Source organism: Clostridium simiarum, from assembly GCF_018919175.1.
Lineage (GTDB): Bacteria > Bacillota > Clostridia > Clostridiales > Clostridiaceae > Clostridium_L > Clostridium_L simiarum.
Map to the genome: position 1 here is coordinate 230,685 of NZ_JAHLQL010000003.1, position 57,671 is coordinate 288,355.

Below are 57,671 nucleotides of genomic sequence, written 5' to 3' on the forward strand. Positions count from 1 at the left end.
AATCTAACACCAAAGAAAATTGATTTCTTTTCAATTTTATAAATAAACAGTGATAAGCAATAAAGAAAAAACAGACTTAAATAGATTGTTATTGTATTCATGTTATACATATGCCACACTCCCTATCTTTTATAAATTCTTAGTTTTTATTAAGTATAAGTAAATCTCCATTTGTAATATCGTTTATTATATTATAAGTTATTATAAACCATGTTTCAAGATGTATTTCCCATTTTTTACTTTCTCTTTTATTTTTATAACATGTTTACAGTTACAATTAAATAAAAGCTACATACTTTTTCAGTATATAGCTTTGTTAAAATCCTTTAATATCAAACTACTCTATTTACCTAAATGCTTTAGACTATACAATCTTTTTTAAATCATCTAAAAATTTTAGTATAGTAGTTATTTCTTCTTGTTTGTAGTTATCTAAAACTTTCATTAATTTTTCTCGTTTTTTTTCATGAAGATATTGATGTAGTTTAAACAAGGCTACACCTTTTTCTGTTAAGTTATAATAAATTTCTTTTTTATTGTTTTCTATCTTATTTGCTTTAATAATTTCTTTTGAAAGAAGTTTTGAATTTATTTTTGATATACCACCTTTAGTCATATTAAGATCTTTTGATATAAATATACTATTAGGCATGTTATTTTTACCTATACATTCTATAACGTGGAACTCTGATAAGGTTATGCCCTTTATATCCTTATCCGTTATTTTACTAAGCTCCTTCTTTATTTCTTCATTATCTTCTTTTATATTTAAAATTTTTTCAATTAAATTTTTTTCTTGATTTTTCTCTGCTTCATTTAAATGATTTATAAAAGAAATAACTTTTTCAAATAATTCTTCTAATTTCTCCTCTTTCTCTTCTATTATCATAAATACTCTCCCTTTTAGTTTCTTAGCTAACAATATATATTATAATTTAAAAAAATTTTTATTCAATAAAACTTAAATAGTTTACAAGGAAACCATTTTATGATATTATTAAATAGTTTCCCAGGAAACTATTTAATATTTAATGGAGGTTTTAAAAATGAAAATTGATTTAACATTAGAAATTGGGAAAGAATTTTTTTCCTCAACTCTTAAAAAAGCAATAAGTGAAGACAAAGCATTTGGTGCTATAGGTCATATAGGAACTCATTTTGATGTTATGGATAAAGAGTTTCCTCTTGATTATATAAAGAGACGCGGAAAAATATTTAATGTATCTCACATAAGAAATAATGAGATTTCATTAAAGGATATCAATTTAGATGAAATTAAAGAAAATGACTTTATTATTTTTTATACTGGATACTTAAAAGAAACAGGCTTTGGAACCGTTGAATATTTAAGAAATTACCCTGAACTTTCTACAGAATTAATTGACCATTTAATAAATAAAAAAATTAGCATAATAGGTATAGACACAACTGGAGTTAGAAAAGGCTCTGAACATAGACATATAGATCAATATTGTGCAGATAACAATGTATTTATTGTTGAAAATATGAATAATCTTGATTTATTATGGTCAGAAGCTAAGGGTACCTCTTTTACTATGTACACTTTTCCTCTTAATATAAAAGGTGTAACAGGCCTTACCTCTAGAGTTATAGCTGAACTCTAGAACATATAATGGCATAATTTTGTGTGACTAAATATTAGATACTTTCTTTTGATAATAATTTGTATAAAAATACATCATTTTGTTATTATCTAAATAATAATTAAGGAGAATCTCAAGATAGTGGGACTCTCCTTAATTATTTTTATTTACTTTAAAACTTAGATTAAATTAAAAATGATTATATGAAACAGTTTGTGAAAGGTCTTTTCTTTTCAAATGATTAGGATTAGGTTTTGCATCTTTACCTGGGTAGCCTATTGGGAAAATACATACTGGTTCAAAATTTGATGGTATATTAAAAGCATTAACAATAGCAATTGGATCAAAATGTCCAACCCATGTTGTACCCAATCCAAGTTCAGTGGCTTGTAGCATCATATGTGTAGCAACAATGCTTGCATCAATATCAGCATGGACTTTTCCATCATAAGTACGCTTCCAAGCTTCATCTTTGTCAGCACATACAAGTAAAGCCATAGGCGCATTAAAGTGACAACTTGTACATTCTTTTAGTTTAACAAGTGCCTCATCACTTTCAATTACTAAAATTCTTTGAGGTTGGTAGTTTACAGCAGTAGGAGCTAACTGTCCAGCTTTTAAAATTAAATCTAGTTTTTCTTGTTCAACCTTTCTACCATCAAAACTTCTTAAAGAATATCTTTCCTTTGCTAATTCTATAAAGTTCATAAAAACCTCCTTAAATAGAATATTTATCATTTATTTTCTTTCTAGTTTATATTATAATAGGCTTAAAACAAAAAGAAAGTATGCACTTTTTTGTAGTATACTTACCGTTAGGAGAGTGTAAATTAAATGGATACATTATGTCGCAATAAACAAGCCCCTTTTGAATATACTCTTGCTATTATTAGTGGTAAATGGAAAATGAAAATAATCTATGAGTTAGCTTGTGAACATACTTTACGATACAGTGAACTTAAACGCAATATTTCCTTTATCACTCATAAAATGTTAAGTAGCCAACTTAAGGAATTAGAAAATGATGGACTTATTATTCGCAAAGAGTATCCCCAAATTCCACCTAAAGTAGAATATTCTTTATCCGAAAAAGGTTTATCACTAGTTCCGTTAATTAGTGAAATGTGTAAATGGGGTAAAAAACATCAATGCATAAACAATGTATGATTTATATATGGAATTAATCCATTGTTAAAATAGTATTAGTATTATAATTAATATGCAATATTATAAAATTTAGCATTCTAACTTAGAGATTATATAATAATCATGAATAGTAGATATAAGAGGGTAAATATCTAATCCTTAATAAGTTGGATAAACTCCTGTGCTGCTGTAGACATAGGAATATCCTTCTTTGTTGCTATTCCAAGAATTCTTTCAGGAATTTTTTCCTTAATAGAAACTTCATATAACTGTTTTTGCTCCAGTTCCCTTTGAACATAATCTCTTATAATACAGGAAATTCCTAATCCTTTTTTAGCAAATTCAATCATTAATTCCATATTACTTAACTCTATTTGTGGCAATACTGTTAATCCATGTGAAATAACATAATTATCTATATAATCTCTGGTGTTTCCACCTTTTTCCAGGAGAATGATAGGATAATTATCAACCAAATTCTTTAATGACATCTGTTTTTCGCAAATATACTTGTATTTTTCGCCTACCACAAAACAGTCTTGTATTTTAAATGTTTTGATAATATTAAGGGAAGCAAGATTCTCTATATTCATATTTAAAATCCCTATATCTATCTCACCGGACTCTAATGCTTTTACTATATCATAGCTTGACTTATCCTTAACATAAATCTTTATTTTTGGATGATTTAAATTATATGTTTCTATATATTTCATCAGATAGTATTTACATACTGCACTGCATACAGCTATTCTTACCTGACCTAGATTAAGATTTTTTAGTTCTAAAAATTTTCTTTCTGCTGTCTGCATCAGACCATAACCCTGCTCTATATATTTGAATAATACCTCACCCTCTAAGGTAAGAGAAACTCCTCTTGGAGTCCTATAAAACAATTGTCCTCCTAATTTTCCCTCTAATAATTTTATAGATTGACTAACTGCTGGCTGTGATGTAAAAAGTTCTTTTGCCGCTTTAGATATACTTCCTAATTTGGCAGTAGTATAAAAAATTCTGTAAAGTTCAAGATTAATATGCATATAAAAATTTAGTATACCTCCTATATTAAATATCGATTTTACTTATACCATCATATTAATTATAATTTCTTTATGAAAGTTAATCAACAGCTGAGCTTACTCTTGTTATATGTGGACAAATAATCCTTTCTGTTATATTTGACCATTTTGGATTATTAGGCAGTAAAATTCATTTACTAACTCCACTAAGAGCTCTAGGGATTATTTTATTAATCTTAGGCGTTTATATTATTCAAACTTATTAATTAGAGATTTATATTTAAATCTTAATCCATAAAACATCATTATAGGAGGTAATATTTATGAAAAGAATTTGTGTTTATTCTGGCTCTAATCTAGGTTCCCGTCCAGAATATAAAGAAAGTGCTAAACTGCTTGGTAAAATATTAGCTGAAAACAAGATTGAATTAGTATATGGCGGTTCAAGAATAGGTCTTATGGGTGAACTATCAAATGAAGTTTTAAGAAATAACGGAAAAGTTATTGGTGTTATGCCCAAAGGACTTTTCTCAGGTGAAATGGTTCATGAGAATTTAACTAAACTTATTGAAGTTGAAAACATGCATGAAAGAAAACAAACTATGGCTGAACTTTCTGATGGATTTATAGCCCTTCCTGGGGGACTGGGTACTTTTGAAGAACTATTTGAAGTACTTAGTTGGGCTCAGCTTGGTATTCATAAAAAACCTATTGGCATATTAAATATATCAAATTTCTTTGACCCACTTTTACATATGATTCAAAATACTTGTACTGAAGGTTTTATGAATGAATCAAATATTAAGCTTATTTCAATTTCTGATAAGCCTTCACTATTAATAGAAAAGATGAAAACCTACACCCCACCTGTAATGGAAAATAAATGGCGTGAATTACCTTGTAAATAACCTTATTTTCTATTAAATATACTTACAAGAAAAATATAGACAGTTGACTATTATATGTAGTTTAAGTCAACTGTCTATTTCTTATAATTCCACTTATATACTTATTGTAAATAAAAGAGGATAAGGCGAGGTCCTATCACCTAGAAATTCTCCCTCATTCTTGTTTGTAGAAAATTCTTCATCTTTAGCTTCCTCTATTTTTATTAATTTATAATTCCTTTATGTACCATGCATCGCAAGCATAATGTTCAGTTTCAATTAAAGGTTTTTCTAATTGAATAAACCCATATTTTTTATAGAACTTATTGGCTGCAACCATATTACTAAAGGTTTCTAGGTAACATTTTTTATAATGCTTTTTTGCAAACTCTAAAGAAATTTTCATTAATTCATTTGCGATTCCAGTACCTCTTACCTCTTTTAAAGAATACATTTTCTGTAACTCACAGATATCTTCTTTATTATCAAGTGGTCCAATACCACAACCAGCTACTATTTTGTTATTTTCTTCAACTACCCAGTATTTAGATTTTTCATTTTGGTAGACTTGATAAAAGCATCCTAAATTAGGATCAGACCAGGCGCAACCAGGTTTATCTGCTCCAAATTCTATTAAACAAGTTCTAATAAGTAACTCTACTTGTTCATTATCTTTTTCTTCTATTTCTCTTATTATCATGAAGCACCTCCATATATCACTATAAAATTATAATGAGGCTATTATAGCATGTTTTGTTCAAATTCCAAAAAATATTTAGTTTGTATCATCTTTATCAATTTATTTTAGCTCTTATCTCAGTTAGTGAAGGTATTATTTTTTTTAAGGAATAGCTTGAGATAAATTCTAATTAAGAGGTAAACCATGCACGGTTAAGTGCTTTTACACCTTCAATAATATCATTTTCATCCATGGCACCGAAGCCAAGTAAAACCATATTATTAGGGTATTTTTCTAATCTCGTCCAGTAGGTTGATACTGGATACACTTTAACATCATAATTTTTAGCTTTTTTTATCATTTCTTCCTCACATAATCCATTATTCACCTGCAATAGAATGTGTAAACCTGCATTTTTACCATGAATAACAACCTTATCCCCCATTAACTCATGAATTGTATGAACTAATATGTCATGTTTTTTTTTGTTTGAAAGGCATATTTTTCGTAAATGTCTTTCCCAATAGCCTAAATTCATAAATTGTTGAATTATTTTTTGTTCAATTAATGGAACAGATGCTTGGTACCTATTGAAAAATTTATCATATATCACTAACCATGATTGTGGTAATACCATATAATTTAAGCGTAAACTGGGTGACAAGGACTTTGAAAATGTACCCATATATATAACATAATCTTTGGAATCAATTCCTTGTATTGATGGAATAGGTTTTGAATTGTATCGTAACTCACTATCATAATCATCTTCAATTATAACTCCATTTTTTCTTACAGCCCAATCTAAGAGCTTCAATCTTTTTTGAATTGGCATCACTGAACCAGTTGGAAATTGGTGTGAAGGTGTTACATACACTATTTTTGCAGAACTATCTTCCAATTCTTCAAGGCTAATACCATCATTTTCTAAACTAATAGGAACAATCTTGTATCCGTTATTAATAAATATGTCTCTTGCAGCAATGTATCCTGGATCCTCTATGGCTATTTTGTTAAAATGTTGTCTAAATAGTTGACATATTAAGCTTAAACTATATTCACTACCTGAAGAAATAATAATTTGTTCAGGATTACAATATACACCTCTTGATTTATTTAAATATTTCATAATTTCTATTTGTAATTCTAGTTCACCCTTACTGCTATTATATGACACCATATTCTCAGAACTCAAAGATGCTAAGCATTTATTTGAGACTTTCCTCCATAAACGCAACGGAAAATCAGAAGCACTTAGGGTTCCATATTGAAAATTATATTTATAATTTTCATCATGAGTCACTTTAAGTAATGTTTTTTTATCTTTTTCAATATTCTTAAAATCTTCTCTCTTTAATTTTGAGATTATACTACTATCTAATTTTTCAACAATAAACCCGCTACCTGCTTTGCTTTTAACATATCCTTCAGAATACAGCTGTAAATAAGCACTTTCAACTGTATTTCTGCTAACATTTAATGTTGCTGAAAGAGCTCTAGTAGAGGGCAGTTTACTGCCTTCAGAAATTTGTTCGGAAATTATTTCTTCTTTTATCTGTTCGTAAATTTGTAAATATAGTGGAACTTTTGAATCATTATGTACAACAATCATGATAAAAACCCCTTTCCTTATAAACTGTATCCTATAAAGCAAAGAAAATTGGCACTTTTAATAACTCCACATTGATTGTATTATTGTCTTATTGAAAAGTCAATAAATCATACTTAGGATGGGAATTGCTATAAAATTAGAGCATCTTTCTAAAAAATTAAGAGTTAAAAATAATATAGATAAAGATAAAGTTATCATACACTTATCTTCTTGTATGAAAAAAGACAATAATCATTATGATAGATGCTCCCATCTGGATTATATTAAAAATATTTTATTTAAAAAAGGTTATGAAAATATTATAGAGAGATCTTTTCTAGCTAAAAGTGTAGAAAGAAAAAAAGATAAGGATATCTATAAGTTTTATGCCTAATGTAAATAATATGAAATTTAATTATAGAATTTTAAGGAGGAATATAAATGTTAAATGAAAAATTACTTGAGGTTATTTCTCATGAAGGAGCGGTGGCTATTGCGTCTTGTAGTAATAACGAAGTTCACCTAGTTAATACTTGGAATTCATTTATTAATGTCACTGAAGATGGTAGATTATTAATACCAGCTGCTGGAATGCGTAGAACACAAAAAAATGTGGAATTAAACAATAAAGTTAAGGTTACTATATGTAGCAAAGATGTTATGGGATATAAACTCCTTGGAACTGGATTCTTAATTCAAGGAACAGCAAAATTTCTTGAATCAGGTTTAGAATTTGATATGATGAAGGAAAAATTTACTTTTCTCAGTAGAGTATTAGAGATAACAGTTACATCTGCACAGCAAACACTTTAAATATTCCCATATGAAACTCTCTCTAATAACCACTTTTTATTTCATTAAATCATACTTTTGATAATATAGAAGTAATTTTAAGCCACCTTTATAGTTAATTTATTTTATACTATAAAGGGTGGCTTTTATGGTTTTCAAAATATTTTTGTAAAAATTTAATTTATTAATATAGATGTTATATGTCCTTAGATCAGCTTAATAAATGCACCAAGAATATTATAAGACCCTATCCAAGTCCCCAAATTGGGCATGGTAAAGCTGTTCGTAATATCCCTTCTTCTCCAGTAACTCATCATGTGTTCCCTGTTCCACTATATTTCCATCGCTCATTACCAGGATTAGGTCCGCATTTTTAATTGTAGACAATCTGTGAGCAATTACAAAGGAAGTTCTGCCCTTCATAATGTTTCTCATGGCATCCTGAAGCTTTTGCTCCAGCCTTGTGTCCACAGAACTGGTAGCTTCATCCAAAATCATGATGGGTGGATCGCAAAGGATTGAACGTGCTATGGTCAAAAGCTGTTTTTCTCCTTGAGAGATATTGCTGGCCTCTTCATTCAGTATCATGTTGTAACCTTCAGGCAGTGTTGTAATGAAATGGTGGACATTTGCAACCTTTGCAGCACTGATGATCTCTTCTTCCGTGGCGCCTTCTTTTCCATAGGCAATATTTTCTTTAATACTACCCTTAAAGAGCCAGGTATCCTGAAGAACCATTCCAAATTTTGCCCTTAGGTCGTCACGTTTCATATGACGAATATCCACTCCATCTATCTTTATAGCTCCACCGGTGACATCATAAAATCTCATCAGTAGATTGATTAATGTGGTTTTCCCTACCCCGGTAGGTCCTACTATAGCAACCATCTGACCGCTTTTTACTTCCACATTCAGGTGGTGAAGTAAAGGTTTCTCCTTTGTATAAGAGAATTCTACATCTTCAAAGGACACATTGCCATGTACTTCCTTATATGGTTCTATTATCTCTACTTCTTTCGATTTTTTCTCCTCTATATAAGAGAATTCCTCATCTTTAAAGGATAGATTGCCATCCACTACTTTATATGGTTCTATTATCTCTACTTCTTCCTCTTCATCTAAGAATTCAAAAACTCTGTGAATTGCCGCTACCGAGGACTGAATTGCTCCAGATAGTTGGGTGATCTGTGACATAGGCTGGTTTACCTGCCAAATGTAACGAATAAAGGCCTGAAGCTGTCCTACAGTGATGACACCAGCCATAGCATAAAATGTACCTGCAATAGCTACACAACCGATTCCAATATAAGTTACAAAAGTTACAAGGGGAGACATTAAACCGCTGATAAACTGAGCTTTAAACCCATTTTTACACAATTCTTCATTGGCATTCATAAGTTCACTCAATGTATCCTCCTGTTTACCGAATAATTTAATTTCATTGAAACCAGTAAATTTTTCTTGAACGATACCATTTAAATATCCTAAAGCATTTTGCTGCTTTTGGAATATGGGTTGAGATTTTTTTACAATTATCTTGGATATAATAACAGAAATTCCGATAATTGCTATAGCCGATAGTGCCATTACCCATTGAATCTTAAACATCATATATACCGCAAGGCTCAATCCTAATAAAGCATTTAAAATCTGAGCAAAACTTTGCTGAAGGGCATTAGAAATAGTCTCCATATCATTTGATACACGGCTCAAAGTATCTCCCAGTGCATTTCTATCAAAATATGCAATAGGAAGTCTTCTGATTTTACCTTGTACATCATTTCTCAAATCCACCATAGCGCTTTGAATTGCATCGGTTAATAAGAACTGATAAGCACAGTTACTTAAAACTTCTGCCACATAGACACATATTAGAGTCAATATAATTTTATTGATCTTTATAAAATCAACCCGTCGACCTCCCATAATATCAGAAAATAACTGTGTGGTAATCATCCCTTCTAAAGTTGGGCTTAACGCTATCAAGCAGGAAGCCACAATAATTAATAATATTGCTAATATAATTTTTATCTTATATTTCTTCAAATACGGAATCAAACGTTTAATACCAGTGTTTTTCTTATTCATCGTCTCAATTCCTCCTTTGACATCTGGCTAGACGCTATCTCATAATAAATTTCGCAGTCTTTTAGTAGCTGCTCATGAGTTCCTATACCAACCACTTTTCCTTCGTTTAATACAATAATTTTAGTAGCATCCATAATGGAAGATACCCTCTGAGCTACAATCAGGGTAATAGCACCTGTAGTCTCACTTTTTAATCTTTTTCTTAATTTAGCATCCGTTTTAAAATCCAATGCCGAAAAGGAATCGTCAAATATATAAATGTCCGGCTTTCTTACAACGGCTCTTGCAATACTCAACCTCTGTCTTTGTCCACCGGATACATTGCTTCCTCCCTCTTCTATCATTTCTTCAAACTGCTTTGGCTTATCTGCGATAAAATCATAAGCCTGGGCAACTTTAGCACTGTACTCTATTTCAGATTGTACGGCATTATGTTTACCATAGCGAATATTTTCACTGATACTACCAGAAAAAAGAAGGGCTTTTTGAGGAATAAAACCGATCTTTTCACGCAATGACATTAAATCATATTCTCTAACATCTACTCCGTCTACTTTAATGCTACCTTCGCTTATATCATAGAATCTAGGAATCAAATTTATTAATGTACTTTTACCGCTACCGGTACTTCCAATAAATGCAACTCTGTCGCCTTTTTTTGCCTGAAAACTTATGTCATTTAACACAGGCACCTCACCATCTGGGTACTTAAAAGTTACATGGTCAAATTCTAAGGTTCCGCTTTCGTCTCCATGGATTACTACATTTTCCGCATTTTGAATAACTGGTTCTTCTTCTAGCAACTCCTGGATACGTTTGGCACTGATTTCTGCACGGGGATACATAATAAATGCCATGGAAAATAGCATCATAGAAAACATTGCATGGAACATATATTCCTGGAATGCCACTAATTTTCCTACCTGTAACGTACCTACATCAATCATACGACTAGATAATATAAATACAACGACAACTCCCATATTTAATAGCAGAAAAAAAGCTGGCTGCGTAACAGACATCAGCTTAAACAACTTTTTCGCATTGGATGAATAATCTTCATTTGCTTTAGAAAATCGCTGAGTTTCATAACTGTCTTTCCTGAATGCACGAATAACTCTAACTCCAGTTAAGTTCTCTCTTGTAATACGATTTAACCTGTCCATTCCCTCCTGTTGCCTAGTGCTAATTGGATTACTAATCTTAGCAACTAGATATACCCCAAAGCATAGAATGGGAACACATCCTCCTATTACCATAGACAATGTGGTACTTGTCTTTATTACCATAAACATACTGATTATAATCATCACCGGTGTTAAAAACGCTATTTTAAGTAGCATATTGATAAACTGCATCAAAATAAAAGCGTCATTAGTAGTTCTTGTAATCATACTAGATACACCAAATTTATTATATTCCGTATGAGAAAATTCCTGTGCCTTTTTGAAAATATCATTTCTGATATCTCTTGTAATTGATGTACTAACCTTGGAACTGCAATAGGCCAATACAATATTTCCAATACCACCTATAATGGCTACCGTCAGAATTAAAACACCTAACTTATATATATAAGCTTTATCGTTCAAAACAATACCTCGGTCTATCATATTAGAAACAATTGTAGGGATTCCAAGTTCTGCTGCAGCGAATCCCAACACTCCTAGAATGTTGCAAAATACATATAGCTTGTAATTTTTTAAATACTTTAAAATTAACTTCATATCCAACCCTCTCTTGTCAGTGATCTTTTCTAAAATCAATACTTGTTTTCCCCGTGAATATATAATATGATAAACTATAATGTTACCTTATAGTCAAGAGGAGATTTTAAAAATGCAAGAAACATATTTTACTACTGGAGAATTCGCTAAGATGTGCAATGTTGAAAAGCATGTTCTGTTTCATTATGATGACATCGATCTATTCAAACCAGAAATCATCAAGAAAAACGGTTACCGTTATTATTCTTATCATCAGTACTTTACCTTCTCTGTTATCACTAATCTAAAAAAACTGGGTATGTCTTTAAAGGATATAAAAATCTATCTTGAACAGCGTAATCCTTCCGTATTCTTAGATTTATTAGAAGAGAAAAGCAAACAGGTAACTGAAAAAATAAGATATTTTCAGGGTATACAGGAAATGATTGAAAACATGAAAACCATGACCACGGAAGGGATAAACAGCCATAATAATATCTACCTAGAATCTTTACCGTCAGAGATCATTCTCCCATCTAATAATATGGAAAATTCATCAAATGAGACTTTTGCGAATTTTATGCAGGAATACATTAAATTCTGTAACGACCTAGGAATTACAGTGCAAGAATCCGTAGGCAGTATTATATCGGTGAACAATCTACGCAAGAATAATTTCGCAAATCTTTCTCACCTATATATTAAGATCAAATCCTTTATTCCTGGAAAAACAATAATTCGTAAGCCAGGAATCTATCTATGTGGATACTTTGAAGGTGAATACGATAACTTATGTCATGCTTATGAAAATATGTTAAATTATGCTGATGATAATGGCATTGCTCTTGGAGATTACTCTTATGAGGAGTATCTAATTTCTGATATTGCCCAGAAAGATCAGAATCACTATATTACAAAGCTGATGATAGAAACTTTAGAAAATGAAAATTACTTAACATAGTACAGGACACCTGCCATATGTTAAGTAATTTATTTGATCACCTATCCTCTCTAATTAAATCTAATTTTTTATTTATTCTTTTCCGTAAAATATTAAAAAGGATCCTTTTTACTCTATTGTTAGTATTGTTATATTTGATAAAAAAGTCGTCAGGGCTATTAAATAAGCCCAAGTCTTCTATAATTGAAAAGCTTTGAATATAAGTGCTTTTTCCTTTCCAACAAAGGCTTATCTTTTCTTTATCCTCTACAGAAATGCCATATCCTATATACCCATTATTAAACCTATTCAGTTTATTTCGTACTTGTTTTAGGTATTGATCATCAATAATCACTCCCTCTAGAGCTACCCATTGATTATTATAGTATACTTCAGTCCAAGCATGAACGATCTTTTCCGGAGCAAATAGATAAGTGACTCCTGTTAATGCACCCTTCTGCATTTTTTTATCAATAAAAAAACCATGAATTCTACAGGGAATACCTACCCCTCTTAGCAAAGCCATCAAAAGAATACTTTTTGTATTACATTGTCCATATCCATCTCTTAAAACTTCAGAAGCAGGTATATCATCCCCACTATTATAGCCAAACTTAATTTCATTTCTTACAAAATTATACACAGCAGCTATCTTTTCTTCCTCTGCTAGTTGGCACCAGTTTCTCTTATTAATTAATTCTTGAATAGTTAAGTTATTAAAATCCAATAATTCTGTTGATTTTAGATATGTCTTCATGTAATCACCCTTTCTAATTTAATTATAAAGGGATTTTCATTTTCATACTTTCAAATATCTGCTGTCTTTTATAATTGTCCTTGGAGCCATACCTAGTTTATCCCTAGCACTACGAGTAAAATGAGAGGAACTACTGAATCCAACTTCCATAGCAGCGTCAGTAATACTTAACCCTTTCAATATTAAATAAAAAGCTTTTTTTAACTTTTCATGTAATATATAGCTAGTTAAAGATATTCCAATTTCTTCTTTAAATAAATGGGATAATCTACTCTCTGATAAAAAAACCTTATTGCTTAATTCTTTAACTGTTAACTTATCTAATGGATAAGATTCTATATAAGCTAAAATCTCTAGTACTCGGTTGTCAATTTTATGATCTAAATCAAAAATTGAAACATTTAAAGCTTCTTTTATTTTTTTCACAAAATTACAATATCCTTCAGAACTAATTGTTTCTATTATTGTGTGAATATCTGGTTGAATTATTTTATTTATATTTTTTTCTTCTAAAATATAGATTTCCGTTTCATTTAAAATATTTCTTTTTATAGTTTCACCGAAAATAGATTCTGGGTTAATCAGTAAATACAATTGCCATTCATTATATCCTTTCAACTTATGGCTGATATTTGAACCTAAAATTATTCCTTTTGTATAAAACTCTTCATTTTCTATATTAATTGTAAATTTCTTTTCTAGTCCTATAGTAATCTGAATATAATTGTGACTATGATAATCAGCATCTACTTTGTTAGTAAGAAATGTAATATGATCTTTAGCATCAAATAAAAACAACTTATTATTTAATAAATTATCAGAGTTTGAAATCAAGACAAATTATCCTCCTTCAAATTAGAAATTCTTTTAAATACAGTTTATTCTCTACTATTCATATCTATAATATAGTAGATTTATTTTTATATTCTTTCAAATAATTCAATTACGTCTTCTAAATGATTATACATAGCACGATAAGCCAAATCACCATCTTTTTTTTCTAGTGCATTCATTATTTCATGATGATGCTCCATCATATCTTTAAGAGATGTTCTATATTTAAATCCAAAATATTGATTTGAAAATATTGTTTTAGGAATTAATTCGTAATATCTTATAAATAATGAGCAATGTGAAGATTTAATAATTTCTTGATGAAAATGCAAATCTGCATCACTACATTCTTTTAATAGCCCTTTATAAACTTTATCTAATTCATCTATAGATTTCAAATAGGCTTTTTTTATCACTTTTATTTCATCTTCTGTGGCGTTTATAGCTGCTAATTTTGTAGCCTCACTTTCAATTAATTGTCTAGTTCTTAAAGCTTCAACATAAAACATTTGTATATCATCATTCTTAAAAGGCTCTCCATTATCAAACAAGTTTAACTTTTTAAAGCCTTTAATAATAGGACTTGAATAAGGAACAGTTTTAAGTATTCCTTCTTCACAAAGCTTCTCTATAGCACTGCGTACAGGAATACGGCTTACATTAAATTGATCTGCAATTTTTCTCTCACTAGGTAACTTACTATCAATCTTAAAGTTTCCATTTAAAATATTTTCTTTAATATAATCAGTTATTTTTTCAGTTGCATTTAAATTTGACATATTATACAACTCTCCCACTTCTATATTATTATTACAACTTTGTCTCTCAACGTAATAATTTAATTGTTTCCTTAGGACAACTAGGCTTTATTATGCTTTTATTATAATTATTATAATATATTATTGATGCTACTGCTCCGCTTATTGCAACAATAGCTAGTACAAAATACCCAGTTTTTAAAGAATTGTATGTAGCAATTGTTCCTACAATCATTGGAAAAATTGACATACCTATAGCATAGACCCCTTGAAAAAATCCCATTGCTGTAGATTTTTTAGATTTAGGAACTTCTTTCATTGCTTCACTAGTTAAATATGAAAGAAGAATACCTGTAGATATTCCCGGAAGAATTTGACATAAAAAAATTATAGGGATACTTTTTACCGTTGGAACAATTATACAATAAATAGATATTAAAGAAAACACTCCTGAAATCCATAATTTTGGTTCATGTTTGGTACAAAATTTTGAAGATGCAAAACCTGCTGATAATACTGCAAATACCATATATAATATAGAGGATAATCCTACAATTAAGGAGGTTGCCCCTAAATCTTTTAATATTTGTGTTGTAAATGACATTGTTGTAGACATTTGAATACCTTGCTGAATTAATGCTAGAATTGAGAAAAATATAAGTCGCTTGTTTTTGCAAATTGATATATATTGAGTAAAAGATATGTTTTGGGTAATTTTTTCATTTTTATGTTCTTTAATATTTAATGCTAAAATTGTACCAGCTATACCAGCTAAGGCACTCATAATGCATAAAAACTTCATACCTAATTTGTCATAAAATAATGTGCTCACTACAAATCCAAATAACATTCCTAAGTTGTTCACTAATATAATACTACTTGTAGCCTTTTGCTGCTGCTCCTTTGAAAAATATCCAGTATAATGAACCATATAAGAAATCCACATTGATGAGGCAATTCCTGATAAAATATTTGCAATAAGAAATCCTTCTCCATTAGGCATAATCACACGTATACATGAAGCAAGTCCTGCAAAAATAGCACCAACTAATATAAAAATTCTATGTTTTCCTATAGAATCTGCAATAATTCCAACTGGAAGTCTTAATAAGCATTGAGCAATTCCATAAGCCCCTATAATTGTTCCAATCATATTTGCTGACACATTACTTACAGTTAAATAGGAATTCTGAAATGGTACATATACATACTGTGCAAACCAAAATAAAACAACTATAGCAAGTAACAATATTTTTTGATTAATTAATTTTTTCATAGTCTATCTCCTCTAAATAGTATATTTACAACTCAAATAATATACCATTTATTATTCTAAAGCAAGTTTTTCTACTTTTTTAAACTATTTTTACTTACTAAAATTACATCTGTAAACATTGATGTATAAACTAAAATTAAACATTTTACTATATTTTTTTATTGCCTTTGATTTGAAAACTTTCAATTTCGGAAATTTTTACATTTGACTTGTGTAAACGTTAATGGTATTATAAACATAAAATGAAATATACCACAGTAGACGTGTTACTGGTAAAGCAGGCAAGATCGAATCAATTATTTAGATTATTTTTATAATCTAGCTATTGGTTTGGTCTTTTTTTGTTGAATGGCCATGAGACAAAAGCTAAAAAATTCATAAAAATTAGGAGGATTAAATTATGGATTATGTAAAAATCGCAAAAAATATTTTAGATAATTTAGGTGGCAAAGATAATATAAAAGAATTATCTCACTGCATGACACGCCTTAGATTTAAATTAAATAATTCATCTAAAGCAAACAAAAATAATATATCCAAAATTGAAGGAGTTATTACTGTAGTTGAAAGTATGGGACAATTTCAAGTTGTAATTGGAAATAAAGTTACAAAGGTTTATGATGAATTGGTTAAACTAGTACCTGAATCGGATGCTTCCAATTACAATTCTGAATCTAGTGAAAAACAAGGCATTGGTAATACAATTTTATCTGCTGTGTCTGGAATCTTTACTCCTACCATTCCAGCTATTGCTGGTTCCGGTATGATTAAAGGAATTTTATCAGTTCTTGCAATGTATTACATGAATAAGCATGGAATTAATATAAAAGAAACTCAAAGCTATATTATTTTAAACTCATTAGCTGATGCTGTATTTTTCTTTATGCCTATCATTTTAGGATATACTGCTGCTAAGGTATTTAAAACCAGTGAAATAATATCAATGATTATTGGTGGAACTCTTTGTTACCCTGCTTTTACAGCCTTAATGACTGGTCAAGCTCCAGTTAGTTTCCTTGGACTTCCTGTAACAAAGGCAATATATACCTCTTCCGTAATTCCAATTATTATTGCAGTATGGGTACTTTCATATGTTGAAAAATTCCTTAAAAAATATGTACCAGAAGTATTAAAAATTATTATGGTTCCAACACTTGCTTTACTTATTATGCTTCCAGCTACATTATTACTATTTGGACCTATTGGAATATATTTAGGAAATGCTATTAACTTTACTTATAAATTTATTTATGAACTTAGCCCAACACTATGCGGAGCTTTTGTTGGTGGACTATGGTGCGTATTAGTTATTTTTGGTGCCCATAGAGCTTTATTACCTATTGGTATTAATGATGTTGCTCAAACAGGAAGGCAAAATCTTTTAGCTTTTGCAGGTGCAGCAAACTTTTCACAAGCTGGCTCTGCTTTAGGAGTGTTCTTTAAGACAAAAAATAAACAGCTAAAAACAATTTCTATGTCTTCTTCTGTTACTGCACTATTTGGAATCACAGAACCTGCTATTTATGGTGTAAATCTTAGACTTAAAAAACCAATGATATGTGCTGTAACCTGCGGTGCTATCGGTGGTGGAGTTATGGGATTTGGAGGAGCTTTTGGAAATGCTTTTGCAAACCAAGGGATTTTAACAATTCCGGTATATGCTGAAGCTGGAATGATACCATTTTTAAGTTACTTAGGTGGATGTGCCATTGCGTTCTTTGGTTCTGCTATACTAACTTATATAATAGGATTTGAAGATATCAAGGATGAAGATGATAAAGAGAGTTCATCTCATGATTTAACAGTAAATTCATCTGATAAAGAAAATCTTGAAATTACTTCACCACTAGAAGGTACCATTATTCCATTAACTGAAGTAAAAGATGATGTGTTCTCTTCAAAAGTTATAGGTGAAGGAGTAGCTTTACTTCCAACAAAGGGAGCTGTCACAGCACCTGCTGATTGTACAGTTGTTTCATTATTCCCTACATTACATGCTATAGGATTAAAACTAGATAATGGAGCTGAGTTATTAATTCATATAGGAGTTAATACAGTAGAACTAAAAGGAAAACATTTTAAAAAGTATGTAAACCAAGGTGACGTAGTGAAAAAAGGTGAAATGTTAATATCCTTTGATATGGATGAAATTAAAAAAGCAGGTTATGATATTACTACACCAGTAGTAGTAAGTAATACAGGTGAGTTTACCAATGTAATTCCATATGAAAACAAGCATGTGTCAAATGAAGATATAATTATTTCTTTAATAAAATAATTAAAAGATTCAAAAACTAGTAAAAATAAATATTCTAATATAAAAGGAGGATTTTCTATGAGTACAATATTTCCAAAGGATTTCTTATGGGGTGCATCATCTTCAGCATTTCAAATTGAAGGTGCCTGGGATGAAGATGGTAAAAAAATCACTGTAGCTGATTTTAACTCCTTCAAAAAATCTCATATACAAGCTGATACGAAAGTAGCTTCAGATTTCTATCACCATTTTGAAGAAGATATTGACTTAATGAAGGAATTAGGAATGAAAACTTATCGCTTTTCTATTTCCTGGGCAAGAATTATTCCAGATGGTGATGGCCAAATTAATCAAAAAGGAATAGATTTCTACAATAAGGTAATTAATAAATTAGTTGAAAATAATATTGTACCCTTTGTAACTTTATATCATTTTGACTTACCTTTTGCCTTAGTAGAAAAATATAATGGTTGGGAAAGCAGAGAAACTGTATACGCCTATGAACGTTTTGCTAAAATTTGCTTTAAGGAATTTGGAGATCGTGTTAAGTATTGGCAACCTCACAATGAACAAAATTTAATTGTCAGAGTAGAAGAAAGAATTAATATTTATGATGAGGAAGATACCTTAAAAATTGATAGAATGCGTGCTCAAATGGACTATAATATGTGTTTAGCACATGCATTAGCCGTTAATGCGTGTCATGAAATGATAGAGGATAGTAAAATTGGTCCAGCTGTATCATCATCTGTGACTTATCCTCTTACATGCAAACCTGAAGATGTTTATGCTGCACGTATGAATGATAACTTTAAAGTTTATTATATGCTTGATATGCATTTTCATGGTGAATATCCAGGCTACTATTTAAAATATCTTAAAGAAAGAGACATAATGCCTCATATGGAAGCTGAGGACAAAGCTATCTTAAAAAATGCAAAAATAGATTTTATTGCAGTAAACTATTATAGAACAAATTGCGCTGAAGCTTTGCCTGTTGATGATAATCATCCTTTTGGTACTAGAGAAGGTACTGTAGATTTTAATATGTATGGACTTTTTAAGATGTCTATGAATCCTAATTTAAAAGCTTCCGAATATGGTGCGGCAATTGATCCATCTGGTTTAAGAGTTGCACTAAACGAATATTGGCAAAGATATCATTTGCCTCTTATAATCACAGAAAATGGATTAGGTACTCCTGATGTTTTAGAAGATGGAAAAGTTCATGATACGTATCGTATTGATTATTTAAAAGATCATATCAATGCTTGCGCCTTAGCTATAGAAGATGGAGTTGAAATGCTTGGTTACTGTCCATGGTCATTTATGGATCTTCTAAGTTCTGCACAAGGATTTAAAAAACGTTACGGTCTTGTGTATACAAATAGAACTGACCATGATACATTAGGGATGGAAAGAATAAAAAAGGATAGTTTTTATTGGTATAAAAAAGTTATAGAAACTAATGGAGAATTAGACTAAGATAATTTACTTGCATTAAACTATTTAATTAAGACTATTTATTCGAATAAATATAATAATTATATTGGAGTATTAAATATGTACATAAAGAAAATACTAAATAACTCATTGGTGCTTGCAACGGATGACACAGGTAATGATGTAATTTTAGTGGGAAAAGGACTAGGACATAATCATTCTGTAGGCCATGAGCTGAAAAAAGAAGAAGTGGAAAAAATATTTGTTCTTCATGATGAAATAATGAAAAAAAATATTTTACAATTAGCTTCTGAAATTGATGGTGTATATTTTAATATCGCTCAAATGATTATTGATTATGCAATAATGAAATATAATATGAAGCTTATGAATCATATATATTTAGCCTTAACTGATCATATTTCATTTTCTGTAAAGCGCTTTAAATCTAATATTGTAATAGAAAATAATTATTTATCCGAAATTAGAGATTTTAATCCTAATGAATATGATATTGGAGTATATGCACTTAAACTAATTAAAGAAAAGTTAGGTTTGCAACTTCCTCAAGAGGAGATCGGAAATATTGCAAGTCATTTCATTAATGCTCAACAGGATAATCCTTATAGGGATAAAAACAAGAAAATTTCTAAGATTGTAAAAGATATATTACACATTGTACACTATCACTTTGGAATTATATATAATGAAGATTCATTTTATTATAACCGCTTTGTAACACACTTAAAAGCTTTTGCTCAAAGATTTCTTGATAAGCAAACTAACAAAGAGCAAGTTGATTTTATTTATGAGCAGGTACGTAATAATTGTAAAGCAGAATATGAATGTGTAAAAAAAATTCAAACCTATATATATAATGAATATGCTAGAAGTTTACCCATACAAGAAGAATTATACTTGATGATACATATTCATAAAATCTTAGGGGAATTAGATGAAAACCCTTAAGATCTACTTAAAAGGATAAGGATTCTAGAAAATACTAGGATCCTTATTCTTTATTATCTTTTTTAAGAAATGTATATATACTAAGAATTACCCCAGGTATAAAAAGGTATAAACTTGTGTCATTATATGCTGTTGGATATAACATTAAATACAAGGAACAAAGTATAATTATAAGTGACAAAAAAGCCAGATTATTTTTTTAACATATGTATCTCCATTCCATCTCTTACTTTTATATTTGATGGATTTTTATCATCCTTAACAAAGATTGCTCCTTCTTTCAGCATACATTTTACTTTACTCCTTGAAATTCCAAGTACATCACTTAAAAGCTTATCTACTCTCAACTCTATTGCACACTTGCAAACAAGTTCAATAACAAGTTCATTTTCTTTCATGTAATATGCTTCTAATTTTCTTTGGACTACTCTATATTCTATATTACCTAGAATGACTTCAGCTTTATTCTTATTATATATACTTGAATTAAAGGCATATTCTCTTACTAATTCTCTGTCATTGGAAAGAAATTTATTATACTCATGTCTATTAATATTATAAGGCTTTACTCTTTCATATATGGTCATATTCCAAGTTGATTTACATTTTTCACATTTATAAATTGACCAAATATCAATGTTATTTTTATTTGCATTTATTCTAAACTTCTCACTATTTATATAGTTTGTTTTTTCATTACATTTAGGACAATTTCTTTTTACCATGGGTAAGTTTTCTGGGACTAGTTCCCATTGATATTTATTTAAATAGCTCATTTTGCTCCTCCTAGTCATTTACTTTTTAGGACTCGCAAAGGCTATTTCACTATATTTTTATTAATAATGCAATAGCCTCTGCTATGCATTAAAAATATCTATTGTCATAAAAAATTCCCCCAATCTTTTTTCTAAATATATTTTATCAGCTCTATATGCTAAATAAAACCTCATTCTTATTTCATAAATAAGAATGAGGTCTGAATTCCACTTGCTATTCTATATTTCTATATAATTTGATGTTATATTTTGATAATCTCCATTCATCTCCTCAATTATCAATTTCTCACTCCTAACTATCCTTACGATAGCCTGCAATAAATCTTTATATAGTATTATATTTTATTTATAATATAATACTATTAGAATACTATCATCTCTATTAAAACCAGTGATATGAATAATTTAAAAGAAAGCCTACGTCACTTATGGTACAATTCTCCATATTAGTATTAAGTGAATTTTTTACTTTATTCTGCTATATATTTTCTACATAATTAGATATCATTCTAAAGTATTATTTAGAACTCTCAATTCAAAATCTAAGCTACTAGAATAATCCTAATTAAATTTATACTATAAATTATCTATCTTAATACTAATGTAAAACTCATGCCTTCCTTTTCACATTCTGCAAAAATTTCTCCATCCATCTTTTTCATTATATATTTGCAGATGTAAAGTCCTAAACCATTTCCTTGTTTATCTCTTGCATTGCTAGCCCTATAGAAACTATCAAAAATATGATTAAATTCATTTTCACTTATTGTTTCTCCACTATTGAATATTTTAATAAGCTGACAGTAATCTTCTTCATAAAAAGATATTTTTATTTCCTTCCCATCACCATACTTAAATGCATTTTCTATTATATTTCCTATAACTTCAAAGGCTCTATTTAAATCACCTTTAACTAATTTATTACTGTAATCCCCCACAATAAAATCTATCATTTTCAAAGTACATTTTTCTTTATAAGTTACTATTACTTTATCTATTAAATCCTTTAGATAAAACTCGCTATTATTAACTTCAATTTCAAGGAGATCTTCACTTGATGTTTTTATTATTTCTTTTACAAAGTTTTCTATTTCTAATGATTTTTCTTGTATTTGCTTTGCTGCTAATATTTTCTTTTCATTAGTATCATAGACCTCATCTTCTATGGCCTTTGCATAAAGCTTTATTGTGTTTAAGGGTGTTTTTATATCATGTGAAATTGAAAGTAGTAAAAGCTTCTTTTCCTTTTCAAGCTTAAGCCCTTTTATTTTATGATAATCTAAATTTTCTCTAAGTACATTAATCCCCCAAAGAAACTTACCAAAATATCTATTTTTATTTTCTTTAAGCTCTTCCTTAAGGTTACCTTTTGATAATTCATAAGGCATTTCACTTAGAGTATTAAAAGGCTTAAGAATTGAATTTCTAACATAGAATAGAACTGATATTATTATTGCCTCAAATATAAATAACATAAATTCTACTTTGAATAAAATACTATTATGAGAATTCCTACTTACATAATTAAATCTTAAGTACCCTAATAATTTGTCTTCATTGTACCAAGGTTTAATTTCATATTCTAATCCATTTGTGTTTTTATAAAATTCTTCAATGTCACCTTTGCTTGTCTGTGAAGACTCAGGTAAAAATGACACTGATTTTATAAATTCATAAGAACTTAAGTCAGGCTCAGCAAAGGATGTACCCTCTACTAAGCCTAAATATATTTTGTTTATTTCTACCTTATATTCGCTACTTGATTTGTTATTCATTCCCCTAAGTAATGCAAGTAGTCCCAGTGAAGTTACTAAATAAACCAAAACAGTAATAGCGATTACTTTATCAAATTTCTTCATACTTATAGCCTACTCCCCAAATAGTTACAATTCTTTTTGGCTTCTTGGGGTTTTCTTCAATCTTATCCCTAAGCATCTTTATATGGACAGTTAATGTTTGATTTTCACTAAAACTCTCTACTCCCCAAATTTTATTAAATAGGTAATCTTTACTTAATGTTTTACTAGCATTCTCTACAAGTAGAAGTAATAGTTCAAACTCCTTTGAGGTCATGTTTAATAACTTTCCATCAAGATACACTTCATTTGCTTCTTTATTAATTGAAATATCACCTGAATTTATAATTGTGCGTTTTGCTTTAAGCTCATAGTTTCTTTTCATTAATGCTGAAACCTTCGCACTTAAAATATCAATGTCTACGGGCTTTTCAATATAATCATCCGCCCCAAGTGTAAAACCATTAATCTTGTCCTCTTTGTCAACCTTTGCACTCATTATTATAATTGGTGTATTATGGTTTTTTCTAATGCTGGAGCATACTGTAAAACCATCTATGCCAGGAAGCATTATATCTAAAAGCACAATCTTCGCAACATCCTTTTGAAGAAATTCTAATGCGCTTTCTCCACTTTCTACATTTATAATACTAAATCCATCTTTTTTTAAAAAAGTACAAATCAAACCTGCGAGTTCTAAATTATCTTCTACTAGAAGTAAATCTACCATATTACCATCCCATCTCCATTAACCAATTATTGACCTTTCTTTCTCTATTCTTAAAACCATTTTTCTCAATAAATTTACCCAAGTCAATTTCACCTTTTATTGATCCATCTTCAATATACATTATTTTATCGCACTTAGCTGCAACCTTCATATCATGGGTAACAAGCATAATAGTTGTACCATCTTGATTAATTCTATTAAGCTCCTTCATAACTTCCCTAGAATTTTGCTGATTTAAAGCACCTGTAGGCTCATCAGCAAAAATCATCTTTGGAGAATTAATTAAACTTCTACAAATACAAGCTCTTTGAAGCTCACCACCTGAAACTTCATTTGTATCATTTTCTGCGATTTCACTTATTCCAAGCTTATGCATTAAATCTCTTGCTCTATTATCAATTTCTTTTCTATCTTTTCCTTTTTTTGATTGATATGCTGGTAGTATAATATTATCATATATTGAAAGATTTTTTAACATATGCATTTGTTGAAAGATAAATCCCATTTCATCCAGTCTTAAATCACTCATTTCATTTCCCGTGAGAGTACTAATTTCCTTTCCAAAGTAATCTACCTTTCCTGCAGTTAACTTATCCATTCCGCTAACTACATAAAGAAGAGTTGATTTACCTGAACCACTAGGTCCCATAATAGCCACCATTTCACCTTCATTAATTTCAAAGTTTACATTTCTTAAAACATTATTTTGTATCTTATTTATAATATAAGTTTTACATAAATCTATAACTTTTAATGAACTCATCTCAAATCCCTACCTTATTCCATATTATTAATTTCTTTTAAATCTACTTTTTTAACAGCTCCAGCACTTAAGTAAGCAATAGCTGTAGTTACTAAAAGAAGTATAGTAGGATAAACTATATATACTTCTAATGCCTCTACCTTAAATACAATATTATGAACACCCATTATTGCAAATACTTGACCTGATGTCACAGGTCCAAGGAACTTAGATAATATAATTCCTAAAATAATTGCAACTACAAGAACTATACTTATTCTAGCTGATTGCCAAAATCTAATTGAGCTGTTTCTAAAGCCAATACTTTTTAGCATTGCTATTTCTCCTTTTTCTTTGGTAATGAAAGTTTTCATCATTAAAATTGTAATTAAAGCATTAATGCCTACTACTATTAATACAATTAAATTCTTCATAGCATCAAGTTGATCTAAGGTGCTTCCTATATATCTTGAAACATATTCTTGTGAATTTTTAAATGAATAGCTTGGATACTTATCCTTTAATTTATCTATTAATACTTGTGGATCTACACTTCCCTCAAAATTACCTTGAAAAGGGAATATGATTGCTAAATATTTAAAATCTATATCAGTTTTAGAACTTAATCTTACTGATTCACCCATGTTAGTCATACTTTCATATAAACCAGTTACTATTAATTCCTTTTTTTCCTTATCTATTTGCGTATAAATTGTATCTCCAATAGAAACATTTAACTTTTTAGCTACAGCTTCAGTTATTGCTACTTCATTTTTTAATTCAGGCATCTTACCTTTTAAAACATTGTAATTATTACTATCACTTTCTTGAGATTGAAATGCCATTAATTGAAGAAGGTTATCCTTGTCGCCAGCATAAAATTTAAGTCTATACATTACTTCCCCATAAATTTTTATGTCTACTCCACTATCTTTAAACGACTCCTCAAGGTTTTTCATATCTTTTAAATATTCTTCTTTGTTAGCTCCATTTGTATATTTGTCCATTTTATCCGTTTCAATTAATACATCACTATAATTCAGCCCAAATGCCTTAATAATGTTTCCATCTTTTAAGGTGTTTATTGTGTTTAGAGGAATAATAATTAGAATTGTTCCAATGCAGAAAGTTAAAATTAAAACTACAAACCTCTTAAGATTACATAAAATATCATTTAAAGCAATAAACATTGGTACTCTAATATTTTTATAATTCTTAAGTTTTAACCTTGACTTACCTTTAAAATTCTCACCTGTACTTCCATTTCTAATAGCATCTATTGCAGAAAACCTATTTAACTTTCTTGTACATGTATAGCAGAATAAAAGAACTATTAAAACTACTAAAATAGAACATGCTATATTAACAAAGATATTTCCAGTGGAAGGTTTCATTAAAATATTTCCTGAGGATTGCTTTAATAATGTATTACCAAATGGAAAGCTTACTACAAACCCAATTGCTACACCGATTGTTGTTATTGCAAGATATTTTATTAAATAAACTTTTTTAATATCAAACTCTTTAAGTCCAATGGCCTTCATGACCCCTATCTCTTTAAAATCATCTTGTAGAGTAAAAATTATTGTAAATCTTAAAATTAAAAATGCAATTAAGATAAGGCAAAGACTTACTATAATTAAAGCTGCTGATGGTAGCATATCCAAAATAAAACTGGTGTTAATAAATGACTTATCAAGATTAATTATTGTATTACTATCTATACTTCTAAATTCCTTTTCGAGTGCAATTGTATCCTCTGACATTATATAATAATTATTTATAGCACCTGCTTCTTTACATAATTTGAAAATCTCATAATCTTCATCACTTATAAGAAGCCTTTTCATCTCATTCATGGTTGATCCAAAAATAGCATCCTTAGTAAACATCTTTATTGAAAATTCTTTTTTAATATCCCCTATAGTAATAAGGACTTTATCTCCAACTTCTAAATTATTTTTACTTTTATCAACTAGTGAAAAAGCAATTTCCCCTGACTTTAAAATAACTTCTTCTCCATTATCATCAAGTAACTTTCCATACTTCTTTGGTTGTGCTTGAAGTAGAGTTTCTCCAAAAGGTTGAAATTCTTCAACTTTTTTATCTTTCTTTATTTTAATATTATCTTTAGAAAGTATTGTGCTTCTATCAATATCGTAAGAATTTATAAGCTTAGATGTATTAATCCAAGTATCAAACTCTCTATTTTCTCCCCTATCATAAGATGAAATAATGTAGTCTGGTGTTTTAGCCTTATCCATAAAATAATCAACAGACTCTGATATTACAATTAAGTTATTTACACTACTTGCTAAAAATGTTGTTGCTAATATGATAAATATTAAAAGAATACTATTCATTGATTTCTTTCGCTTTAAATCTTTTTTCAATATTCTAAAAAACATAAATCTTACCCCTCTCATAAATTATTTGCTAACCATGAATTTATTATAAATTACTAATTATTAAATAATCCTTAAATAAAATAACAATACACTTACAGTTCATAACTGTAGGCGTATTGTTATCTTAATTAGTTAATGATGTTTTAAAAAATATCTTAGAGGTGAACTTTTCTTTTTTTATTCCTTATTTATTTCATTGAATTCATTAATTCAAAGAAATATTTTGGCTCCTGAGTTTTATACAAACTAAACCAAGCCTCTAATGTTTCTGATTTAAGTACATCTAACACTTTCAATACTTGCATAGTAAATTCTAATGGTGCTATTCCTGATGCAGTAATTAAGTTTTCATCTGTCACTGCTGATTGAAACTTATAATATTTTTCTCCAATATAATTAGGCACTACCATTTTAAGATACTCTAAATCATTACTTGTATGACTTCTAGAATCTAACAATCCTTTCTTTGCAAGTGCTACTGTTGCTCCACAAATAGCTGCAACTACAGTACCTTGCATTAAGGCTTTTTCAGTTTTTTCTAATACAGTATCATGGATTGATTCTGTCCATGTAAATCCACCTGGCAGAACTAAAACATCTGTAGCTTTAAGATTACATTCATCAAGAGAGATTTCTGGTAATACTTTTAGTCCTCCCATTGTTGTAATAGGACTTTTATTATTTCCTACCGTAATCACTTGTATCGGTTGTACTCCTTTTTTAAAATATCTTCCTGAGCTTAATTCTGCAGTTAAATAACCTATTTCCCAGTCTGACATAGTATCAAAAACATAAAGATAAACTTTTTTTGTATTCATAATATACGCTCCTTTTATATCTACTTTTATATCTTATTTAAAATAACTTTGCTGTTTACATAACTTATTATAAAATAAATAAACTTTTTCTTATCTTTTACTGAATCTAATGATTTTTCCATAAAAACAACATACGATAAACGGTCTTTATATCTATTAATATCCATATTAACTTAATTTTTCTAACTAATTATATCCTAATAGTAAAAACTGAAAAAGAATGCCCTCTTATTATAGCATTCTTCTTTTTAATCTATCTAATCTTTTATCATATTTGCCATACATTCTCTTATCCGCATTTAATGCCTATTTTTTGCATATCACCTACTTTAAGTTCACCTAATAAAATCTTTAATTAATATAAAAAAAATACTATACTTAGGTGAGTGGCTAAATATTTAATTTAACTTACAGGAATTTATTCATTGGAATCAATATGACAATGAGTTTCCTTATAATTAATACCTACAAATAGAAAATACTAGATTGGAGAGTTTATATATGAGAAAAAAAGATATACTTGAGTTAAAAAAACGTTTAAAGAAAGATCATTGCACCTTCACTAAAATGTGTGGTTGCTATGTTAATGGAGAAAAGCATATTATTTTAAAATTTAGAGAAACCTTTCTAAATTTAGATGAGGATGAATACTTTAAATACTTAGAAATTGCTAAAAAAGTACTATCTGGAACCATTGGAAATAATATTTTAGAACTTAACTTTCCAACTAATGAAGATCTCATAAATGAAAAACAAATTTCTCTTATGCAGCTTAAAAACAGTCAATTAAAGAATGATGCTCTTCTTGATGATTTTTATAAATTCATTATAGATAGTTATGATTATACTGGTAATTTTTTAATACTTATTTTTCATGATGCCTATGATGTTATTACTAAAACCGCTGATAATGCAAAAATAGATGAATCTGAAGAAGTATATGAATATCTGCTATGTGCAATATGTCCTGTTTCACTTTCAGGTCCTGGTCTTAGATACTTTGAAGAAGAAAATAAAATAAAAGCACGTATTAGAGATTGGGTGGTTGATGCCCCAACTAATGGCTTTGTATTTCCTGCTTTTATTGATCGTAGTTCAGATGTTAACTCTATTATGTATTACACAAAAAATGCAAAGGATACACATCCTGAATTAATGGAAAATGCTTTAGGTTGTTATTCAAAACAGACTGCTACTATACAAAAAGAAACATTTCAATCAATTATTAAAGATTCTTTTAGTGCTGATGAAAAGAAAGCTGATAAAATTTTTATGGAAGTGCAAGAAAACCTAAATACTATGATAGAAGAATATAATTCTATATATGACGATACAGATTGTGAACCTATAACTTTAACAAAGAAGGATATACAAAACCTTTTAATAGATAGTGGGGTTCCTGAAGAAATTACTACAAAGATTGAAAAATCCTATGTAGAAAACTTTGGTGAAGACCTTCCTTTAGCAGAAAATTTAATTGACCCAAAGACACTTAAAGCAAATGAGCAAAGAAAAAAGGAAGAACGCCTTGAAAAACAAGTAGAAATACTTCAAACTAAACTTGAACAATTTAAACAAGAAACAGCTGTGGATAATGAAGCTAACCTGCCTACAGAAGTTAATGATGATAATGTGCTTTTAGAAGAAGCTTCAGAAACTGATTTAGATGAAAGTTTAGAGACTAATTTAGAAGAAACTCAGGATACAAATTCAGAAGATAATAAGGTTACTCCTAACTATGACGTTATACTTCAAGTAAAGCCTGAAAAAATATCTGAAATAAAATCTCAAATAATTGATGGGCAAAAATGCATAGTTATTCCTATTAATGAAAATGAACAAGCTACAGTTAATGGCTTAGATGATTTAATTTAAATTATACAAATTAATAAAGAAAAATAGCAACTCTCAAAAATAAAGTTTGCTATTTTCTTTACCCTTTTTTATTTATTAAAACTGTAGCTATATAATGTTCTTAACTTTCCTCACAAATTAATACTTATTTATCATGTTTCGTTTTCAGCTTAATTGGTATAAATGTTTCCATCTGTGCCCATCCTTGTGCTTTGATAATATCCTGAGGAGTAATAATATGTCCCATACTATAGTGGTTATTGCGTTCATCTAATTCAAATAATTCCGATTTACTAATGTATTCTATAGCCTCATTATACAATTTACTGCCCATTTCTTCATCGCCGTCTCTATATGTGTAAGTAAGATAATATCCACCCTCAAAGTCAACTACATCGTTACCACCGCTATCCATGTCCTCATTTAGCGCCCACCACCAAACCATACCTTGTTCTACAGGATCAAAAAATAAAAAATCTCGTGGCATAAAACTATCTCGTGGTAATGGCTTAATATCAGAAAAATATGCATCAAACTTTCCTAATATTCCTTCTGCAGAAAAGTCAAAATTTTTATCAACCCCTGATGAAGCAGCTTTAAACGGTGGTAATGAAATAATTCTAAATTCCATAATCTCATCCCCTTTTATATATTCCAATAATTTCATTTTATTTAATTATAACATATACCTTAGTCTCAATATACTTTTATTGTAATTTAAATGAAAAATGTTAAATATAATATCTCCTATATTACTTACCTCTTCTATGAAGGTAGGTGATACTTAATGAGTAATGACGTTTTAATGTTACTATTTCAGGCAGGGTTATTTTTACTAGCACTATTAACGTTTATAGTGTTACTTATTGATAAAATATCAAAAATAGTAGTCCCACAACGTATTAACATCAATATTTAAAATCTTACTTGTGATACAATATTTTCACTTGTAAAATAGCCTTAACCAAGTTACATCAATGGTTAAGGCTAAAAACCTCATTTAATTTACTCAAATTCTTGTATTGAAAACAATATTATAAAGCTGTTTAAACTCTTAATGTTTATTTATAAATTTTAAATCACTCCCATCTAAAAAACTTAATAGCTACCCCAATACATATCACAGCAAGTATACTTACAACGAAAATTGGTAGTATTGCATTATCTATGCTTAAATTAAGTGATGCACTTTTTAAAAGCTTTATCCCCTGAGTTAATGGTAAGATATCTGCCACTTTTTGAAGCGCTGTTGGCATAACCTCATAGGGTAATGTTGCTCCTGAAAATATAAGCATAGGAAAGTATAGAATACTGGCGATAATACCTGCCATTTTAATATTTTTCGCTATTCCCCCCACCATAAATCCAATGCTGAACATCGATATCATTACTAATATATATGCTCCTAAAAAGTTTATCCATGAACCTCCAAATTGAAACTTGAAAAATATTTTTGCGATTAAATAAACAAGAATTAATGAAACAATGGCATATAAAGCATATATTACTCCTTGAACTACTAAAATCATAGACGGGCTAACTGGTGTTACTTTAAATCTTTTTAATATCTTTCTGTGACGATACTCAGATAATACTAATGGTAACCCCATGACACCACCTGCACATATTGCAATGGTTGATACAGGTGCAAAGGATTGTTCCATGAATGTAAAATTTGCTCCAGGAAATGCTGGTTTATTGCCATAAATAGCACCTAAAATAACGGTTACCAAAACTGGCATACAGATTGCAAAGATGAACATATCCAAGCCTCTTATCGATAACTTTAATTCAGTTTTTAACATTGTTTTAAATACTTTCATCATCCAACTCCTCCTTATCTATAAACCATAAATAAGCATCCTCAAATTTTTCATATGGGCTCAGTGCCACTGCTTCTTCAACTGTTCCATAAAAATCTATTACTCCATTTTTTAAAATACATATTTTATCGCACAGAACTTCAACCTCATCCATGAAATGAGATGTTAAAAAGATTGTAAGACCTTGCTTCTTTAAGTTTAATAAACACTTCCACACATCTCTTCTAGCCTTTACATCTAGTCCTGTTGTAAGCTCGTCTAAGAATACTACCTCTGGATTCGGAATTAACGCTAGTATAATAAATAATCGTTGCTTTTCACCTCCAGATAGTTCACTTACTAGATTTTTAACCTTATCTTGAAGTTCAAATTGCTCTAATAATTCATTGCAATCTAATGGATTTTTATAAAGAACTTCAGTTATTTCACACAACTCTTTCACTGTAATCTTATCTTGATAATTAGATTCTTGAAACTGAACCCCAACTTTCTGAAATAGCTGTTTTCTTTCTTTTTGAGGATTCATACCTAGGATAGATACCTGCCCACCATCAAAATTCTTTGTACCTAAAATACACTCTATGGTAGTACTCTTCCCTGCCCCATTGGCCCCGAGCAATCCAAATACCTCACCTTTTTTTACCGTTAAACTAACATCCTTAACCACTTGAACATCCCCATAGGATTTATAAAGATTATGAACTTTTATTACTTCCATGTGCTATTCCCTCCTTTTGATAAAAGAATAACACCATCACAAAGTCTGGTGTTAAACTGTAGAGTTTGTATTAAATTCGTTTTTCATAAATTCTAATTGCTTCAGTATACTATTTGCATTTTTTTCTGCATCACTTAAGGAAGTAAGAAGCTTATCACATGCTGTAACAATATCCTCATCCTCTTTTGGTTTATTGATTACCTCTTTAATATCAATTTCCTTACTTTCTGATATGGCATTAATCATTCTTAAAATCGCTGAAAGGGAATAGTTAGCACAACGTAAGGTACGTATTATTTTTAACCTATTAATATCATTTTCAGTATAAACTCGGTATCCATTCTTCTTTCTCTTAACAGTAAGTAAACCATTCATCTCCCAATTTCTTAATGTGTCAATTGTCACTCCAAGATAGTCTGCGGTTTGCTTTCTTGTAAAAAATATACAGTTTTCTTTAGTATCTATCCCTAATAAAAACCTCTTTGAAAGTTCTATGGCTTCCTCTGCATTTTTTCGTTCTTGCTTTATCTGGTTTATATAATCATTTGTACAGTTAATTGCTTCTTGAAGCTCCCCTTTGGCAGATAACTTAACAACATTGATTATCTTCTTTCTAAGCCCATTTTGTAGAACCTCTACTTTAAAGGCAGTTCTAGCAAGGTTAAACTGCTCTATATGATAGTCAGTAAATACTCTATAACCATTTGCTAATCTATCCACCTTTGGTATTAATTCAAGCTTTTCGTACAAACGTACAGTGTTGGAATGTACCCCAACTCTTTTAGCTACTTCTGATGTTTTATATATCTTGTCCATACTATTTGCACCTCCATGCTATTATCATAACACTGATTAAAAGTCTGGTGATATAATAGAGAGTTCTCTTTGTTTCTTGTTGAATTTTTAAAAAGTTTATATCTTTCATACTTTTTACCTTGTGTACTTTTTCAATAGCTAGCTTTAAGACTTATCTTTCATATACAATTAAGGACATCATCTTCTACTTCATTTAAGTTTTAAAAAATTTACTCAACTTTATATTTTTTATTGACTTATAAGTTTTGATAGTATATACTCTATATTAAATTAAAAATGAACGTCAAATATTATTAATAAAAAAATAGAACTGGAGGGTAATTATGAATACTTTAATAAACAAACAAGCAGGATTTAGTTTTTATAGCCAATTTATATAGGGTTTGTATCACGTTACAAATTTGATTAAATTTTAACATGGATACAAACCCCTTAGGACTTACTGATGATTAGGGATTGTATCTGTGTTGGCTATATTGTTTATAATGTTATTCATTATTACCATTTATAAAGTCACGCAGATTATACTGTGTGGCTTTTTTATATTCAGAAATTAACCACATGGATTATACTGTGTGTTTTTTTTATATTAAAGATTAACCACACAGATTGTACTGTGTGGTTTTTATATAAAATAAATTTTAAAGGAGTATTTTTTATGACAGGAATTGTATCTGTAGTAACACAAAGTTTAATTTTATCGATTATGGCATTAGGTATTTATATCAGCTATAAAATCTTAGATTTTCCAGACTTATCTGTTGATGGAAGCTTCTCACTAGGTGGTTCTGTTATTGCTTTATCTTTAACTAATGGAGTCTCTCCAATAATCGGAACCTTATTAGCTCTTATATGTGGCTTAATTTCTGGTCTTATTACTGGTATTTTACACATTAAACTTAAAATTTCTAACTTACTTTCAGGAATTTTAGTTATGGGTATGCTTTACTCTATTAATTTAGGAATAATGGGAAAATCAAACCTTCCATTATTTAATTTCAATCACTTATTTAATATACGTATTTCTCCACTAATATTAGTTATAGTTGCTGCATTATCTTGCAAATTTATTTTAGATTTATTCTTAACTACTGGACTTGGATATACGTTAAAAGCTGTTGGTGATAATCCTCAAATGGTTAAATCATTAGGAATTGATATTGATATTATAAAAATATTAGGATTAATGTTATCTAATGCTATGGTTTCTTTATCTGGTAGCTTATATGCTCAGTTCCAAGGATTCTCTGATGTTAATATGGGCATTGGTACTTTGGTACTTGGAATAGCATCAATTATAATTGGTATATCTGTATTTAAGAGACTTACATTTATTAAGGCCACTACATCTATATTATTAGGAGCTTTAATCTATCAATTTACAATCTATTTCGCAATAAATTTAGGTATAATACCTCCTAATAACTTAAAATTAATGACTTCTATAATAATAATTTTATTTTTAAGTATTGGTAACCCAAATATTTTTGCTAATAAAAATTTAAACAAAAGAGGTGTTGTAGATGCTACAAATTAAAAATATCTCAAAAACATTCCCCAATCCATATGGAGATCCTAATACAATCTTCAAAGATCTCTCACTAACTATAAATAAAGGGGAATTTGTTAGTATCATTGGAAGTAATGGCACAGGTAAATCTACTTTACTTAATATAATCTCAGGATTTATAAAAGAAAGCCAAGGCGATATTTTATTAGATGGTAATAACTTAACAAAACTAGCTGAGCATAAAAAAACTCAGTTAATAAGTAGAGTATTCCAAGATCCGAGTTTAGGCACTTGTCCTTCTATGACAGTCAGAGAAAATTTATCCTTAGCTCTAAATAAAGGGAGTTTACTAAATCTTAAAAAGTGTCTTCGTCACAAAACCGAAGTTATGGAAGATTTATTAGAAGATATATCACTTGATCTAAAAAAATATTTAGATGTTCAAGTAAAATATTTATCTGGAGGTCAAAGACAAGCACTTTCCCTAATTATGTCTAGTATTACAAACCCAAAGGTCTTATTACTAGATGAACATACTGCTGCCTTAGATCCTAAAACCTCAAATGAAATTATAGATTTAACTAATAAAATTGTTAGAGAAAAAAATATAACTACATTGATGGTAACTCATAATCTAAAACATGCTATCAACTATGGTGATAGACTTATAATGCTTCATAAAGGTAGAATAATTTTAGATATAAGCGGTGATGAGAAATTAAATATCACTATAGAAGAAATACTAGATAAATTTGAATATGCAGTTTAAGATATAAAACTTAATTTATATCTTAATTAATGTTAAATAAATTTGTGTATAAATTTAATAATGTATATGAACATATGAATGTATGAGCACGTATAAATATGGACTTTAGGAGGATTATATTATGATAATAAAAAATAAGTTAATAAATTTAATTTTAATAGCATCAGTCGGAGTCTCTTTACTTACAGGTTGTTCAAAAAATATTAATGACAAATCATCTAATTCAAATAAGAATATCAAAAACATAGGTATTACTCAGCTAGTAGAGCACCCATCTTTAGATAAAGCAAGATACGGGTTCATAAAAGCACTAGAAGATAACGGATATAAAGATGGAGAAAATATAAAAATTGATTACCAAAATGCTCAAAATGATATGCCTACAACTCAAACAATTGCAAATAAGTTTGTGTCTGATAAAAAAGATCTAATATATGCTATATCAACGCCATCAGCTCAAGCAGCTTATAACACAACTAAAAATATACCTATTCTAATGACTGCTGTTACTGATCCAGTCGCTGCTGGTTTAGTAAAATCTATAGATATGCCTGGAGGAAATATATCTGGTACATCAGATTATATATCTATAGATAAAAATCTTGAATTGATTAAAACACTTATTCCAAATGCTAAAACTATAGGTGTTTTATATAATACTAGTGAAGTAAATTCAAAAGTACAGGTTGATATGCTAAAAGAGTATGCATCTAAAAAAAATTATAAAATTATAGAAAAGGGTGTTTCCTCTGCAAATGAAATTAATCAAGCCATGTCTAGTTTAATAGTTAATATAGATGTTTTATATGTTCCAACAGATAACTTAATTGTTTCTTCTATGCCGATAGTTTCTAGAATCGCTACTGATAATAAAGTTCCAGTAATCGCCTCAGAAGATGGTTCTGTCAAATCTGGTGCACTTGCATGTCAAGGTATAGACTACGAAAAATTAGGCTATAAAACTGGAGAACTTGCTGTTAAAGTTTTAAATGGTGAGCAAGTATCTAATATTCCTGTAACTATGTTAGATGAAACTCAAATAATAGTTAATGAAGATACTTTAAAATCTCTTTCTATGGAAAAAATTAATGATAAAAACATAGTATATGTTAAAACTGACAAAAATTAATTAAGGAGCATGGTGTAAAAAACAAAAATATATATTATATAAAAGGTAACCCATATTGATTATTTTATCAATATGGGTTACCTTTATTTCAATGGTGAAGGCGAGGCACGATCAACATGTCTCCTATATCCAATTATCCAATTTTAGTAAAAACCTCATTTATTTATAGGAAACTCCTTTTCACATTTGTTCAAAGGAGTAAGTTCGCCTAACCAAATATAAAATTTGGAGGCTTACTTATAGGAAACTCCTTCTCACACTTGTTCGAAGAAGTAAGTTCTACTAATCAAATATAAAATTTGGAGGCTTACTTATGGTACGGTTCTCCGTAACTACTCTAAATGAGATTTTTCCATTTTATTCTTGTGTGTATATTCTACATAAATATGGTATAATTCTAAAGTAATATTTTGAAATCCGTAGTAGGATGGCTGCGGAGGTTTTGAACGTTTTATCCTCCTGGGCTATTGGTGAACTATTTCACTATAGCTAAGGGGGTGGTATTGGATATGTTTGATACTTTTATAAAATGTATATCAATTGTTTATGTAATAAAATTAGTTTTAAAACATAATCTTTTTATACATCACTTAAAAATAAAGATTAAGTTTCTTGGTCTTGATATAGAAGTTAAAAGCAAAGAAAAAAGTGCTCCATCCAACGAAGATTAGCACCTTTTCTTAATTAACCTTATTAATTTCATCCAATAGCCCTAAAACAAAATAAATGTTCTAAGGATTGCTTAGTGCTACCAACACTAAGCTTTTCTTATTTATATTATATCAAATTTTCATAAAAAATAAACATAAATAATTTTTTATATTTAAGATTATTAACTGTTCAATAGTTAGAATTTTACGAGCTATTTTCTATCATAAATTATTCTCCTAACTCATTAAAAAATTTTGCAATACCATTTATCCCTCTTATAGCATTAATATCTGTAATTGCTGGATTGCTATTTGTATTATGACTATACACAAGTGGAAATATATCATATGAATTCATATGATGAAGCAAAGTACATGCTGTTTCATATGGTTTATCTACGCTTTCATCGCCCCCACCAACGACAATAACAGCACTTTTTTTAGGCTTTTTGATTGGAATCTCTTTACGAAAAAACTTTCCACAAAAATAAGTCTGAAGCCTGCTTCCAACACTCAACAATACTCCTGTTAATTCTGAAAAATAAATAGGAGATGCAATTAAAATATTATCGCATTCCTGTATATTCTTATAAATTTCCTGCATTTCGTCATCAATACAACAACCTTCATTTTCCCAACAAAATCTACAATCAACACATGGGTTTATTTTGCAATTATATGTATTAACTATTCTATACTCACGATTTAACTGATTAACCAGTTCATTTATCAAACTAGCAGTATCTCCGTCCTTCCTTGGAGAACCATTGAATATTAATGTTTTCATAATACCCTCATCTTCTTCTCCTTCACAAATTACTATTTGTCTATCACTCAAATTTGTTCCTACTTTTATTATAACATATTTTGTAAATATTACATATTAAACTCATTTTATCTTATTACTTACGATACAGTATTTTTACTTATAAAAATAGCCCTAACCAAGTTAAATCAATGGTTAAGACTATAAACCGCATTTACTTATAGGAAACTCCTTCTCACACTTGTTCGAAGGAGTAAGTTCTGCTAATCAAATATAAAATTTGGAGCCTTACTTATGGTATGGTTCTCCGTAACTACTCTAAGTGAGTTTTTCCATTTTATCCTTCTGGAATATTATAAAACTAGTCCTCAACAGCTATATATACATCCATATAGCAAATACCATCCTTCTCATATACCTTTTCAAAACAATGTATGATATCTTTACCTTTCTTATGATTATAACAATTTACCTCCATATATATCATAAGTGTCTTATATGCATTTGGAATAAGAGAAAATGGTTCAATAAAAGGTTCCTTAATAGTAATAATTGCATAGCGTTGTTCTTTTTGAGTTATAACTTCTAAGTTATTATTCCCTATTTCAAAATTTAGAGGTAAAATACATGCTGCCTCATATCCATGCATATTATACACATTGATTTGTTCCTGTGATACATATGGGAAATCCCATCCTATTATTTCTGGTTCATTAATTCCATTACTATTAGCCCAATCTTTTATGTGTTTTATAGCATCATCTTCCGGCTCTACACTTATTACTGCATATTTAACAAAAGCAAATGAGGTTACTTCTTCTACTCTAAGATTTGAATAAGCTTCATTAATCATATTTATATCTTCCCTAACTAACTTATCCATAGAGCATGAAAAAAGTTTGCATAATTCTATTACCTTATCCATTTCAGGATATGTGCCATCAAGTTCCCACTTCGAAACAGTTTGACGAGAAACTCCCATTTTCTCTGCCAACTCTTCTTGAGTCATTCCCTTATGCATTTTTCTTAAAAATTGAATATTTTGTCCAAAACTCATGTTATATACCCTCCTTTATATTCCGATAAACTTATTATAACGTAAAGTAGTCTTATCCTTACACCAACCTTTAATTTCTTTTATATCATTTTTAGCAACTTAAAGTTGCAATTTCTAATTTAAAATTATTGAGCAATTAATCGTATATAAATAATATTCTATAGAACCTTTACCTATCTAATATATGGACTTAATCCTATCACTTTACAATAACATAATTTATAAATATTACATATTAAACTCATTTTATCTACTTACTTGTGATACAGTGTTTTTACTTATAAAAATAGCCCTAACCAAGTTAAATCAATGGTTAATGCTATAAACCTCATTTACTTATAGGAAACTCCTTTTTACATTTGTTCAAAGGAGTAAGTTCGCCTAGCCAAATATAAAATTTGGAAGCTTACTTATGGTACGGTTCTCCGTATCACCTATAAATGAGGTTTTTCCATTTTCTTCTTCCGTATATATTCTACATCTTCGTAGTTGCTGCTACTACTTTCTCTCCCATAATTAACAATTCCTTTACCGCATCATATGTATAAAATCCACTATTAGACAAATAATAGTTTTGTGACTATTAAATGAGAAGGAGAGTAGTATGAATCTAATAACGAAAGGAAGTAAGATTATTATGGGAATTTTAAGTGGAAGTCCTCAAGATGAGCCTTTACATTATGGAGAAGTATTTGGACTATGGAGCTCTTTATCAGTTGCAAAAGGTGCATTAGACAGTTATCAAGTTTATATTAATCATACTGGTGACCAAGAGTTAAAAGCGTTTTTAAAACAAGTAATCGAATCATCAATCAAACCATCAATAAAAGAAATAGAGGAAGTATTACTACATAACGATATCGCGGTTCCACCCACACCAGCAGAACGACCTGAAGCAGACCTTGAACAAATTCCAGTTGGAGCGAGATTGCAAGATGCACAAATAGCGTATATAGTAGCTGCTGATATAGCAGCAGGTGTTGTAGCAAATAGTCAAGGAATGAGTCAATCAATTCGTGAAGATGTTGGATTATTATTTGGTCAAATGGGTGCAAAAAAAGCAAAAGATGGCGCAGCATTATTACAAATCATGAAAGATAAAGGTTGGTTAGTTCCACCACCACTTCATCATGAAACAAAACAACAATAATTAATAACAAGTTCCTAAAAAGGTAGAAAAACAGATAAAAATATCTGCTTTCTACTTTTTTTATTCTATAGGAAATTATAAAATTTTAAATCTGTGTATAACTCTATAAAGGTACAGAAACACACAGTCTGCGAAGCAGATTTTTTTATATTATTTAAATAATGTAAGGTGTTAGTTGTAGAAGAAAAGAAGGCGAATCCTAAAAATAATGGATTCGCCTAGAAATTAACCTTATCCTCTTTTTTGTACATTTAAATGGTGGAGTCGAATCTTATTGAACCACTTATTGCAAAAGACCTCAGTTACTTGTGGTACGGTTCTCCGTAACTTCTCTAAATGAGGTTTTCCTATTTTACTATTCTGTGTAAAGCCTCCATAATTACGATATAATTCTAAATCATAAATTACCTAGCTTTCTCTAATACTCTTACAAATCCTGATTTAATATACATACTTATTGATTTATCTAAGCAGGTAACCACTCTTATAGTCTTTTACTCTATAAAAATTTAATGATTCCTATAATAATTTCTGCTACTTAAATATAGTACCTCTATTTGATTACACATTAAATATCTGAACATTCCCATCTAAATCATCAAGTTTTTCTTTTGATTCTATATATTTAATACCTTGATTCTCATAAAATTTTATCCAAAAATTCACTGCTATCTTATTAGTTGATATTTGTACTATTCTATATTTTCCTTTACATTGATCTAACAAAATTCTAATTGCAGCAATACCTATACCCTTCTTTCTAAAACCCTTTAATATAAATAGCTCATGAATAACATAATCAATATCTTTTGGAACGTATTTTCCCTTATTAAAGAGAACAAAACCTGCCACTTCACCTTGATAAATTATAAAATAAGGAGTTAAATCCTCTGATTTAAAATATAATTCTAAACCATCATATTCAAATCTTCCCTCCTCATTAATTTTCAAATCAGCTGCAAACTCTGATAAATCGTGTAAATATATACTCATTAAATTCTCCAGCTTTGCTTTTGAGTCTACTGTTATTCTTTCTAGTTTTGTTTCATTTAAATTCATTTTATAAATCCCCCAACTAATTTGTTTTTAATTATACCTCTTGAAATAACTTAAATGTACTATATATTTGAATGTATTATTAAATGTAAATATTAGTTTATACCCGTCAAATGTTGTCTCATGATTTTCTTCAAAGTTACCCTGAGTATAATCATTAATAGTTTTTCTCCAAAACTTTTCTGCCCTTGGGTTTGTCCCTGATGGAGCCACATATAATCCCCATTTTCCTGAAAATTTATTAAATATCTGCTTTGCTGCAATGGATGCAATCTCTTTTCCCCTATATGGTCTTAATAAAAAGAACTCGTAAACGTAATAATCCATTCCTTCTGGTGCAAATTTACCAGTTGATACCAAGTCAAATCCAGCTGGTTTTCCGTCCACCATTATAATAAATGGAAATAGATAATTAGGATTTTCAAACCAAACATTTTGAACATCATATTGCTCAATTAATGTTTTTATAGGCTCATCCTCGTAAATCCCATATTCATTAGGTACATTTCCATAAATCTCTGATAAGTCATGTAAATACAATGGATAAATATTCTTTATAATCTTTGCCTGTTCTTCATTTGCCAAGACTACTTTAACCCCCAAAATCTCACCCTCCATCTAATAATATAAATTGAAAAATAAATAGCATGCTAATTTTAACTTTAATTAGCATGCTGATTATAAATAGGACATTATCTTTAATTTAAATTTAACTTACAATGTCTACTTAAAATCAGATAAGGTTTCCTTATATAACTCTATAAAAAATCATATCATTAATTTAAATAAACATTCAATTTCATAAATAGTTATGGCTTAATTATGCGCATAACTTCTTCTTCTCTCTTATAATACGTCTTATACTTTGCTCTGATAAGTAATACATCTGTGCTAACTTTCTTACACTCATACCATCATTATGTTTTTCAAAAATTTCAGCATTCCTATTTTTTAACATATATCTTGTACCACTTTTTTCTCCCCAAGCTTTATGACTATCATTTTTTCTTGGTATATAAACAAATTCTCCATCAACATATTCTTGTATGGCTTTTATCATCTCTTCTGGTAACACATTATTTCCATTAATATATTTCAACGTCTTGCTCTCCTCTATTTTTATAGATTTGATTGCAAAAACTACTGAAACTCAGTAATGTGCTAAAAGAACCTAAGTTAATTAACATCTATTTTAAAGCATTTTTTAAATTAGGCTCCTGCTAAAGCATTACTTTTTGTTTCATTATAGTCTTTGCAGGAGCAAGTTTTAAAACTTCTAAAAATCCTATTGATTTTCATAGTACCACCACCTTCCTTATGTAATTATATATCACTAGGTTTATATGGACAATATTGGTTGATATTACAAAATATTAATTTAAACATTGTATATTAGAACCATTTTATCTACTTACTTATGATACGGTATTTCTACTAAAAAATAGACTTAGGCAAGTTATTTCAATACCTAAGACTAAAAACCTCATTTACTTATAGGAAACTCCTTTTCACACTTATTCAAAAGAGTAAGTTCGCCTAGCCAAATATAAAATTTGGAGGCTTACTTATGGTACGGTTCTCCCTTAATTATCCTAAATCCTCTATATACTTGTTCTAGTAGCATAACCCTAAATAGTTGATGTGGAAAGGTCATCTTTGAAAAACAAAGCTTATAGTTTGCTCTCTCTAAAACTTCTTGTGATAAACCTAATGAACCTCCTATGACAAAGGCTAAGTTACTTTCACCTTTTATTCCTAAATCTTCTATAAAAAATGCTAGGTCCTCTGAGGATATCATTTTTCCTTTTAGATCTAAAGCTATAACAAACATATTTTCTTTTATCTGCTTTAATATAGCTTCTCCTTCTTTTGCTTTTATTTGAAGTTCCTCTTTTTTAGATGCATTATCTGGAGTCTTTTCATCAGAAAGTTCTACTATATCAAGTTTGCAGTATCTTTTTAATCTTTTTGAATATTCCTCTATGGCATCTTTTAAATATTTTTCTTTAATTTTTCCTACGGATATTATGGTTATATTCATTAATTTTCTCCCTTTAGAAATACTTAAGATTTTTTGATATATATATTATACTACAAATTTATTTAAATCATATTGACCTAAAACTCAAATAGTGCTAATATATTTTTAGCAAGTGAACCTTTAATTTTGACACAGAGATGTCAGTAAGGTGGTGTAGATATACTTGTATGATTGCGCCTTCCTTATTATGGATAGGTGTTTTTTTATGTCTTAAATTCTTATGAAAGATTTTAAAATTATAGTGATCATCTATGAGGTGATTTTTAATAATAGATGGTGACAAATGAATAAGTTTGATTACTTAAGACTATAGCTTTTATAGTAAAATTATTACCTTTAAAGCAGTCCTGTGAGACTGATAAGGTGTTTGGAAATTAACTCCATATATTCGTGCTTTAAAAATATACCAGGCTATATGGTTTTAACGTAGAAGATTCCAAATACCTCAAAATTAATATTGTGAGGTGTATTAAATGGTTGGAATTTTATATTTAGAGGATGGTAGCATATTTTCAGGAAAAACTTTTGGAAGAAAAGGAACTATCATTGGTGAGATTGACTTTGATAATTCAACATCAAAAGATAAAGGCGTACTAAAAAAAGGTTCTTCTATACTTATAAATAATAATCTTAAAGAAAGAAGTAATACTATTGATGAGTTTCATTCTAAAGGTATGATATTCAATGACATAAGTAGTAACTTTAAGGAACCCTCTGTTAAAAATAGTATTGAATCCATGCTTAAGGAAATGAATGTGTTAGGATTATATGACATTAATATGAAAGGAATTATAAAAAGGGTTGTTGATAAAGGATCCATGAAGTGTGTGCTAACTACAGAATCCCTTACAGTTAAAGAGTTTGAAAGCCTAGTTAGTCTAAGCTCATAGATTTAACTTAAAATATAAAAATAGATTTAACTTAAAGGACTTTCAAAGATTTATTGAAAGTCCTTTATTAATTTCTATTATTTTCCACAGCATTTTTTGTATTTTTTACCACTTCCACAAGGACAAGGATCATTTCTTCCTATTTTATTTTCATTAACAACTGTTTTAGATCCTCTCCAGTCCTTTTGTATCTCTTTTCTCTTTTCCTTTGAGAATATTCCTTCCCATTGAGGAAGTTCATATAGATACTCCGCTTTTGCATCTAGCATATTGAAATATAACTTTTCAAAATCTATTTTAAATTCAATTTCAGTGTCTTCGTCAATAACTTCTAAGTCTATCTCTTCAACTAAACTTTCATTTATTCCATCTACAAAGCCCATTACGAACTCTGGAGTTGTACCAAATTCTTTTGCTAAATCATCTATAGTTGTAGTAATTACATCTTTATGACTTGCAAGAATTTTTGTGTAAATACGTCTTTCAATGTCACTATACTCATCCCAAAATGCATCTTCACCTTTATGCTTTACATAATCTATAACCATGTCTGTCCATTGCTTATATAAACTCATATCCACCTGTCTCCCTCTTCTTCTTTTTTGTACTCCATATTTAAACTTATGGCAATAAAACATTTTATTCTATTACGCTATAAGCTATATTTTACTTTATTTTAATTTTGTAGTAAACAAGTTTTTTCTAATTTCTGCTTACAAATTAAAGATTTATTACCTTTATTTAGATACTTACTGTTTCTTTAGTGAAGAAACCTCTTCTTTACCAAAAGCTTTTGAAATATCAAAATTCCCTCCTAAAGATTCAGCATCTTTGCTATCTATAAGTATCTTGATTTTTCCCACAGAAGGGATTTGATCAAGTGAAGCTGCTATACTTCTAAGGATAGCTTCTTCCTTTGGAGCAGTCATAGTTACTATAGCTTCCTTACTAAGATTTACAAAAGCTATTCCATCCTTTATAGAAAAACTTAAGAGCCTAGTATCCTTAGGTAATACTGGTTTTAACTTTCCGTTTATTGAAGGTCCTTTTATCAATGAATTTACTATAAGTTGTCCTATTACCTCTTCTTTGGCTATTAAAACCTCTTCCTTAGCAATTTCTACATTTGACGGATCCTTTGAAGCATCAAAATAAATATCCAACTCAATATTGTTTTCTTTTTCAAATGGCAGCTGAATATTCTTTAACTTTTCTTTGTTGTTTATACTTAGTTTATCCTTTTTAGAACATCCTGCTGACATTAAGGCTGTAAAACAAAATACGATGCCTAAAGCTTTTTTAAATCCTTTATTCATATATCTCTCTTCTCCTAAATATTAATTAATAAAAGCGTCCTATTCCCTGGCCAAATGCATTTAAAAGGACTACCTTATTATATAATTATATCTTTATATAGCTGCTTGGCCTACTTCTATGAGCCATAGTTAAAGCTATATCCTTTTGAAGTTCAATATTATTTTCTCTTAGCACATTTATCACTGTTTGATATGCTAAATCTGGATAGTTATTAGTATGACTCAAATGACCTAATATTATTCTTTTATATTTATGATTCATCATATCTACTATAGCAGATCCACAATCATCATTAGAAAGATGACCTATACTACTTAAAATTCTTCTTTTTAAGTTATAAGGGTAAGGCCCAAATTTTAGCATCTCTATATCATGATTGCTTTCTAAAAGTATTACATCTGAATCTTCTATGTTCTTTTTAATATCCTCTGTAAAACACCCAAGGTCTGTAGCTACACTTACCTTCTTACCTGAAGAATGCACTGAGTATCCCACTGGACTTGCAGCATCATGAGGAATAGGATAATTTATAACATCCATATCCCTTATTGTAACCACATCTTTATCCATAACTTTTATGTTATGATCTTTTATCTTTCCAATAGAATTGGACATATTAAGCCAAGTCTTATTGTTTGCATATATAGGTATATCATATTTTCTTGACATTACTCCTATGCCTTTTATATGGTCTGAATGTTCATGAGTAACGAATATAGCGTCTAATTCCTTAGGATCTTCTCCTATTTCCTTAAGCGCAGCGTCTATGCTTTTACCAGGTAGTCCTGCGTCTATAAGTATCTTTGAATTTTCTGACGCCACAAATATACTGTTCCCACTACTTCCACTATATAAGGAACAAAATATCATATATATTTCCTCCAAACTAACTTATATAAGAGGCAACTATTCTTCTGCACTTTCTCTGTGTATTTTTGCTCCTAATCTTTGAAATTTAACTTCTATATTAGGGTAGCCTCTATCTATATGATCTAAACTATGTATCTCTGTTTTTCCTTCTGCTATTAAACCTGCAATAACCATAGCCGCTCCAGCCCTTAAATCCGTAGCTTTAACTATAGCACCTGTAAGTTTTTCCGCTCCATCTATTATAGCAGTTCGTCCTTCTACTTTAACGTTAGCTCCCATCTTTTTAAGCTCATCTACATGCTTAAATCTACTTTCCCAAATGCTTTCATTAACTATACTTCTTCCCTCAGCAGCACAAAGCAATGTACTCATAGGTTGCTGAACATCTGTTGGAAAGCCAGGATAAGGAGCTGTTTTTATATTTACGCTTTTCAATTTGCCTGTAGACTTTACAGTTACAGAATCATCCTGTTCTATAACCTCCGCACCCATTTCTATTAATTTTGCTGAAATGGACTCTAAGTGCTTAGGTATTACATTTTTGATAGTAACCTCTCCCCCTGTTGCTGCAGCTGCTATCATAAATGTGCCTGCTTCAATCTGGTCTGGTATAACGCTGTAATTACAACCACATAGCTTTTCCACACCAGTAATTCTTATTATATCCGTTCCTGCCCCTTTAACATTAGCTCCCATAGAATTTAAAAAATTGGCTACGTCTACTATATGGGGTTCTCTTGCTGCATTTTCAAGGGTAGTTACCCCTTCAGCAAGGGTAGCTGCTAACATCACGTTTATAGTTGCCCCAACACTTACTACGTCAAAAAATATATTTGTGCCTATAAGTCTGTCCGCCTTAACATTTACAGCTCCATGCTCAATCTTAACTGTAGCCCCTAAAGCCTCAAAGCCTTTTATATGTTGATCTATAGGTCTAACCCCTATAGGACATCCTCCAGGCAACTCCACTCTTGCCTCTTTGAATCTGCCCAATAAAGCTCCAATGAAGTAATAAGAAGCCCTCATTCTCCTTACATCTTCAGTACATGCATCTAAATTAGTTATATTTGAACTATCTATAGTTAAAGAATTAGTGTTAACTTTTATCTTACAACCTAAGGATTCTATTATTCTCTCCAAACAATGAACATCCTCTATATCTGGTATGTTATCAATAATGCAAGTTCCATCACTTGCCATTAAAGCTGCTGGTATTATTGCTACCGCTGCATTTTTTGCTCCACTTATGTCAATATCTCCAAAAAGACGATTTCCTCCATATACTATCAACTTTTCCATACATTTCACCCTTATTAATCATTTTTTATATGAACTCTCCGTAAATCTCTAAAATGCAAATCTTTTAATTAGTCAATTTTAATAAAAATAAATCTTCTATAATCTAAAATTCTATCTTAATATCTTAATTTAATTACAATATTCTTTATCTTAATTACATTTATCAATTAATGTGTCAAATGTTTTGTTTTCATAACTTTTATTATATCATAAATTAATATAACTTTAACATATTTTTTTGGCTATTACACAGATAATTAGTATATACCCAATTATAAAATTCTCTAATATATTTTAACCATAACAACTTGATAATACAAGCATAATTTAAAACTTAACTAATTAAATATAAAAATCCCCTTAGTTTATTATTGGTTTAATTTCCTTATACAATCAAAAAAGTAATTTTAATCCTATATTTATAAAAGAACTGTCATAACTAAAATCTTTAAGTTATGACAGTTCTTTTATTATTTCATACTTTCAAAGCTTCCACAGTCAGTACATTCAACTGTTTTTGCCATAGGCTCATGCTTTACTACTTCAATTTTGTTTAATGTACAGTAATTATCTTTCTTATAATGATACTTACACTCTGAAACTGCACATCCTATACTTTTATTAACTTCCATACTAATCCACTCCTTCAATCTTATATTTTAATTAGCAAGAGTACGATTATATTATTTGTATTTAAACTTATTATTATGCAACACTAATTTATACCATACTGTAACATAATAGCATACTTAAAAAGCCTTGAATATGGTATAATATAAAGAGTAACGCTATTATTTCTTAAACATTAAAGGTTAGGACTTTAAGGATTAAACCTATTAATATCTTTCTTAATTTCAGAGTCCATTAGGATTTAAATCTTAGCCAAAATTAAAAAATATATAAATTGGGGGACAAAAATGAAATATTATTTAGTAGCTCTATTTGATAAGGATTCATATAAATCCATAGAAGATATACAAAGAAATATAAGTAAAAAATATAAACTTTACAAAAATCTACCTACTCTTCATATAACCTTAGAAGTTATAGATGATCCTAATTTAAACAAGTTAGATGAAATACTTACAGATATATTAAAATCTTATAAACAGTTTAAAGTGGAAATAAGTGATGTAATTTGTTTTAATGAGCCCTATAAATCTGTAAATCTAAAAGTTGAAAACAAAGGATATATACAAAGACTAAACCGGGTTATAAATGACAAACTAAAATTACATGGTTTCAATGTAAGAAATAGAGCTTCTGAGTGGGATCTACATATTTCTCTTGCAAATACAAACTTTGCTTCTAGAGAATGGTCCAATCATGAATTTTTAAATGCATGCACTAAAGCTCAAAATGAAGGTTTTTATAAACTGGCAAAAATAGAGCGAATAGAACTTTGGAAACCTATTAACAATAAAAGGGATATGCTTATTAAAAGTTACCCCTTAAAGACATTTTTAGAGTAGTATTTTGCTAAAAATAATAATAAATAAAAAATTTCTTTCAGTAATCGTTTTCTGAAACTTTCAATTTTTATGATAATTAGTTACAATGTATTAGTGATTAAATTTCTATTCATAGAAAGGCGGCCTTGTTAAATGAATTTAGAACAATTGTTTAAGTTACAGAACGAACTGAATGAAAAAATTCTTGCCTGTAAACACTTAGATGAGGGCACTCTACATTCAAAAAAACTTTTAGCCCTATTAGTAGAACTAGGTGAATTAGCTAATGAAACTAAATCTTTTAAATATTGGAGTATTGCGAAGCCTTCTGAAAAAAATATTGTATTAGAAGAGTATGTAGATTGCTTACACTTTATACTAACCTTAGGCTTAGACAAACACTACACTCATATATCACCTAATATTAAACCAAATGACTATAGTATTACAGAGCAATTCTTAAATTTGTATGTAGATATAAACGATCTAATGGTTACATCTTCTATAGATCATTACACCACTCTTTTTGAGGACTTTTTAAGTTTAGGACTCAGCTTAGGATTTTCTATAGAAGAAATACAAATTACATATATAGAAAAAAATAATATTAATCATAAAAGACAAGAAAATAACTATTAACCATCTTCTCTACCTTTGGTAGAGTTTTTTTTTACTTTTTGGAAACAATAATAGAGAGGTGATATTAATGATTGGAATAATCTTCTCTATAGTTGCAGGATTAGCTATGAGTCTTCAAGGTGTTTTTAACACTAGATTAGGAGAAAAAATAGGACTTTGGGAAACTAATTTAATCGTTCAAGGCACTGGCCTTATACTAACTATTATAATAGTAATGTTCTTAGGAGATGGAAATATAAAGGAAATAAAATCAGCAAACAAGCTTTATCTTCTAGGGGGAGTATTAGGAGTTATAATTATATATACTGTAATGAAAGGTGTTTCTCTTATGGGACCAACTTACTGCATATCAACTATACTTGTGGCACAACTTTTAGGTGCAGCGGTTATTGATGCCTTAGGTTTATTTGATACTACAAAAATAAATTTTGGCGTTACCAAGTTTATAGGTGTTGCCATAATGATTGTAGGTATTATAATATTTAAGTGGAAAGGTTAATAATACTGGAGGTTACTATGAATTTATTTAATAATATACATAAATTGTGCTTTAATATAAAGTTTCTTACTAAATTACATTATAGAAATTTAAAAAATTATTTCAAAAAGTCCCTAACTCCCTTAGGGGAACCTATAGTCACAAATTCAGTGCATTGGATAGGTCACGCCTCTGTACTTATAAATCTTTATAATAATATACTAGTCACAGACCCTATAGTGGGGTCTTTAGTCCAATTTAAGAGGAAGGTCAAGCCTTCCATAAACTTAAAAAAGTCGGATATTGATTATATACTCTTATCTCATGGTCATATGGATCACATTGATTTCTTTTCATTAGCTAGAATGAATAAAAAAAGTATAGTTCTATGTCCAAAATCCTATGTAAAGCGTATTAAAACTATAGGATTTAATACTGTTATAGGTATATCTAAGGGTGAAACTTATGAAAACAATGACATTACTATAAAATGTATTGAAGCAAATCACGATGGAAGAAGATATTATTTGGGCAAAGACTATGAAAGCAATGCATATCTTATAACTTGCAAGGATAAAAGCGTACTATTTGCAGGAGACACTGCATTTACAGAGAACTTTAAAGGAGTTGAAAGTGATGTAGCTCTTATGCCTGTTGGCTGTTATCTTCCTGAAGGTTTTGATAAAATGCACTGCACTCCTCTTCAAAGCTATAATATGTACAAAATGATGAAGTCTAAAATGATGATACCCATTCATTATAATACATTCATATTATCCCTTGAAAAAGACGAAGACACATTAGATATACTAAAAAATATAAAAGATGAAACAATAAATATAATAAATATAGGTCAAACTATTCCCATATAACAAATTAAATCTAAAATTCTATATTTTATAAATTATCTTAAAATTTTTAGATTTATAACCATTATGTTCCTCTATAGATTCTATCAATATTTGTAATCATAAGTTATAATGTAATCATAACTATGAATATTAAGGGGGATTTGATTATATGGATTTTAAACAAATAGAAGCTTTCATATCTGTTGCAAGACTTAAAAGTTTCTCAAAAGCAGCAAATAGTATATACTTATCTCAGCCCACTATTAGTTCTCACATATCTAGCTTAGAGAAAGAACTAAGTGTACAACTATTTGATAGAAATTCAAAAGAGGTAAACTTAACTCCTGCTGGTAGGTGTTTTTTAGATTATGCTTTAGATATAATAAATATAAGAAATAATGCTATAACAAACCTCTGTGACTTTAATAATACAATTTGTGGTACCTTAAATATATCTGCTAGCACCACTCCATGCAATACTATTGTACCAGGACTTATAAATATGTTTAGCCAAAAGTATCCTGAAATCACTTTTAACATAAACGAAAAAAGTTCTGGAGAAATAATTGAAGATATAATAGACTTGGAATGTGAAATAGGACTTGTTGGAAATGTAGGTAAAAATGATAAAATAAAAAACTATTGTCTTGTAGAAGATGATCTAGTTTTAATATCAAATCCGTCCATGAATATTCCCGAGGAAATAAATTTGGAAGATTTATCAGATTATAAATTTATAATGAGAGAGAAAAACTCTGCTACCAGAAAAACCTTTGAGGAGGGTATTGCAGCGAAGGACTTTCCACTGAATAAAGTAAATGTGATTTGTGAAGTAAACAACCTTGATACATTAATACAATTTGTAAAAACGGGAACTGGCGTAGCTATAGTCTCAAAGGATGTCGGTCTAGATTATGTTCAAGCTGGTAAGTTAAAAATGACTAAGATAAAAGGTCTGGACTTAAAACGTTACATATATCTTGTAATTAATTCAAAAAGAACTTTAACTCCTACTGCTAGAGCCTTTTTCAAATTTTGTGTTAAAGAATTTAATATTAATGACTTCTCTTTATAAAAAATAAAAAATCTCTGTCTATGTTGTTTTTAACCAACACACTAGACAGAGATTTTTTATTTGTAATAAGGATACATTTTTCTGCATATGTCATATTATATATATTGTAATGCTAAAAGGGAGTTTTTACATGTTTTCATTTAAGAATAAAATTGATTTTAGATTAAAACAATCCTTGGAAATGAACATATACAAAAACTACAGAGTTATAATTCAATGTAAAAATCTTCAAAAGAACATAGAGAAAAGAATCCAATCTGGAGGTGGCAAGGTAATAAGATATATAAATCATTGCAATATAATATCTGCTAGCATATCGTCTAATTTAATAAGAAGATTATTAGAATATCCTGAAGTTGAATTTATCACCTTTGATAGTTTTGCTTTTCTTTGTGGAAGAAGCGTAGTATCGTCTAACAGAGCTTATATAGGGGATAGCTATAAACTTACAGGGAAAAATATAGGTATAGCTTTAATAGATAGTGGTGTTTACCCTCATCCTGATCTTTTAATTCCTAGAAATAAGATTAAAGTTTTTGTGGATATGTTAGAAGGTTATAAATATCCTTATGATGATAACGGTCATGGTACCTTTATAGCTGGTCTAATTTCAGGCAGTGGTCAAATGTCAGAGGGAAGATTTAGAGGTATTGCAGAAAATTCTGATCTTTATTGCTATAAAGTATTTAATTCTATGGGCAGAGCTTATGTTTCTGATATATTATCTGCTATAGATGATGCTTTGGGTAGGAGCTCAAAGGATAATATTAAAATTTTATGCTTACCCTTTGAAATATTAGAACATGATAATTTTATAAACAACTGTTTTTCTGTTTCCTTTAAATGCTGTATACATAAGGGCATATTTCCTGTAGTTCCATCAGGTAGTATAGAATGCAAAGAGGAAACTATGATGGGACTTGCCCTTATAAAAGAATGTATAACTGTAGCTGGAATAGATATAAGTAATGAAATTAAAGAGTTCAAGTACTCCTCTTCCAATGGTAATAGAAAGCTAGATAAGCCCGAAATTGCAGCTAACTGTGTTGATTTATGTTCATTAAATACAAATAAAAATTATATCTCGGAGAGAGCTGGTAAAAAACTATATCCCCAAACCTTAGAAGAACCTTATACTTCTTATAGCGGTACATCTTGTGCTGTAGCATATATATGTGGGATATGTGCACTATTATTAGAAAATAATCCTTCATTAACCTTTAAGGATCTTATATCTTTAATAAAAGTATCTTCTGAATTAGTACCGATTTCAAAGTCTGTTCAAGGAAACGGTGTTATAAACATAAATAAACTCCTACCTTAAAAAAACCTATTCAACTATACCCAGCAGATAAAAAATAGGCTGTAGTTATAATAAAATATCTACAGCCTATTAAAATTAATAACCTCTTTCAATATCTACAATGTTTAGTAAATCTTCTCCCTTTGAGTATCTTTTTAAGTTTTCGTAAACTGTGTCAAATCTCCTATTATTCCTCTCTTCAGACATCCAAGAATTATGGCAGGTTATTATAACATTGTTCATATCCCATAATTCACTATCTTTAGGTAAAGGTTCTGTTTCGAAAACATCTAATGCAGCTCCCATAAATCTTCCTTTGTTTAATTCTTCTATAAGACTTTTTTCATCAATTATGCTACCTCTAGCTACATTTATTATTACAGCATTATCTTTTATAACCTGTAATCTTTCTTTATTTAATAAATGATGAGTATCTTTTGTATAAGGTATAGTTACAACCACCACATCACTTATAGATAGCATCTTATTAATCTCTTCTTTTTTATAACATTTGTCAAAGTATTGAACATCTCTTCCATCAGTATTCATACCTATAGCCTTTATCCCAAAGCCTTGTAACCTTTTAGCTCCTTCTTGTGCTATAGTTCCAGTGCCTATAAATCCTACAGTCTTTCCATATAACTCTAGTATAGAAGTATCCATCTTCCACTTTTTATTCATTCTATTTTTAAATACATCCATTCTCTTTTTATATAATTCAAGAATATTTAAAACTATCCATTCACCCATAGGTATGCTATATCCACCTCTGTTGTTTGTTACTAGTATATCCTCTTCAATAACCTTGTCCTTAGGTAGTTGATCTATACCTACGCTAGATAGCTGTATCCATTTTAGATTTTTCATTTCTTTTATATCTAGAGTTTCAAAAGGATTATAACAAATTAACGCCTCTACCTCTTCAAGCTCTTTGTCATATGTCAAACCCTCTTCTTTTTTGAATATTATATGGTAACCTAAATCCTTGATCTTTTCTACTTGATCTTTTCCATAATTATATGTAATCAAGCATTTCTTTAAATTATTTACCATAAGCTAAAACTCTCTCCCTCCACATAATATAGTTAACTACATTTTACCTTTTATAAAAGAGAGTTCCAATATTAATTTTTAATTTTCTCTCTATGTAAATTTGTTTACTGCTTCATTTCTATAGCTTTTAAAACTATTTTATGTAATTTATTGGGTTTTCAGCCTTTCCATTTAACCTTAACTCGAAATGAACATGGGGACCAGTACTTCTACCTGTATTCCCTATCTTAGCTATAACATCGCCCTTTTTAACAGTATCTCCTTCTTTTCTTGTTATAGAGCTACAATGTCCATAAAGAGTCTCTATACCTTTACCATGGTCTAGCTTTATATATTTTCCATATATATTATCATAGCCTACCTTGTTTACTTTACCATCTAATGCTGCATTTATTGGCTCTCCTATGTTACCAGCTATGTCTATTCCATGATGCCTTTCATTTTTCCACCTAGATCCAAAATTCGAAGTTACAGAACCTCTTGAAGGCTTTTGTAAAAATGCCATATTAGTTCCTAAGGGATTTTTGCTTCCTTTAACAATAATTTTATTTTTAGGTGCTTTTATTACCTGCTCTTTTATCTTACTTTCAGACATTACTTTTGAATTGGTAATTCTCACTTGTTTTTCTATAGATTTCTGTCCTTCTTCTCCAGAATCTTCTACCTTAACCTCTCCCATATAATAATCTTCACTAGTAATTATGGTAGTAGGTGCAGGAATATTCTCTATTTCTTTTATGCCATAGATTATATCCACAGATATAATGGGTTTTTCTCTATTACTGTCTATCTCTCTTATTATTTTGTATAAGGCCTCTGGATCTTTTATTTCAGATTTATATGCCTTATAAGGTACATATGCTATGTCATTTATTATTGATGTACTAATCAAATCCTCAGTTTTTATGTTGTTTATGCTTATATAATATTCTTTTATAAGTGTAAAAAAATTATCCACTTCATCCTTATCTCTAAGTATACCTATACTCTTTCCATCAATTTTTAAAAGTATACAATCTATTTCCTTATCTAAACTGGCTTTTATGTTGTCTATTATGCTATCATAGTTATTTAGAGAACTCTTTTTAGCTAATGCCCTTTTAAATTTTATATTTCCCTCTATCTCTATATTTTTATTTTCTTCAATTACTTTATTATAGACATCTATAACTTTATTTTTACTTTCGGAATAAGCAACGCACCTATCTTCAATATAAGCTGCATACACTAACTTGTATTCAGACCACTTATATGAAGCTAAAAAAACTATTGTAACCACAAATATAAGAAGGAAAGTCTTAATAAATTTAATACCTTTACTGTCCATCTTATTACTTCCTTTCTATATCTCATAAACAGAGTTCTTGACTTTAGAGGGAGTTTTTAGTCCATCTAAAGCTTAGAAATCGTTATCCAGGGACGTAGCCGCTCTTTATTCCCACTTTGAAGAATATGGTAGCATTAGAGCGGATGGTCATAGGATAAAGAGTTTTAAGGATATACTTCATTATTTTTCATGCTAACGCATTCTCCTTTAATCTAACCACTTTAAAGTAAAAATATTCATGGACATAATATTTTGTGTTACTATTTACATAAACCTTACTTTACTATAAAATTATTAAAGCAACCTAAAATGGTATTGTAATGAGAAAGGTTGGGATTTAATGAGTACCTTCATGCTTAAAAATTCGGCTTTAAGCACTACCCCTGTAAGCAATATTTTCATAGAAAAACATATGCCAAAAGCTAGGGGTGAATTTATAAAAGTTTATTTATTATTACTAAAGTATAGTGTATCTGGAGAGATTGGAGTTAACTCTACCATTCTAGCTTCTGCTTTAAACTTGTTAGAGTCAGATATTATGAATGCTTTAAATTACTGGAATGATGAAGGTGTTCTAAGGCTTATCCCCATAGATAAAATGGGGAATTTTAATGTGGAATTTGTTAATCTTGGAGAGGAACAAGAAAGTTCAAAAGTAAGCCTACTGGAGGAACTAAACAATTCTTCTGTAAAAGATATGTTACAGGAGGTAGAAAAGCTCTTAGCTAGACCTTTATCTCCAAAAGAAATGTCTACTTATATAAGTTGGGAGAGAGATCTAAATTTTTCTCTTGAGATGATACTTCTACTTATTCAATATTGCATATCAAAAGGTAAATCTGATTATAGGTATTTTGAAAAGGTAGCTTTGTCTTGGTTTGATTCCAATATAAAGACTATAGATGATGCTCAATTATATATAAAAAGACATGAAGAGAAGTGGAATAAATATAGAAGAATACTTAATTATCTAGGTATAAAAGATGCTGATATAATGAAACCTCAAGAGGAAATGCTAAATAAATGGGTAAATCAATACAATTTTCCTGTTGAGATTATCGAAAAAGCTTGTTCTATCTGTTTTGAAAGGTTAAATCGTGCAGACTTTAAATATATTGATGGCATACTTAATAGTTGGCATAAGGATAATATAAAAACCTTACAGGATATTTCAGAAAAGGATGCTAGAAGAGTAAATTATAAGAAAACTAATAACTATAATAATAACAATAAAAACAGCACATTTAATAACTTTGATCAAAGAGTCTACAACTTTGATGAGTTAGAAAGAAAATTGTTAGGATGGGATAAGGATGATTAAGGGATATCAAGAGTCTGTAATGAAAATATATGAAAATATAAGAGAAGAGGAAAATCAGGCTCTCCAAAAAAGAAGAGCAGAGATTAAAGAGAAGGCTCCTAAAATATTGGACATTGAAAATAAAATTGGCAAACTTTCCATAGAATTAGCTATAAGTGCTATGAAAGACATAGAAAATAGGGATGAGTATTTAATAAGGCTTAGAGAATCTATAACAGATCTTAGAGTTAAAAAATCCGAAATGTTAGTAAATTTAGGATATAATATGAATTACTTAAACCTTCATTATAGATGCCCTAGATGTAAGGATACAGGGTTTATAGGTGCTGAAAAATGTATTTGCTATAAACAAAAATTAATTCAACTTCACTATAATGACTCTCAATTAGAGGAACTTACAAAGATTAATAATTTTAAGACCTTTGATTTTAATCTTTATCCT

General features: G+C 29.3%; 60 protein-coding genes and 1 pseudogene (2 of these 61 cut by a window edge). 26 read left to right on the forward strand and 35 right to left on the reverse strand.

Features of this window, described 5'->3' with window-relative positions; translation table 11 throughout:
• Together KQI89_RS10930 and KQI89_RS10935 are read right to left on the reverse strand one after the other, a co-directional pair.
• A protein-coding gene (locus tag KQI89_RS10930; RefSeq protein ID WP_216457099.1) for a hypothetical protein crosses the window boundary here: on the reverse strand, positions 1-110 show its 5' end (the start). Its footprint begins 784 nt before the window's first position; the window shows 110 of its 894 coding nt (coding positions 1-110); the start codon lies at positions 108-110; its stop codon lies off the left edge, out of view.
• A gap of 254 nt (positions 111-364) precedes the next feature.
• Positions 365-889 carry a helix-turn-helix domain-containing protein gene (locus tag KQI89_RS10935; RefSeq protein WP_032123411.1) on the reverse strand — a complete coding sequence of 175 codons (525 nt, stop codon included), beginning with the start codon at positions 887-889 and terminating at the stop codon, positions 365-367.
• Between the two features lie 157 nt (positions 890-1,046).
• Between KQI89_RS10935 and KQI89_RS10940 the strand changes: the two genes are divergently transcribed.
• Positions 1,047-1,625 (forward strand): cyclase family protein, encoded by a 579-nt coding sequence (locus tag KQI89_RS10940; RefSeq protein WP_216457100.1) that lies wholly within the window; start codon positions 1,047-1,049, stop codon positions 1,623-1,625.
• Between the two features lie 168 nt (positions 1,626-1,793).
• Here the strand turns inward: KQI89_RS10940 and KQI89_RS10945 are convergent, their stop codons facing one another.
• Positions 1,794-2,312 carry a nitroreductase family protein gene (locus KQI89_RS10945; protein ID WP_216457101.1) on the reverse strand — a complete coding sequence of 173 codons (519 nt, stop codon included), beginning with the start codon at positions 2,310-2,312 and terminating at the stop codon, positions 1,794-1,796.
• A 126-nt stretch (positions 2,313-2,438) separates the two neighbouring features.
• Here KQI89_RS10945 and KQI89_RS10950 point away from each other — a divergent pair, with 126 nt between their 5' ends.
• Positions 2,439-2,771, forward strand: a complete 333-nt coding sequence (locus KQI89_RS10950) for a winged helix-turn-helix transcriptional regulator (protein WP_216457102.1) — start codon at positions 2,439-2,441, stop codon at positions 2,769-2,771.
• 131 nt (positions 2,772-2,902) lie between these two features.
• On the opposite strand, the gene KQI89_RS10955 is transcribed toward KQI89_RS10950, so the two are convergent.
• Entirely contained in the window at positions 2,903-3,790 is an 888-nt protein-coding gene (locus KQI89_RS10955; protein ID WP_216457103.1) for a LysR family transcriptional regulator, read from the reverse strand.
• Positions 3,791-3,888: 98 nt separating this feature from the next.
• Here KQI89_RS10955 and KQI89_RS10960 point away from each other — a divergent pair.
• Positions 3,889-4,035: pseudogene (locus KQI89_RS10960) on the forward strand (DMT family transporter); the annotation flags it as partial.
• Between the two features lie 57 nt (positions 4,036-4,092).
• A complete protein-coding gene (locus KQI89_RS10965; protein ID WP_216457104.1) occupies positions 4,093-4,677 on the forward strand; it encodes an LOG family protein in 585 nt (194 codons plus the stop codon).
• A gap of 208 nt (positions 4,678-4,885) precedes the next feature.
• Here KQI89_RS10965 and KQI89_RS10970 read toward each other — a convergent pair whose 3' ends face one another.
• Positions 4,886-5,356: a GNAT family N-acetyltransferase gene (locus tag KQI89_RS10970; RefSeq protein ID WP_216457105.1), complete on the reverse strand. Its 471-nt coding sequence runs from the start codon at positions 5,354-5,356 to the stop codon at positions 4,886-4,888.
• A gap of 169 nt (positions 5,357-5,525) precedes the next feature.
• Entirely contained in the window at positions 5,526-6,947 is a 1,422-nt protein-coding gene (pdxR, locus tag KQI89_RS10975; RefSeq protein ID WP_216457106.1) for a MocR-like pyridoxine biosynthesis transcription factor PdxR, read from the reverse strand.
• Between the two features lie 118 nt (positions 6,948-7,065).
• Between pdxR and KQI89_RS17920 the strand changes: the two genes are divergently transcribed.
• Positions 7,066-7,320, forward strand: a complete 255-nt coding sequence (locus tag KQI89_RS17920; RefSeq protein WP_216457107.1) for a CGGC domain-containing protein — start codon at positions 7,066-7,068, stop codon at positions 7,318-7,320.
• Positions 7,321-7,367: 47 nt separating this feature from the next.
• Positions 7,368-7,739 carry a pyridoxamine 5'-phosphate oxidase family protein gene (locus KQI89_RS10985; RefSeq protein ID WP_216457108.1) on the forward strand — a complete coding sequence of 124 codons (372 nt, stop codon included), beginning with the start codon at positions 7,368-7,370 and terminating at the stop codon, positions 7,737-7,739.
• Positions 7,740-7,955: 216 nt separating this feature from the next.
• Here KQI89_RS10985 and KQI89_RS10990 read toward each other — a convergent pair whose 3' ends face one another.
• Together KQI89_RS10990 and KQI89_RS10995 are read right to left on the reverse strand one after the other, a co-directional pair.
• On the reverse strand, positions 7,956-9,806 hold the full coding sequence (locus KQI89_RS10990; RefSeq protein WP_216457109.1) for an ABC transporter ATP-binding protein: 1,851 nt from the start codon (positions 9,804-9,806) through the stop codon (positions 7,956-7,958).
• Positions 9,803-11,533, reverse strand: coding sequence for an ABC transporter ATP-binding protein (locus tag KQI89_RS10995; protein WP_216457110.1), 1,731 nt, complete (start codon positions 11,531-11,533; stop codon positions 9,803-9,805). The genes KQI89_RS10990 and KQI89_RS10995 overlap by 4 nt, the downstream gene beginning before the upstream one ends.
• A gap of 112 nt (positions 11,534-11,645) precedes the next feature.
• Here KQI89_RS10995 and KQI89_RS11000 point away from each other — a divergent pair, with 112 nt between their 5' ends.
• Positions 11,646-12,473: a MerR family transcriptional regulator gene (locus tag KQI89_RS11000; protein ID WP_216457111.1), complete on the forward strand. Its 828-nt coding sequence runs from the start codon at positions 11,646-11,648 to the stop codon at positions 12,471-12,473.
• 37 nt (positions 12,474-12,510) lie between these two features.
• Here the strand turns inward: KQI89_RS11000 and KQI89_RS11005 are convergent, their stop codons facing one another.
• The 4 genes from KQI89_RS11005 to KQI89_RS11020 form a co-directional block, all read right to left on the reverse strand.
• Positions 12,511-13,209, reverse strand: a complete 699-nt coding sequence (locus tag KQI89_RS11005; protein WP_216457112.1) for a transglutaminase-like domain-containing protein — start codon at positions 13,207-13,209, stop codon at positions 12,511-12,513.
• A gap of 42 nt (positions 13,210-13,251) precedes the next feature.
• On the reverse strand, positions 13,252-14,043 hold the full coding sequence (locus KQI89_RS11010) for a helix-turn-helix domain-containing protein (protein ID WP_216457113.1): 792 nt from the start codon (positions 14,041-14,043) through the stop codon (positions 13,252-13,254).
• Between the two features lie 86 nt (positions 14,044-14,129).
• Complete coding sequence (locus tag KQI89_RS11015; RefSeq protein WP_216457114.1) at positions 14,130-14,822, reverse strand: FadR/GntR family transcriptional regulator; 693 nt, start codon at positions 14,820-14,822, stop codon at positions 14,130-14,132.
• A gap of 46 nt (positions 14,823-14,868) precedes the next feature.
• Positions 14,869-16,077, reverse strand: a complete 1,209-nt coding sequence (locus KQI89_RS11020; RefSeq protein WP_216457115.1) for an MFS transporter — start codon at positions 16,075-16,077, stop codon at positions 14,869-14,871.
• Positions 16,078-16,477: 400 nt separating this feature from the next.
• Here KQI89_RS11020 and KQI89_RS11025 point away from each other — a divergent pair, with 400 nt between their 5' ends.
• The 3 genes from KQI89_RS11025 to KQI89_RS11035 all read left to right on the forward strand — a co-directional run bounded on the left by KQI89_RS11025 (position 16,478) and on the right by KQI89_RS11035 (position 20,746).
• Complete coding sequence (locus KQI89_RS11025; protein WP_216457116.1) at positions 16,478-18,355, forward strand: beta-glucoside-specific PTS transporter subunit IIABC; 1,878 nt, start codon at positions 16,478-16,480, stop codon at positions 18,353-18,355.
• A 57-nt stretch (positions 18,356-18,412) separates the two neighbouring features.
• Entirely contained in the window at positions 18,413-19,819 is a 1,407-nt protein-coding gene (locus KQI89_RS11030) for a glycoside hydrolase family 1 protein (RefSeq protein ID WP_216457117.1), read from the forward strand.
• A gap of 78 nt (positions 19,820-19,897) precedes the next feature.
• Positions 19,898-20,746, forward strand: a complete 849-nt coding sequence (locus tag KQI89_RS11035; protein ID WP_216457118.1) for a PRD domain-containing protein — start codon at positions 19,898-19,900, stop codon at positions 20,744-20,746.
• Between the two features lie 191 nt (positions 20,747-20,937).
• On the opposite strand, the gene KQI89_RS11040 is transcribed toward KQI89_RS11035, so the two are convergent.
• The 6 genes from KQI89_RS11040 to KQI89_RS11065 form a co-directional block, all read right to left on the reverse strand.
• A complete protein-coding gene (locus tag KQI89_RS11040) occupies positions 20,938-21,522 on the reverse strand; it encodes a DUF1062 domain-containing protein (protein WP_216457119.1) in 585 nt (194 codons plus the stop codon).
• Positions 21,523-22,109: 587 nt separating this feature from the next.
• Positions 22,110-23,381, reverse strand: coding sequence for a sensor histidine kinase (locus KQI89_RS11045; protein ID WP_216457120.1), 1,272 nt, complete (start codon positions 23,379-23,381; stop codon positions 22,110-22,112).
• Positions 23,368-24,048: a response regulator transcription factor gene (locus KQI89_RS11050; protein ID WP_216457121.1), complete on the reverse strand. Its 681-nt coding sequence runs from the start codon at positions 24,046-24,048 to the stop codon at positions 23,368-23,370. Before KQI89_RS11050 ends, KQI89_RS11045 begins: the two co-directional genes overlap by 14 nt.
• Position 24,049: 1 nt before the next feature.
• Positions 24,050-24,811 (reverse strand): ABC transporter ATP-binding protein, encoded by a 762-nt coding sequence (locus tag KQI89_RS11055; protein ID WP_216457122.1) that lies wholly within the window; start codon positions 24,809-24,811, stop codon positions 24,050-24,052.
• 14 nt (positions 24,812-24,825) lie between these two features.
• Entirely contained in the window at positions 24,826-27,198 is a 2,373-nt protein-coding gene (locus KQI89_RS11060) for an ABC transporter permease (protein ID WP_216457123.1), read from the reverse strand.
• 188 nt (positions 27,199-27,386) lie between these two features.
• Positions 27,387-28,016: a type 1 glutamine amidotransferase family protein gene (locus tag KQI89_RS11065; protein WP_216457124.1), complete on the reverse strand. Its 630-nt coding sequence runs from the start codon at positions 28,014-28,016 to the stop codon at positions 27,387-27,389.
• A 501-nt stretch (positions 28,017-28,517) separates the two neighbouring features.
• On the opposite strand from KQI89_RS11065, the gene KQI89_RS11070 reads away from it, so the two are divergent.
• Positions 28,518-29,891 (forward strand): DUF4317 domain-containing protein, encoded by a 1,374-nt coding sequence (locus KQI89_RS11070; protein ID WP_216457125.1) that lies wholly within the window; start codon positions 28,518-28,520, stop codon positions 29,889-29,891.
• A 124-nt stretch (positions 29,892-30,015) separates the two neighbouring features.
• On the opposite strand, the gene KQI89_RS11075 is transcribed toward KQI89_RS11070, so the two are convergent.
• On the reverse strand, positions 30,016-30,501 hold the full coding sequence (locus KQI89_RS11075; RefSeq protein ID WP_216457126.1) for a hypothetical protein: 486 nt from the start codon (positions 30,499-30,501) through the stop codon (positions 30,016-30,018).
• A gap of 174 nt (positions 30,502-30,675) precedes the next feature.
• Here KQI89_RS11075 and KQI89_RS17675 point away from each other — a divergent pair, with 174 nt between their 5' ends.
• Entirely contained in the window at positions 30,676-30,789 is a 114-nt protein-coding gene (locus KQI89_RS17675; protein ID WP_246583087.1) for a putative holin-like toxin, read from the forward strand.
• Positions 30,790-30,949: 160 nt separating this feature from the next.
• Here KQI89_RS17675 and KQI89_RS11080 read toward each other — a convergent pair whose 3' ends face one another.
• From KQI89_RS11080 to KQI89_RS11090, 3 genes are read right to left on the reverse strand one after another with little or no spacing between them, the layout of a single operon-like run.
• A complete protein-coding gene (locus tag KQI89_RS11080) occupies positions 30,950-31,693 on the reverse strand; it encodes an ABC transporter permease (RefSeq protein WP_216457201.1) in 744 nt (247 codons plus the stop codon).
• On the reverse strand, positions 31,680-32,411 hold the full coding sequence (locus tag KQI89_RS11085; RefSeq protein WP_216457127.1) for an ABC transporter ATP-binding protein: 732 nt from the start codon (positions 32,409-32,411) through the stop codon (positions 31,680-31,682). The genes KQI89_RS11080 and KQI89_RS11085 overlap by 14 nt, the downstream gene beginning before the upstream one ends.
• Before the next feature lie 51 nt (positions 32,412-32,462).
• Positions 32,463-33,227 (reverse strand): MerR family transcriptional regulator, encoded by a 765-nt coding sequence (locus KQI89_RS11090; RefSeq protein ID WP_216457128.1) that lies wholly within the window; start codon positions 33,225-33,227, stop codon positions 32,463-32,465.
• A 658-nt stretch (positions 33,228-33,885) separates the two neighbouring features.
• Between KQI89_RS11090 and KQI89_RS11095 the strand changes: the two genes are divergently transcribed.
• The 4 genes from KQI89_RS11095 to KQI89_RS11110 all read left to right on the forward strand — a co-directional run bounded on the left by KQI89_RS11095 (position 33,886) and on the right by KQI89_RS11110 (position 37,306).
• A complete protein-coding gene (locus KQI89_RS11095; protein WP_216457129.1) occupies positions 33,886-34,764 on the forward strand; it encodes an ABC transporter permease in 879 nt (292 codons plus the stop codon).
• Entirely contained in the window at positions 34,751-35,506 is a 756-nt protein-coding gene (locus tag KQI89_RS11100; protein WP_216457130.1) for an ABC transporter ATP-binding protein, read from the forward strand. Before KQI89_RS11095 ends, KQI89_RS11100 begins: the two co-directional genes overlap by 14 nt.
• 121 nt (positions 35,507-35,627) lie before the next feature.
• The gene (locus KQI89_RS11105) at positions 35,628-36,635 is read left to right on the forward strand and encodes an ABC transporter substrate-binding protein (protein ID WP_216457131.1); all 1,008 of its coding nucleotides are present in this window, start codon (positions 35,628-35,630) and stop codon (positions 36,633-36,635) included.
• A 509-nt stretch (positions 36,636-37,144) separates the two neighbouring features.
• Positions 37,145-37,306: a hypothetical protein gene (locus tag KQI89_RS11110; RefSeq protein ID WP_216457208.1), complete on the forward strand. Its 162-nt coding sequence runs from the start codon at positions 37,145-37,147 to the stop codon at positions 37,304-37,306.
• 208 nt (positions 37,307-37,514) lie between these two features.
• On the opposite strand, the gene KQI89_RS11115 is transcribed toward KQI89_RS11110, so the two are convergent.
• Together KQI89_RS11115 and KQI89_RS11120 are read right to left on the reverse strand one after the other, a co-directional pair.
• Positions 37,515-38,123, reverse strand: coding sequence for a flavodoxin family protein (locus tag KQI89_RS11115; RefSeq protein ID WP_246583078.1), 609 nt, complete (start codon positions 38,121-38,123; stop codon positions 37,515-37,517).
• Between the two features lie 289 nt (positions 38,124-38,412).
• Positions 38,413-39,108 (reverse strand): helix-turn-helix domain-containing protein, encoded by a 696-nt coding sequence (locus tag KQI89_RS11120; protein ID WP_216457132.1) that lies wholly within the window; start codon positions 39,106-39,108, stop codon positions 38,413-38,415.
• 604 nt (positions 39,109-39,712) lie between these two features.
• On the opposite strand from KQI89_RS11120, the gene KQI89_RS11125 reads away from it, so the two are divergent.
• Positions 39,713-40,258, forward strand: coding sequence for a DUF3231 family protein (locus KQI89_RS11125; protein WP_216457133.1), 546 nt, complete (start codon positions 39,713-39,715; stop codon positions 40,256-40,258).
• Between the two features lie 561 nt (positions 40,259-40,819).
• Here the strand turns inward: KQI89_RS11125 and KQI89_RS11130 are convergent.
• The 4 genes from KQI89_RS11130 to rlmH form a co-directional block, all read right to left on the reverse strand.
• Positions 40,820-41,317: a GNAT family N-acetyltransferase gene (locus KQI89_RS11130; RefSeq protein WP_216457134.1), complete on the reverse strand. Its 498-nt coding sequence runs from the start codon at positions 41,315-41,317 to the stop codon at positions 40,820-40,822.
• A 27-nt stretch (positions 41,318-41,344) separates the two neighbouring features.
• The gene (locus KQI89_RS11135) at positions 41,345-41,917 is read right to left on the reverse strand and encodes a GNAT family N-acetyltransferase (protein WP_246583079.1); all 573 of its coding nucleotides are present in this window, start codon (positions 41,915-41,917) and stop codon (positions 41,345-41,347) included.
• 217 nt (positions 41,918-42,134) lie between these two features.
• A complete protein-coding gene (locus tag KQI89_RS11140) occupies positions 42,135-42,413 on the reverse strand; it encodes a CD3324 family protein (RefSeq protein WP_032121109.1) in 279 nt (92 codons plus the stop codon).
• 462 nt (positions 42,414-42,875) lie between these two features.
• The gene (rlmH, locus tag KQI89_RS11145) at positions 42,876-43,355 is read right to left on the reverse strand and encodes a 23S rRNA (pseudouridine(1915)-N(3))-methyltransferase RlmH (protein ID WP_216457136.1); all 480 of its coding nucleotides are present in this window, start codon (positions 43,353-43,355) and stop codon (positions 42,876-42,878) included.
• A 473-nt stretch (positions 43,356-43,828) separates the two neighbouring features.
• Here rlmH and KQI89_RS11150 point away from each other — a divergent pair, with 473 nt between their 5' ends.
• Entirely contained in the window at positions 43,829-44,245 is a 417-nt protein-coding gene (locus tag KQI89_RS11150) for a carbamoyl-phosphate synthase domain-containing protein (RefSeq protein WP_216457137.1), read from the forward strand.
• 77 nt (positions 44,246-44,322) lie between these two features.
• Here KQI89_RS11150 and KQI89_RS11155 read toward each other — a convergent pair whose 3' ends face one another.
• The 5 genes from KQI89_RS11155 to KQI89_RS11175 all read right to left on the reverse strand — a co-directional run bounded on the left by KQI89_RS11155 (position 44,323) and on the right by KQI89_RS11175 (position 48,363).
• Complete coding sequence (locus KQI89_RS11155; protein WP_216457203.1) at positions 44,323-44,820, reverse strand: SEC-C metal-binding domain-containing protein; 498 nt, start codon at positions 44,818-44,820, stop codon at positions 44,323-44,325.
• Between the two features lie 174 nt (positions 44,821-44,994).
• Positions 44,995-45,561, reverse strand: a complete 567-nt coding sequence (locus tag KQI89_RS11160) for a GerMN domain-containing protein (RefSeq protein ID WP_032123377.1) — start codon at positions 45,559-45,561, stop codon at positions 44,995-44,997.
• 85 nt (positions 45,562-45,646) lie between these two features.
• Positions 45,647-46,432 (reverse strand): MBL fold metallo-hydrolase, encoded by a 786-nt coding sequence (locus KQI89_RS11165; RefSeq protein ID WP_032123376.1) that lies wholly within the window; start codon positions 46,430-46,432, stop codon positions 45,647-45,649.
• Positions 46,433-46,468: 36 nt separating this feature from the next.
• On the reverse strand, positions 46,469-47,731 hold the full coding sequence (locus KQI89_RS11170; protein ID WP_032123375.1) for a UDP-N-acetylglucosamine 1-carboxyvinyltransferase: 1,263 nt from the start codon (positions 47,729-47,731) through the stop codon (positions 46,469-46,471).
• A 470-nt stretch (positions 47,732-48,201) separates the two neighbouring features.
• Positions 48,202-48,363, reverse strand: coding sequence for a DUF1540 domain-containing protein (locus KQI89_RS11175; protein ID WP_216457138.1), 162 nt, complete (start codon positions 48,361-48,363; stop codon positions 48,202-48,204).
• Positions 48,364-48,648: 285 nt separating this feature from the next.
• Between KQI89_RS11175 and KQI89_RS11180 the strand changes: the two genes are divergently transcribed.
• From KQI89_RS11180 to KQI89_RS11205, 6 genes are all read left to right on the forward strand, one after another.
• Positions 48,649-49,203 carry a 2'-5' RNA ligase family protein gene (locus tag KQI89_RS11180; protein ID WP_032123374.1) on the forward strand — a complete coding sequence of 185 codons (555 nt, stop codon included), beginning with the start codon at positions 48,649-48,651 and terminating at the stop codon, positions 49,201-49,203.
• A gap of 132 nt (positions 49,204-49,335) precedes the next feature.
• Positions 49,336-49,821: a dUTP diphosphatase gene (locus KQI89_RS11185; RefSeq protein ID WP_216457139.1), complete on the forward strand. Its 486-nt coding sequence runs from the start codon at positions 49,336-49,338 to the stop codon at positions 49,819-49,821.
• 67 nt (positions 49,822-49,888) lie between these two features.
• Positions 49,889-50,320, forward strand: coding sequence for a DMT family transporter (locus tag KQI89_RS11190; protein ID WP_032123372.1), 432 nt, complete (start codon positions 49,889-49,891; stop codon positions 50,318-50,320).
• A 17-nt stretch (positions 50,321-50,337) separates the two neighbouring features.
• Positions 50,338-51,171 (forward strand): MBL fold metallo-hydrolase, encoded by an 834-nt coding sequence (locus KQI89_RS11195; protein ID WP_216457140.1) that lies wholly within the window; start codon positions 50,338-50,340, stop codon positions 51,169-51,171.
• A gap of 148 nt (positions 51,172-51,319) precedes the next feature.
• The gene (locus KQI89_RS11200) at positions 51,320-52,225 is read left to right on the forward strand and encodes a selenium metabolism-associated LysR family transcriptional regulator (protein WP_216457141.1); all 906 of its coding nucleotides are present in this window, start codon (positions 51,320-51,322) and stop codon (positions 52,223-52,225) included.
• Between the two features lie 130 nt (positions 52,226-52,355).
• Positions 52,356-53,549, forward strand: coding sequence for a S8 family serine peptidase (locus KQI89_RS11205; RefSeq protein ID WP_216457142.1), 1,194 nt, complete (start codon positions 52,356-52,358; stop codon positions 53,547-53,549).
• Positions 53,550-53,624: 75 nt separating this feature from the next.
• On the opposite strand, the gene KQI89_RS11210 is transcribed toward KQI89_RS11205, so the two are convergent.
• Together KQI89_RS11210 and KQI89_RS11215 are read right to left on the reverse strand one after the other, a co-directional pair.
• Positions 53,625-54,581, reverse strand: a complete 957-nt coding sequence (locus KQI89_RS11210) for a phosphoglycerate dehydrogenase (protein ID WP_216457143.1) — start codon at positions 54,579-54,581, stop codon at positions 53,625-53,627.
• A 133-nt stretch (positions 54,582-54,714) separates the two neighbouring features.
• Positions 54,715-55,908, reverse strand: a complete 1,194-nt coding sequence (locus tag KQI89_RS11215; protein WP_216457144.1) for a peptidoglycan DD-metalloendopeptidase family protein — start codon at positions 55,906-55,908, stop codon at positions 54,715-54,717.
• Positions 55,909-56,248: 340 nt separating this feature from the next.
• Here KQI89_RS11215 and KQI89_RS11220 point away from each other — a divergent pair, with 340 nt between their 5' ends.
• Positions 56,249-57,229, forward strand: a complete 981-nt coding sequence (locus KQI89_RS11220) for a DnaD domain protein (RefSeq protein WP_032123367.1) — start codon at positions 56,249-56,251, stop codon at positions 57,227-57,229.
• Positions 57,222-57,671 carry the start of an ATP-binding protein gene (locus KQI89_RS11225; RefSeq protein ID WP_032123366.1) on the forward strand. Its footprint extends 531 nt past the window's final position, so 450 of the gene's 981 nt are visible here — the first part of the coding sequence; the start codon lies at positions 57,222-57,224; its stop codon lies beyond the right edge, outside the window. The genes KQI89_RS11220 and KQI89_RS11225 overlap by 8 nt, the downstream gene beginning before the upstream one ends.

What these genes read in the sequence shown, in the direction of transcription:
- KQI89_RS10935 (WP_032123411.1), bottom strand. Translation starts at nt 889, where the DNA reads ATGATAATAGAAGAGAAAGAGGAGAAATTAGAAGAATTATTTGAAAAA.
- KQI89_RS10940 (WP_216457100.1), top strand. Translation starts at nt 1,047, where the DNA reads ATGAAAATTGATTTAACATTAGAAATTGGGAAAGAATTTTTTTCCTCA.
- KQI89_RS10945 (WP_216457101.1), bottom strand. Translation starts at nt 2,312, where the DNA reads ATGAACTTTATAGAATTAGCAAAGGAAAGATATTCTTTAAGAAGTTTT.
- KQI89_RS10950 (WP_216457102.1), top strand. Translation starts at nt 2,439, where the DNA reads ATGGATACATTATGTCGCAATAAACAAGCCCCTTTTGAATATACTCTT.
- KQI89_RS10955 (WP_216457103.1), bottom strand. Translation starts at nt 3,790, where the DNA reads ATGCATATTAATCTTGAACTTTACAGAATTTTTTATACTACTGCCAAA.
- KQI89_RS10965 (WP_216457104.1), top strand. Translation starts at nt 4,093, where the DNA reads ATGAAAAGAATTTGTGTTTATTCTGGCTCTAATCTAGGTTCCCGTCCA.
- KQI89_RS10970 (WP_216457105.1), bottom strand. Translation starts at nt 5,356, where the DNA reads ATGATAATAAGAGAAATAGAAGAAAAAGATAATGAACAAGTAGAGTTA.
- pdxR (WP_216457106.1), bottom strand. Translation starts at nt 6,947, where the DNA reads ATGATTGTTGTACATAATGATTCAAAAGTTCCACTATATTTACAAATT.
- KQI89_RS17920 (WP_216457107.1), top strand. Translation starts at nt 7,066, where the DNA reads ATGGGAATTGCTATAAAATTAGAGCATCTTTCTAAAAAATTAAGAGTT.
- KQI89_RS10985 (WP_216457108.1), top strand. Translation starts at nt 7,368, where the DNA reads ATGTTAAATGAAAAATTACTTGAGGTTATTTCTCATGAAGGAGCGGTG.
- KQI89_RS10990 (WP_216457109.1), bottom strand. Translation starts at nt 9,806, where the DNA reads ATGAATAAGAAAAACACTGGTATTAAACGTTTGATTCCGTATTTGAAG.
- KQI89_RS10995 (WP_216457110.1), bottom strand. Translation starts at nt 11,533, where the DNA reads ATGAAGTTAATTTTAAAGTATTTAAAAAATTACAAGCTATATGTATTT.
- KQI89_RS11000 (WP_216457111.1), top strand. Translation starts at nt 11,646, where the DNA reads ATGCAAGAAACATATTTTACTACTGGAGAATTCGCTAAGATGTGCAAT.
- KQI89_RS11005 (WP_216457112.1), bottom strand. Translation starts at nt 13,209, where the DNA reads ATGAAGACATATCTAAAATCAACAGAATTATTGGATTTTAATAACTTA.
- KQI89_RS11015 (WP_216457114.1), bottom strand. Translation starts at nt 14,822, where the DNA reads ATGTCAAATTTAAATGCAACTGAAAAAATAACTGATTATATTAAAGAA.
- KQI89_RS11020 (WP_216457115.1), bottom strand. Translation starts at nt 16,077, where the DNA reads ATGAAAAAATTAATTAATCAAAAAATATTGTTACTTGCTATAGTTGTT.
- KQI89_RS11025 (WP_216457116.1), top strand. Translation starts at nt 16,478, where the DNA reads ATGGATTATGTAAAAATCGCAAAAAATATTTTAGATAATTTAGGTGGC.
- KQI89_RS11030 (WP_216457117.1), top strand. Translation starts at nt 18,413, where the DNA reads ATGAGTACAATATTTCCAAAGGATTTCTTATGGGGTGCATCATCTTCA.
- KQI89_RS11035 (WP_216457118.1), top strand. Translation starts at nt 19,898, where the DNA reads ATGTACATAAAGAAAATACTAAATAACTCATTGGTGCTTGCAACGGAT.
- KQI89_RS11040 (WP_216457119.1), bottom strand. Translation starts at nt 21,522, where the DNA reads ATGAGCTATTTAAATAAATATCAATGGGAACTAGTCCCAGAAAACTTA.
- KQI89_RS11045 (WP_216457120.1), bottom strand. Translation starts at nt 23,381, where the DNA reads ATGAAGAAATTTGATAAAGTAATCGCTATTACTGTTTTGGTTTATTTA.
- KQI89_RS11050 (WP_216457121.1), bottom strand. Translation starts at nt 24,048, where the DNA reads ATGGTAGATTTACTTCTAGTAGAAGATAATTTAGAACTCGCAGGTTTG.
- KQI89_RS11055 (WP_216457122.1), bottom strand. Translation starts at nt 24,811, where the DNA reads ATGAGTTCATTAAAAGTTATAGATTTATGTAAAACTTATATTATAAAT.
- KQI89_RS11060 (WP_216457123.1), bottom strand. Translation starts at nt 27,198, where the DNA reads ATGTTTTTTAGAATATTGAAAAAAGATTTAAAGCGAAAGAAATCAATG.
- KQI89_RS11065 (WP_216457124.1), bottom strand. Translation starts at nt 28,016, where the DNA reads ATGAATACAAAAAAAGTTTATCTTTATGTTTTTGATACTATGTCAGAC.
- KQI89_RS11070 (WP_216457125.1), top strand. Translation starts at nt 28,518, where the DNA reads ATGAGAAAAAAAGATATACTTGAGTTAAAAAAACGTTTAAAGAAAGAT.
- KQI89_RS11075 (WP_216457126.1), bottom strand. Translation starts at nt 30,501, where the DNA reads ATGGAATTTAGAATTATTTCATTACCACCGTTTAAAGCTGCTTCATCA.
- KQI89_RS17675 (WP_246583087.1), top strand. Translation starts at nt 30,676, where the DNA reads ATGTTACTATTTCAGGCAGGGTTATTTTTACTAGCACTATTAACGTTT.
- KQI89_RS11080 (WP_216457201.1), bottom strand. Translation starts at nt 31,693, where the DNA reads ATGAAAGTATTTAAAACAATGTTAAAAACTGAATTAAAGTTATCGATA.
- KQI89_RS11085 (WP_216457127.1), bottom strand. Translation starts at nt 32,411, where the DNA reads ATGGAAGTAATAAAAGTTCATAATCTTTATAAATCCTATGGGGATGTT.
- KQI89_RS11090 (WP_216457128.1), bottom strand. Translation starts at nt 33,227, where the DNA reads ATGGACAAGATATATAAAACATCAGAAGTAGCTAAAAGAGTTGGGGTA.
- KQI89_RS11095 (WP_216457129.1), top strand. Translation starts at nt 33,886, where the DNA reads ATGACAGGAATTGTATCTGTAGTAACACAAAGTTTAATTTTATCGATT.
- KQI89_RS11100 (WP_216457130.1), top strand. Translation starts at nt 34,751, where the DNA reads ATGCTACAAATTAAAAATATCTCAAAAACATTCCCCAATCCATATGGA.
- KQI89_RS11105 (WP_216457131.1), top strand. Translation starts at nt 35,628, where the DNA reads ATGATAATAAAAAATAAGTTAATAAATTTAATTTTAATAGCATCAGTC.
- KQI89_RS11110 (WP_216457208.1), top strand. Translation starts at nt 37,145, where the DNA reads ATGTTTGATACTTTTATAAAATGTATATCAATTGTTTATGTAATAAAA.
- KQI89_RS11120 (WP_216457132.1), bottom strand. Translation starts at nt 39,108, where the DNA reads ATGAGTTTTGGACAAAATATTCAATTTTTAAGAAAAATGCATAAGGGA.
- KQI89_RS11125 (WP_216457133.1), top strand. Translation starts at nt 39,713, where the DNA reads ATGAATCTAATAACGAAAGGAAGTAAGATTATTATGGGAATTTTAAGT.
- KQI89_RS11130 (WP_216457134.1), bottom strand. Translation starts at nt 41,317, where the DNA reads ATGAATTTAAATGAAACAAAACTAGAAAGAATAACAGTAGACTCAAAA.
- rlmH (WP_216457136.1), bottom strand. Translation starts at nt 43,355, where the DNA reads ATGAATATAACCATAATATCCGTAGGAAAAATTAAAGAAAAATATTTA.
- KQI89_RS11150 (WP_216457137.1), top strand. Translation starts at nt 43,829, where the DNA reads ATGGTTGGAATTTTATATTTAGAGGATGGTAGCATATTTTCAGGAAAA.
- KQI89_RS11155 (WP_216457203.1), bottom strand. Translation starts at nt 44,820, where the DNA reads ATGAGTTTATATAAGCAATGGACAGACATGGTTATAGATTATGTAAAG.
- KQI89_RS11160 (WP_032123377.1), bottom strand. Translation starts at nt 45,561, where the DNA reads ATGAATAAAGGATTTAAAAAAGCTTTAGGCATCGTATTTTGTTTTACA.
- KQI89_RS11165 (WP_032123376.1), bottom strand. Translation starts at nt 46,432, where the DNA reads ATGATATTTTGTTCCTTATATAGTGGAAGTAGTGGGAACAGTATATTT.
- KQI89_RS11170 (WP_032123375.1), bottom strand. Translation starts at nt 47,731, where the DNA reads ATGGAAAAGTTGATAGTATATGGAGGAAATCGTCTTTTTGGAGATATT.
- KQI89_RS11175 (WP_216457138.1), bottom strand. Translation starts at nt 48,363, where the DNA reads ATGGAAGTTAATAAAAGTATAGGATGTGCAGTTTCAGAGTGTAAGTAT.
- KQI89_RS11180 (WP_032123374.1), top strand. Translation starts at nt 48,649, where the DNA reads ATGAAATATTATTTAGTAGCTCTATTTGATAAGGATTCATATAAATCC.
- KQI89_RS11185 (WP_216457139.1), top strand. Translation starts at nt 49,336, where the DNA reads ATGAATTTAGAACAATTGTTTAAGTTACAGAACGAACTGAATGAAAAA.
- KQI89_RS11190 (WP_032123372.1), top strand. Translation starts at nt 49,889, where the DNA reads ATGATTGGAATAATCTTCTCTATAGTTGCAGGATTAGCTATGAGTCTT.
- KQI89_RS11195 (WP_216457140.1), top strand. Translation starts at nt 50,338, where the DNA reads ATGAATTTATTTAATAATATACATAAATTGTGCTTTAATATAAAGTTT.
- KQI89_RS11200 (WP_216457141.1), top strand. Translation starts at nt 51,320, where the DNA reads ATGGATTTTAAACAAATAGAAGCTTTCATATCTGTTGCAAGACTTAAA.
- KQI89_RS11205 (WP_216457142.1), top strand. Translation starts at nt 52,356, where the DNA reads ATGTTTTCATTTAAGAATAAAATTGATTTTAGATTAAAACAATCCTTG.
- KQI89_RS11210 (WP_216457143.1), bottom strand. Translation starts at nt 54,581, where the DNA reads ATGGTAAATAATTTAAAGAAATGCTTGATTACATATAATTATGGAAAA.
- KQI89_RS11215 (WP_216457144.1), bottom strand. Translation starts at nt 55,908, where the DNA reads ATGGACAGTAAAGGTATTAAATTTATTAAGACTTTCCTTCTTATATTT.
- KQI89_RS11220 (WP_032123367.1), top strand. Translation starts at nt 56,249, where the DNA reads ATGAGTACCTTCATGCTTAAAAATTCGGCTTTAAGCACTACCCCTGTA.